Genomic DNA, 57,671 nt, shown 5'->3' with positions numbered 1-57,671 from the left:
GCCGGATCCTTCCGAGGCGTGGCGGATGACGCAGGAGGCGGCCGAGGCCGCTCTTGGTCGCGCGGGTGCGGTGCGTGACTTGGCGGTGGCGCCGGTCATCCGTGAGATCTTGGGGACCTTGCGCAGTGGTGTACCGGTGAAGCAGGAACGCTGGATTGCGTTGGAGGGCGCCTACTTTGAGTCGGTCGGGATGGGAACGAGTCTGCGGCCGGGCTTGGTTAGCCGCGATGGCGCCTCACCGCATGTCCGTGCCTATTTTGATTTGGCCCGTTTGATTGAGATTTTGCTGCTGTGGAGCCTGGATGGCGAGACGGGCGGGCGGGGCATTAAGTATCCCGAGATCGCGTATCTAACCCGCCAGATTGTGGATCACACGAACGGCGAGGGCAGCTGATGGACGGCCGAGTGTTTAGCGCGCTGGTCGACATCGCGGCGCTCACCGGCAAGGCTGCGGCGGCGGTGCCTGTAATCCCGCCACTGAGGGCGGGCCCGTTGTTGGATGATGCGTGTGCCAAGTTGTTCGAGCACATGGATAGGCGAGGCCGTGAGATGACGGCGGAGTTGACGCGGACCGCGGCGCAGCTTGAAGCGATGGTCTTCGAGGGGAAGATCGGCGTGCACGACGAGATAGGGGAGGGCTGAGATGCCTGCTCAGGTCATTAAGGTGACTCCGCCTACGTTGCTGGAGGCTGCTTCTACGGTGGCGGGAACCTCGGCGAGGACCCCACCGTCACCGAGCGCGATTCCGGCCGCGGTTCCGGGATCGCCGTTTGATGTCGCGTGGACGGGGTTGGGGGCCACGATGGGCACCCGTGCCGCGACGATGACCGCCGAGGCCGCCCGTGTAGGCCCGGCGCTTCAGGGGACTTCGCAAACGGCGGTGAGCACCCTGGAGGCTCAGGACAACCACAATGCGACCCAGATTCAGGGCGTTGGTCAATCCGCCGTCGTGACGGTCTGATCCGAGAGCGGCGTAAAAGCGCAGCTAGGTGCGGAGTCGCCCGGCGCAGCATGGACCCGGTGCGCGATGTCTGAGGTATGAGAATTAGCGCTGATGTAGACGCGGACGCAGGTTAGGGTGGTGAAGTCTCGGTCTCGTCTCGGCGAGAGATCAGGGCGGGGTTCTCTGGTTGCGCATTGGCGGTCAATACGGCGGTTTAAGCCTGCGGTTTGACGAGGCAGTCGTCGTGTATTGGTCCTTCGTGGAAGTCTGGTAAGCCTGCTCGGGTCAGACATGACTGAGCCAATCCGATCATTGCCAGGTCCCCAGTCCTGTTGTAATCGCTCATGATTCGGTCCTTGTCCCAAACGGCGAAGCGGACCGATGTCCACCACCGCAGGGAATGCCCCGTGCTATTGAACTCATCGACCATACTCGGAGGAAAGCACCCCAGTTTTAGATCGTGCATCCCAGTTTCATTGCTGGGCTGAACCACCCAGTAGTTCAGACCATACGCGCAGTCGCCCTCATGCTCGGTGTAGTTGCGTAAGCACCTCCCGTCCCACCTAGGGGTCACAGTCGGGGTCGACGGGGCGGGGAGCGTGATGGTGTCGCGGGTTGGGAGGGTAGGTATCTCTGCCGGCGCGGTGGTTGGAGCCCATCGCGTGGTGGTCATCGGTGCCGATGGCTTGCTCTCGATCGCGTCTGTGTGGCGTCGGTGCACCATCAGAACCACGGCAGCTGCAATGATGACCAGCGCAGCAAGCGCCCCGGCGGAAACCACTGTAGGCGCCAACCAGCCGCCGCCGGGTCTGGGCTGCGTGCCGTGGGTCGGCGCGTTCGGCGGTTGGGACCATGACGCTGCCGCGGTATTGCCGCGGACGCTCGCGGCTGCGTGAGGTGCCGGTCGGGTCAACTCTGCTGCTCCGTTCGCCGTAACCCGGGGGTTGCGGCAGCGCTGCTTAGGGCGGCCGTGAACTCTCGGCAGGTTTTGAAACGGTCGGCGGGATTCTTCGACATCGCTCGGGTCAATGGGGGGTCCAAGGGCGCCAAGTCAGGATTGGCGTCGGCAGCTCGGGCGGCGGCGAATTGAGGTGATAGCCAATCACGACAGCCGGATTAGAGTGCTCGAACGGGGCAGAGCCGCTGAACAAACGATAGGCGGCCGCGGCGAGCGAATATTGATCAGCACGTCCGTCAAGTGCCGAACCCATGAGTTATTCAGGCGCAGCGTAACTGAGGGTGCCGACCGTCATGTTGGTCGCAGTCAGATCGCTTATCTCGTTGACTCGACGAGCTATCCCGAAGTCAGTCAACAGAATTCGACGCTCTCCGGTTCGCGGTTGCGTCAGTAGCATATTCGCGGGTTTGACGTCGCGATGTAACAGGCCATGCTCGTGGGCGTAGTCCAGCGCGCCGGCGATAGAGCCGATAATCTCCAGCACTTGATCAGGCGGCATGCCTTGCGGATAACGTTGGCTTACTAGGCGACTCGCGTCCGTGCCATCGACGTAGTCCATTGAGATCCAAAGCTGGCCGTCGCATTCGGCGCGGTCATGAACCCCAACAATGTTGGGATGCCACAACGTTGCTGCAAGGTCGGCTTCGCGGGTAAAACGCGCCCGATATTCGTCGTCGGCCGAGACCTCAGCCGGCAGGATCTTCAGAGCTTCACGGCGGGGCAGCCGTGGGTGCTCAACCAGATAGACCTCACCCATTCCGCCCATACCCAGCTGACGCACGATTGTGAAGTCCGCGAACTTCTCACCCCTGGTCAACGGCATGGTGCGGAGCCTACTGACACAGCGTTGACGTCACATGCGCTGGAGCGCGTTCGCCGTGCGGATGATTTCGTGTCAAAGGTGGCGGTCGACGTCCATGCGTTGGTGCAGGATACGCACGACGTCGACGACGCCCTCGGCTTTGACGCGATAAAACAGCATGTGTGACCCGGCCGCGAGCTTGCGATAGCCCGGGCGGATCTCATCGCAGGCACGTCCGATCCGTGGGTTGGCCGCCGCGCGCTCGATGGCACTTTGAAGTTCTCGCAGATATTGCTCGGCTTGGTCGAAGCCCCAGTGGGCGTGGGTGTACTCCCATACTTGTTCGAGATCTGCTTGCGCAGCAGGTGAAAGGAGGTATCCACTCACCGGCCCGGCGGCTTCTCGGCGCGCTTGCGGTCGAGGAAAGCGTCGAAGTCAAAGGGCGTCGAGGTGCCGCTGTGCTCACCGGCGGTCAATGCTTCGCGTAGGGCCCGTAGTTGAGTTTCACGGTCCTCAAGCAGCCGCAGCCCCGAGCGGACGACCTCACTGGCGGAGCGGTAGCGGCCAGCGGCGACCTCGGCCTCGATGAAGGCGGTGTAATGCTCGTCGAGGCTAAAGGATGTGTTCTTAACCACGAGCCTATCGTACCAATAATTGGTATCCCTGCTGTCCGGGCACGCCATTACCGATAACCGGGAATGCCTAAAAGCCCCAAGTCTTAGTTCCCGACGTCGCACCTCACCCTGGAGGCTCAGGACGATCACAATGCGATCCAGATTCAGGGCAACCCGCGGGCCTTACGGTCTGACTGAGAGTGGCATCAAAAACGAAGCGAGGTGTGGGTTTTACTGGCCCGCCATGGACCTGATGGGCGATGTCTGGGCGACGGAATTTAGCGCAGATTTCGACGCGGGCGCAGGTTAGGGTGGTGAAGTGACCACTCATAAATTTGAGCGTCCGGGTGATCCTGTCCGTCCGCCGAAGACTGGTGGCGGCAAGATCAAATTGGAGCCGCCGATCGTGGCGCCGGTCCCTCCGCCGCGCAGCATTTGGGGCATTGTGTTGCCGGTCGTGCTGCTGGTCGGAATCGTGGGCTTGATCGTGGTGATGTACGCCTCTGGGGCTCGCCAATTGGCTGGTGGTTTCGGGCTTTTCGGTGGGATGGCCGCGTTTAGCGCGATCGGCATGGTGGTGCGCAACCGGGGGGCGTCGCGCAAAATGTCGTGGGGCGAGCTCACGTCTCGGCGGCGCAAGTGGTTTTCGCTGCAAGACGACACTCGCGCCATTGTGGATGTCCAGCGCCGACAGCAGTGGGAGCATCGCTGCCATTTCCATTGGGCACCTGAGGATTTGATTTCAGTGGCGGGCTCGGTGCGGATGTGGGATCGCGAGGCGGGAACTGACATGTTCTCGGTGGTGCGCGTCGGTGTCGGCAAGGTGAAGCTGGCGATGACGCTGGAAAAGCCTGAGATCGCCCAGGCCGCCGATCTGGAGCCGGCCACCGGGCATGCGCTGCGTAAGTTCTTGAACGCCCAGGAGTATGTCGATGGCGTCCCCAAAGCGGTATGGCTGCAGCGCTTTCCGGGTATCGGGATCGTGGGGGACCTCGAGCAGGGACGCGCGTTGGTGCGCGCGATGTTATGCCAGCTGGCGGCGTTTCACAGCCCCACCGATCTGGAAATCATTGTGGTGAGTTCCGCGCCGACGCAATGGGATTGGGCGAAGTGGCTTCCCCATCTGCAGCATGCCAGCGTGCGGGATGGCTGCGGTGAGCGCCGGATGCTGTTTTCTTCGCCGGCGGAGTTGGAGGCGTTTTTCGATGAGGATCCCGATGGCTCGCGTGATTCGTGGTCACCGCCGTCGAGCGGGATGTCGGCCGGCGTTGGGACGCAACCGCTTCGGGTGATTGTTGATGATCATTGTGCAACGCCGGAGGATTGGGCGGGGCTGACTGGCGCGTTGGGGTATGCCAGTACGTGCTTTATCCGATTGGCCGAGGGGGTCCCGCCGCGCCCGAGCGGCTCGCTGGGCGGTGGCGCCAAGCAGTGGGTGGGGTTCTCGCCCGAGACGACCTACCGCATCGACGGGGGAGTGCTCCGTAAGCAGGTGCCGCTCAGTGAGCAGCAGCAGCACGCGGCGGCGATGTATGCCTCGTCGGACACCAGATCGGACGAGCTCGAGGAGGCCTTCTACGCGGTCGCCGATCAGATGGACGTTGATGATGCGGAGCGATTTGCGCGCTCACTGGCCCGCTATCGCGCCAAAGGTTCGACCAGCGTCTCTCTGGTCAAAGAGCTCGACGAGCGTGATGTGTTGGATGTGTTGGGGATTCGCGATCCTCGTCACCTGGACACCGATCGGCTGTGGGCGGCCACCCGGTCTCAAGGGCCCGGCTGGATGCGGTTCCCGATCGGGCTCTACGCCGACACGGGGGAGACCGTGTGGCTGGATCTGCGTGAGGGTGCGCAGGGCGGCATGGGTATGCACGGGTTGTTCATCGGCACCACTGGCGCCGGAAAGTCTGAAGGCCTGATCACCGAGATCGCCGCGGCCTGCTTGACGCATTCCCCTGAGGTGCTCAACATCGTGTTCACCGACTTCAAGCTGCGCTCGGCGGCCGGCGCGATTAGCCGGTTCCCGCATGTGGTGGCCGCGGTGAGCAACCTGTATGAAGAGCGCCATTTGCTGGGGCGGCTGTATGACACCCTCGATGGTGAGTTGGATCGCCGGGGTGAAATGCTTGCCGCCCTTGATGATTGCCCGGATGTGACGAGCTACAACCGGCGTCGGCTGGTGGATCCCACCTTGCCGCCGATCCCGGTGTTGTGGGTGATCACCGATGAATACAACGAGGTGTTCGCCGACCCGATCTGGGGGCCGAAGTTCCGCAAACTGTATCTGCGGATCGCCCGAGTGGGCCGGTCGTTGCACGTGTTTTTGAAGTTGGTGGGCCAGACCAAGGACACCCAGAATTTGCGGGACATCACCAAGTTGCTCGGCTACAACGTGGCCGCGCGTACCGGCACGGAGGAGGAGTCCAAAGCCGGGATCGGCGACGCCCGGGCCGCCCACATCGCCCCGCGGGGCGAGGAAGGCACCGCCTATCTGCGGGTGGCGCTGCGTGAGGCACGCAAGTTCCGCTATTTCTTCACTTCCGCTGATTTCATCCCCCCGGATGAGTCCGCGGGCAGCGCTCCGGCACCGCAGAGGGCGGCCACCGAGTTCGTTCCGCGGTTGTTCACGGTCGACGAAAGTGAGGACATTGACGGCCGTCTGGCACCTGAGCCTGAGCTCATCGACGAGGCGAATGCCGATCCTGAACCCCGGCCGACTCCGGGGCACGAGCCGATCAAGATGGTGACGGCGATCGCCGAGTCGTTGCAGGCGGGCCCAGAGCGGCCGCCGCGCCCCATCTGGCTGCCGGTGCTGGGCGATCCGATGCCAGCTGATGAGTTGGTGGAGCGCTGGCGGGGTCGCCCGTGGCATGTGGACTACGGCAACAACCCGGGTCTGTTTATGCCCGTCGCGTTGGCGGACTACCCCCGCGGCGCCCGTCAAGAGCCGTACTGCATGGATGTCCTGCGCGACAATGTGCTGGTGGTGGGCGCACCGACGCGGGGGGCGACCACTGCGTTGATGACGATGGTGACTTCCACGGCGCTGTTGTACCGCCCGGAGCGGGTGCAGTTTTACTGCATCGCGGCCAGCGGCCCGCAGCTAGCGCGCGTGGCGGATCTTCCGCATGTGGCCGCGGTGGTGGCCGGCACGGACAGCGAGGGGGTCAACCGCGTCATCGCGACCGTCGAAGCGATCGTCAACGAGCGTGACAAGGCCTTCACCACACAACGTCTCGATATGGACCAGGTCCGGGTGGCGAAATTTGGTGCCGATCAGTATGCCGACGCCACGCCAGTCAGCGACGTTGAGGCGGCACGGTCGGTGGACGGCGGAGACGTCGTCTTGATCATCGACGGGTGGAAGAACTTCACCGAGACCTATACGAATCTGGCGCCGCGGGTGGCGGCGCTGATGCGGGCGCGTAACTACGGCGTGCGGGTGATTTATAGCCACACCAGTACCCTGTCGGGGATTTCCACCGGTGTGAAGACCGAGACCGGTCTGACCCTCGAGCTCAAGCTGGTCCAAGAGCACGACACCACCGTCAAGCGTGACCGTGCCGACCCGGAACGCAACCCGGCCCGCGAGGTCCCCGACCGGCCCGGGCGCGGGCTGACCCCAGATGGGCATCACTTGATGGTCGGGTGGCCGGCGTTGGCGCATCCTCCGAGCGAAACCGGTGCGCCCGAAGTGCCGGCGCGCCGACTCGAGGGCGACGAGCTCAGCGCGGTGGTGCGCCGCGTGGCCGGGGTCGCCAAGGCAGCCGCGGTGGCGCGGCTGCCTGAGAAGGTTCTCCTCAAGGACGTGTTCGCCGGGATCACCGAGCCGCTTCCGGCCGGGGTGGTGCCGTTTGGTCTTGCCGAGTCGAATCTGCCGGGCGCACCGCTGGTTCCGGCGACGATCGACTTCTTCGAGCATCCCCATGCGGTGGCCACAGGCATGGCGTTGTGCGGCCTGAGCTCCTGGCTGCGCGCCATGATGCTGGGCATCATGCGCGCATATCGTCCTGAGGACGCGACCATCATTTTGTTGGAGCACAAGCGCGCCAATATCGGAGTGGTACCGCCGAATGAGTGGCTGTCGGCCTATGCGCAGAATCCATCTCATATCGCCGACGTGGTCAAGAGCTTGGCCGCGGTGCTTGAACAGCGCCGGCCGCCGGCAAATGCCACTCCTGAAGATTTGGCTACTAAGCGGTTTTGGGAGGGCCGCGAATTGTTCGTGATCATCGATGGGAGTACGGCGTGGCCTGGGGCCTCTAGTCCTTTGATGCCGCTGGCCCAATATGTTCCTGAGGCAGAGGATTTGGGCCTTCATATTGTGACCACCGCTGATATTGCTCAATTCAGTTTTCACGCGCAATCTGGGCAGGGCGTGCTGGGGAAGGTCATGAACATGACGCCACCTGTTGTGGTCATGAACGGGGACCGCAAACACGGGCAGATCATTCCCGGGGTGTTCGCCGAGCCGCAACGGGAGGGCAAAGGCCGGCTGGCCTGGCGCTCGAGCGTCACGAATGTGCTTGTGGGATGGTCCGAACCGCCGTTCGTTGGCCGCCGCCGGTAGTCGACGAGTGCCAAGCCGTTACGCGCAGCGACCTAAAACCCGCCTCCGCCCGGGTGAGCGGGGACGGCCGGCGTAAGAATCACAGGTCATCGAATGCCGTACGCAACTGGATATCGCAGGTGCATCAGCTCTCGGCGTGCCGGCGAGCGTTTCGGATCGCGATTGCGCGATTACTTCGCGGGCCTAACAAGTTGTCCGGCGGCGATCGGTCTTTCGGACTAATATTCCGTCCTAACTGTGTCCGTGCGGGCCGTAGACTGACACCACGGACGAATTAATTCTTTGGGGAGGCTGGATTATGTCGAGTCCACTATTGATCGCGGCTCCGGTCCTGGCTGGGGCCTCGGCTGCTGAAGAGGGTGGCGCGGCCACGATGGGCGGGACCATGGCAGGAGCTGCGGGCCCGGTGACCGCGGTTCTGCCACCGGGAGGCGAAGACGCCTCTGCTCTGGCGGCGGCCGGCTTCGCCGCCCATGGTGCGGCCACGGACGCGATGCTGACCCAGCTGACCCTGGTGCGCTCGTTGTTCGCCCAGACCATCGCCAGCAGCGGCGTGGCCTACACCGCGATGGACGCCGTCAACGAGGCGTCGCTAGTTATCTAGGTAGACCCGGGGGAAGCAGGGGCGATGACCGCATTGGGTGACGCCGGTGCTGTCGCGCCGGAAGTCAATCACACCCTGATGATCGCGGGGGATCTCGGGGCGAGCCTGGTCGAGGCGGCGGCCGGCTACGAATCCGTGGCCGACATGCTGATCGCGGAGTTGACCGCGATGGGGCTGACCACATCGACCACCGCCATGGTGGGCTGGCAGGGGCCCGGCGGCGAAATGATGCAAATGAGCGCCGCCGAATTCATGGAGGTCTGCCTGGCGGCGTCAGCGTGGATCCGTGTGGGCCAGATCCATGCTGCTGAGGTCGCCGCAGCTCACACCGCCGCGGTCGAGCAGATGATTCCCGCCGAGGCCTGTTTGTTGAATCGCACCACTCAGGCAGGCTTGGTCAGTACGAACGCGTTCGGGCAGAACACCCCGGGCATTATTTCGCTGGATGCGCAGTATTACGGGCATTTCTGGGTGACCAACGCCGTGGCCCGCACTCAATACGGCGGGGTGGTGACCACCGCCCTGGGGGCGATATCTGAGCCGTTTCCCCTGTCACCGACGGCCTCCAATCCGCTAGGCCCCGCCCTGGGCGTCGCACAAGATGTGGGTCAGACCGGCGGGCAGAGCGCGTTTCAGGCCGGCGCGAAAACGATGACCACTACGGCTGACGGCCAGTCACAACCCACCTCGATTTTGACGTCGATGGCCGGTCAGGCCGGTGGCCTGGTCGGGGAGATGGGTTCGACATTCGGCCAGTTCACGTCAGCCGGTCAACAGTTGCCGTCCATGCTGGGACAAGCCCCTCAAATGTTCTCCAGCATGTTAGGCCCGCTGACCTCGATGAATGGTCTGAACGGGGCGGCAGCTGGCGGCCTGGGACCCGAAGCTGCTGCGGCGGGCGCATCGATGGGCGGGCTGGGCGCTGCCGGCGGTGGCGGCGGTGGCTTGTTGACCGGCTCCTCTGCGTTATCGAGCACTTTTGTCCGCCCAGCCAGCAGTTTTAGTACCCCCACCACACCGACGTTGCCCGGTGGTTGGCAGGGTTCGTCGGAGACTGCGGGCGGATCGTCGCCGCGGCCGGCCGGCACGGGCGGCGGACTCTTCGGCGCCCCAGGCGCGCTGGGCGGCCGTGAAGGCGCTGGCGGGGAACCGCAGCGCCCGGGCCGGACCATGCAGGTGACCGAGCGGTCAGGGTCGAGTAGGGGGGAGCGGCAACGCGTCTGAGAAAAAAGCGTCTGAGACCCCCTCGCCGGGCTTTTAGACTCAGAATCACCACCGACGGCACAACACTTTTCGCAAGGAGAATTTAGATGTCACAACCCATTCACGTCGACCAGAGTTCAGTGGTCGCCCTGGCCGGACAGATGGACGAGTTGTCCCACCGGGCACAGGATGTTCTGTCCCGCTATTCCGAGCTGGTGCAGCACGGCAACTCGGCGCAGTATTTGCGCGGTAGTGCCGGGTCGACGAACTTGGTGACCGCCGAGGAAATCCACGAGGCACAGAACAAGATTCAGACCCGATTCCAGTCGGTCAACGAATTGCTGCGCAGCGGTGCGTCGCAGTACCACAACACCGACTCCGAAGCCCAGCAGCACATCGCGTCGGTGGCGGGCCACCTGCGTTTCACCTGACCCCAATCGGAACAGCTTTTTCGCCACTACAAGCAAAGGAACTCATAATGTCCGAAGGACCCATGATCTACCACCCGGCCGGTCTGGCCGACATGACGGCCAGCATGCACAGCTTCGCCCAGGAGTTGGATTCGATTGGCCAAGAAGCCCACAACTTGCTGGCGTCCTCGCGGGACTTCTTCTCCGGCCCGCACGGCGCAGAGGCCTACGCGCAGGCACAGCAGCTGATCAACGAGGGCATCCAGGACGGCAAGGATGTCATCTTCCGGCACGGCGACACCATCGACGGTGCCTCGCAGGCGTTCCAAGCCGCCGACAGCACCGTGGGGCAGAGCTTCCAGTCGATCTAGGTCAGATTCAACCGTCGGAACCGTACGGAGGGGGGCCAGCTGCGGCGGCCCCCCTCTTGCGTGCCAGCTGATGATGAGGTGATGTCGCCGTGTTGAACACGTCAGTCGAATGCGTGTGGGCGCTACAAGCCCTGCTGGGTGTCGAGCGCATGCCGGTCACGTTGCATCTCAAGCCCTACATCCCCTCGGCGCACTCCGATCTGCTCGTCGACACCGACGCGGGAAAGGTACCCCTGGCCAACACGGCGCAGTATCACAGCTTGGTGCAGGCGGGCGTGATCGACGAGCATGGCCGGGTCGACGCTGCCGTGCGGGACTGGATGACAGTGCTCGGCCGCGCCGAGCGCGAGGCGGTCCTGACGATTCGCCGACCGGATCAGCCGGCCACGCACGAGTGCCCCGCCACGGTGCATGAGCGAACGATGGTGGTGTGCCGTTACGGTCGTTATTTGGCGATGGCTGCCCGCGATGGCGACGACATGGTGATCGGCGGAGTCGGCGAAAGCGATGAGCCCACTCGCCAAGTAGAGCTCATGTGCCAGATGCTGGTGCCCGCGTTCGGTGAGCACCCGCCCGCCGACATTGAAGGCATCAATGTGCCCAAGGACATGATGCAAATGGCGATCGACGCGGCCGGCCAAACACCGGAAGGAATGGCGGCGGCGCTGCGCCGGCTCGGTCTGGGCCCATGGGAAGTCGAAGTAGTGCAGGCGGCGTCGCGTCTGGATCAATCGGCGATGGCGGTGGTAGCCGTCATTGATCATTGCCCCGACGTGCGTCCCCATCCGCGTGTGTTGACGGTGGCCGACACTGAGTACGGGCGGATCAGTTTCACCACGACGACTGGTGCTGACGGCAAGGAATGGATGAGCATTTGGCCCACGACCGCGTCAGGCCTTCGCGACGATCTGGCCAACCTGCTCTCCGCTCCACAGCTGGTGTAATAGACGCGCCGAGCGTTTGTCTGGGGTTGGCCAATTAGCGCAGATTTCGTGTAGAGAGCGCCGGTAAGGTTGCCTCATGGCCTTGAATCTCACGTCGCGATTGCAGGTTACGGCGCACTATTTCTGGAATCGGCGTAACGCGGCCGCATTGAGCCATCACGGTGTACGTCTGGATTATGACCCTGAACAGCGCCGTATATCAGCGCTCGTGCTGGGATATACATTGACCATTGTCATGATCGGGCTGGCCGCTCTCATGGCGTACATCAAGCCTGCGGGACAGGTGGGCAAGTCACAGATCCTGGCCGACCGTGACACCGGGGCCATATATGTCATGGTCGACAACCGTTTACACCCCGCGCTGAATTTAATCAGTGCCCGCCTCATTTCCGGCGAAGACGCCAACCCTACGTTTGTCAAAGCCGCCGAGCTGGCCAAGTACCCGCAGGGCCCTATGGTTGGAATCGTCGGCGCACCAACGCAAATGCCAGTGCGCACCGGCCTGGAATCACAGTGGGCGGTGTGCGACAGCGCCCCCACGGCAACGGCCACCAAGTCCGCGGGCCAAGCACCTGTAGTCACGGCGATCGCGGGGCCACTGACCGGCCGGCGCTCAGCACCGCTGACGATGCCCAACGCGGTGCTGGCCCGCCACGGCGATAAAACCGTGGTCATCTGGGACGGGCACCGCTCCGAGATTGATGTCTCCAACAAATCAGTGGCTTTGGCTCTGGGCGTGGATTCCTCAGCACCGCAACCAATTCCAATGTCAAACGCACTCTACGACGCGATCCCGGCTACTGATCCGTTGATCATTCCCGCCATCGCTAACGCCGGACAACCCTCGCCATGGGATCTGGGACGTCCCGCGCCGATTGGTTCGGTGCTGTCGGTGCACGACGTGCAGCAGTCCGGAGATGAGTTATTCGTGTTGCTACCCAACGGGATTCAACACATTTCGCCTTTCGTGGCCTCGCTGCTGCGCTCAGCGAACTCGTTCGGTGACCTGGCCCCGGTGGTGGTCTCTCCTGACCGCCTCGCCGCCATTCCGGTCGTAGAGTCACTGCCGGTGTCCTACTATCCGCCGACCCGGCTGCACTTAGTCGACACCGACATCAACGGAACCACCTGTCTGGCGTGGTCGAAAGGCTCCACCGATAAGTCCGCCAAGGTGCAGGTGCTCTCTGGTCAAGGACTGCCCACTCCGCCAGGGTCGGATGACCGGCTGGTGCACTTGGTCAAAGACGCGCGCGCCGACAGTGCGGGAGTCGAGGCCGACCAGGTTTATATCGCCGCTGACGCAACGAATTTGGTGATGAGCACCAACGCCGATCCGGTATCGGTGAGCCGCGACGCGCTGTGGTGGATCTCCGATCAGGGCGTGCGCTATGGCATCGAGCTCAACGACTCGGCGCTCAAGCCACTGCACATCACCACCGCCTCTGCGCGCCAAGCACCCTGGGTGCTGATACGTACGTTTGCGCCGGGCCCGGCGCTCTCACGTGCTGACGCCCTTACTCAGCACGACACCCTCTCACCGGTGGCGGGGGCGGAGACACTGCCAACAAAAACACCCTGACCAGCAATGATGACGAAAATCTAGGACTACGAAACTAGCGCAGATATCGCGCATACCCGCTGATAGGATTAAAAATATGACCGAGCGCCCAGACCCCGAATTCGGCGAGAACCCGGCAGCGTCGCATCCCCCCTCCGACAGTCCGGGGAGCCCCGCAGAAGGCCCGGGCAGCGGCCCGCATCGCGACACCCCGACTCCGCAGCACGATCAACCGCGGGGCGGCTTTGGCTCAGCGCCCCCGCCCGGTGGGCCCAGTGGACATTCCCGCTTCGCCTGGCCAGATCGCCCGAACGAGGAACCCACCAATCCGGTTGGGCCCACGTCGACGCCGCCCGGTGTCCATCACGCCGACCCGGCCGGGCCGCCGCCGCGTCCGATGTTTCCCGTACCCGCGCCTAGGGAGAATCCATGGGCGAACCGTGAGGCCCCGGACAGCGACGACGCTGCCGATGAGGTGACATCGGTCGTCGACCTGTCGCAGACCGGCGGGTGGGAGGCACTGCAGCGCCGCCGTGCTGCCTACCCGCCCCCGCTGCCGCCGGTGGGCGGTAACGAGGGACAGGCCCCCGGCGCCCCGCAGTCTGGGCCGATGCATCCCTATCGTCCGCCGCTGCAATATGGTGAGCTGCCGCCGCCGCCGCGCCCCGTCCAATATGGTGAGCTGCCGCCGGCGCCGGGCCGTCCAGGCGACGGCCCACCCCAGCCGCAATGGGAGCCACCCGCCGGCCCACGCGACACCGAAGACGAGGCCTACTCCTGGTCGCAAGCGCAGGGATCTGGCACCAAGTACAACTACGTGGACAACATTCGCAGCAGCGAGTTGGTGCCCTCCAAACGCACCCCGCCGACGCGTGGCTGGCGCAAAGTGGTGTACCGGGGCACGTTCAAGCTGATTAATCTCGGCCGATCCGCGGATGAGCGTGAACAGGACGAGCTGGAAAAGCAGATTCGATCCCTACTGCGCGGCAAATACAAGATCGGTGTGCTCGGCAAGGGTGGGGTCGGTAAGAGCACCATTTCAGCCAGCGTCGGGTCTGTCTTTGCCCGGCTGCGTAAAGACGACAGGGTTGTCGCCGTCGACGCCGATACAGCCTTCGGGAAACTGGCCAGCCGAATCGATCCCTCGGCCTCCGGCTCGTATTGGGAGTTAGCGGCCGACCAGCACTTGGATACTTTCGCCGACATCCGTGGTCGGTTGGGCAGCAACGAGGCGGGTCTTTATGTCCTTGGCGGGGAATCCGCGACGGCGCGGCGCAGGGTCCTCGACAGTGCGGTCTATCAGGCGGCGACCTATCAGCTCGACAGGCATTTCACGCTGTCCATCGTCGACTGCGGATCGACTCTGGATTCCCCAGTAACCCGCGCGGTCCTCGACGACCTCGATGCTCTGATCGTGGTGTCTTCGCCGTGGTACGACGGCGCCTCAGCGGCCGGACAGACCTTGGAATGGCTGGCCAATGACGGCTACACCAGCTTGCTCAATCGCACGGTCGTCGTACTCAACGACTCCGACGGCCACTCGCCCAAGCGTGATCGCGCGCTGCTGATGGAACGGTTCAGTCAGGGCGGGCACAAGGTGATCGAGATGCCCTACGACGAACATCTGCGCCCGGGCGGGGTTATCGATCTCGCGGGCGACATCAATCGCCACACACACCGCGCGCTGTTGAAAGTGGCGGCGGCATGCGCTGAGCACTTCGCCGCCACCACCGATGGCCCGACGGCTCGCCGCGCCCACCGACGCCCTGAGGCGAATCAATGACCGCCACCGCCGATAAGCCGACGGCTACCGCGGCGGAGACAACGCTGATTCCCCCCTCGAGCAGGGTGTCACTACTGGTGGGGGATATCCAGCTCGATTTGTTGCTTCCAGCGGCGGTGCCGCTGGCTAAGCTCGTTGAGGCCACCCGCGACACAATCAACCGGAGACTCAACTCGCTTGGGGCAAAAGAGCTTCCGGGCGGCGCGTTCGTGTTCGCCCGCGCAGCGGGGATGACGATGCTGTCGGGGAAGCTGTCGCTGGCGGCGCAAGGAGTCAATGACGGTGAGCTCCTGGCGTTCGTTCCCGCCGCGTCGGCGCAGCGCTATGAACCCAACATCGAAAACGTCAGTGCCGCGATCGCCAAGTGGGCCAAAGAACATTTCCCGGCGGTGAGCGCGCTTGACGCCGCCAGGGTGGCCGTCGCGCTGACCTTGATCGCGTTGAGTGTGGCCGCCGGGCTGCTGTGGCGGCTGCGCTGGGCGAGTTCTGGCGGATGGTTGGTGCCAACGATTTTCGCGGCCACCGCGCTGGTGCTGGCCGGTGCCGTGCTGCTGGGCGCGCGCATGGGCGCAGACCGGTTTATTACCGCCTCGACCACCTGGGCGGTGGTGCTGGCGCTAGTTGCTGCCGGCGCCACCACCCCGCCCGGCGCCCACCCCGCAGCACCCCACGCCGTGTTGGCAGCAGGTGTAGCGCTGATCACCGCCTCGGCCCTGGGCAAGCTCACCGGCCGCAACTGGGTGGCTGTGACCGCGGTGGTGACGGTGTCGGCGGCCGGGCTCTGCGCTGCGGCCGCACGCATGTTTTTCGCCGTGCCGGGCCAACGCATCGCGGTGGTGGTGCTGGTGGCAGTGTTGACCGTCTCCCTGGCCGCACCGGGAATCGGGCGCCGCTTGGCGCGCGTGCCGCGGCAGAGTTTCGAGTCGATCACCGGCAAGGACATGTATGAGCGTTCTCCCAGCGATCCGGAGGACACCATTTCGCCTGTCGCGGACAGCCCGCGGGATATCACCCTGACCGGTGAGCAGGTCGGCGAGGTCGCCTTGCGGTCTAACCGAGTGTTGATGGGCCTACTGCTAGGAACGGCGCTCACGCAGGTGGCGGCGTCGTGGTATGCCATCCATCCCGGGGTGGGCACGCAGTGGACTTTTGTTGTGGTCGCCGCGTGCATTGCGCTGATCGCGGTGCTGCGGGCACGGGCTTTTCGCGATCGGCGCCACGCCATCACGTTGGTCGTTGGTGCGGCGCTGTCGCTGTTTGCCCTTCCCGCCCATTACGGCTTCGCTGCCAGCCCAGGCGCAACGGGTGCGGTCTTAGCTGCGGCTGCCGCGGTGGTGGGAATCGCGTTGGCTGCGTTGCTCGCTGGAGCGATCGTGCCCACCTACATGTTTTCTGAGCCGGTCCGCGAAGTCGTCGAGTACGCCGAATACGTCGCCACCACCGTGGTGGTGGTGTTCGCCGCATGGACCATCCACCTCATTCAATTCGTGAGGTATCACTGATGCGCGCCAAAGCCGCCGCCTCAGCGATGGGTGCGGCCGCGCTGTTGGTCGCCCATGTGATCGCCGCGCCGACCGCCATGGCCATAGCGCCTCCGGTGATCGACCCAGGGGCATTGCCTCCAGCTGAAACACCGGGCCCGAGCGAAGAAATGAGGCAGAGCGAAGCCTGCATCCTGCCCGTGGTGATCGCTGACCCGAACGTCGCCCAGCCCGCGCCGGGCAACGCGATGCTCAATGTCAGTCAGGCCTGGCAGTATTCGACTGGCGCGGGGGTGACGGTGGCAATCATCGACACCGGCGTCACCCCCAATCCGCGGTTCCCCTCACTGTTCGCTGGCGGCGACTATGTGCAAGGTTTGCCCAACGGTGGACTCACCGACTGCGACAACCACGGCTCCTTCGTGGCCAGCATCATCGCCGCCGCGCCGTCGAACCCCGCGGATCGGCCGGCGCCCAAACCGGCCGGTGCAGCTGCCCCTGCTGCGCCGCCACCGGTGCCGGCCAACCCAGCACCGCCGCCGCCGACGCCAAAACCACCGCCGCCCTCGACCGTCACGGTCACAGCGCCGCCCCCGGCGCCCCCGCCGCCACCGGAAGGCGACGCTCCCGCCGACGGCACCGGGGGCCCCAACGCGGGGCAACCGCTGGTGGCCGGACCGCCGCCGACCGGACCGGACGGCGTAGTGGGTGTGGCACCTGACGCCACACTGATCTCGATCAGGCAGGCCTCCGCAGCGTTCTCCCCAGCACATCCGACCCCTGAAGAGCACGACCTGCATCGCAAAGCCGGTGATGTGCTCTCGTTGGCCAAGGCGATCCGCACCGCGGCCGATCGCGGCGCCAAGGTGATCAATGTGTCGCTGGCATCGTGCACTAACGCGGCGGCACCGGTGAATCAGGACGCGCTCGGAGCGGCAGTGCGCTACGCCGCGGTCGACAAAGACGCCGTGATTGTCGCGGCCGCCGGCAACAGAAACGACCCGATACAGCGCGATTGCGGCCAAAACCCGGTCTTCAATCCGCTCAACGTCGATGACCCACGAGACTGGGCAGGGGTGCGAACTATCGTCAGCCCGGCCTGGTTCTCCGATTACGTGCTCGCCGTGGCCGCGGTCACCCCAGAGGGCCAGCCGATGCCCGATTCCATCAACGGCCCGTGGGTGGGGGTGGCCGCACCTGGCTCACGCATCATGGGTCTGTCGAGTGTCAATGGTGCGGCAGTCAACGCCTCGCCAGGCACAGATCCCGGGACCGGAAACGGGATTTGGGGCACCAGCTTCTCGACGGCTTATGTGGCCGGCGTTGCGGCCTTGGTCCGGGCCAAATACCCGAATCTGAGTGCCCACCAGGTGATTCGACGCATCATGGAGACCGCGCATAACCCGGCCCACACTGTGGACAATCAGGTCGGCCACGGGGTCGTGGACCCGGTGGCCGCGCTGACCTTCGATATCACCCCTGGTGACCCCAAACCTGTCGAGCACCTCAGCACTGCTTTGCATGTGCCGCCTAAGCCGCCAGCGCCCGATCTGCGGCCACGCAACGTGGCTCTGCTGGGCCTGGGCGGTGCGGTCTTGGCGGCCGGTGTGCTGTTCGGCGTCGTAGCCATCAGACGGAGGATGTCGTGAAAGCGCGCCCGGTCACCGTCCATCCCGCCTTGGGTGCTGTCCTCGGCGCCGAAGTGATTGGGATCGCCGCGTTCGCAGGATTGCCGACCTACCGATTCGGGTGGTGGCCCGCAGCGGCGATCACCGTAGTAGCGATGCTGCTGCTGTTCGTCTCGGTGCATCGACGCAACGCTGCGGCCTGGGTGCGCGATCGATCGCGCTGGATGCGTGAACGCCGGCACACCACCGCCGTTGCCGCCGCGGTGAACATCAGCCACGGCGGCAACCTCTACGGGGTGCGCACCGCCGATCACGAGGCCGTCACCATGATCGAGGTGGACGGCCGGCCGTACTCACCGACATACCTGCGAGGGTCAACGCTGGCCTTGACCGACAACCTATTACCGCTCGACGTGGTCATCGGGCTGATGGAACAACCCGGCGGACTGCACCTGGGCATCGACGTCGCGAGCGCAGGGTATCGAGTTCGCCCCGGCACCGGATACCCGCAGCTCTACAGCACGCTGTTGGCTGACCGGGGAGCAGCCGGGCAGCGCACCACCCATTTGATCGTGCGTCTGGACATCAACGAGTCGGTGCGCGGGCTGATGTATCGCCGCTCGATCGGCTCCGCCGCTGCGGCCTCGACCGAGAGAATCGTCAAAGCCCTTGAGCAGCAAGGGTGTCGAGCCCGAGCCCTGACTGCCGAAGAACAAGATGCCATGCTCGAGGACCTGAGTATGGGTTTGGCTTGTGCACCAAGGCGCCCCGTGGTCGTCGACGACGCCGAAGACCCCGAGGACAGCGACGGGTCCGCTGACGGTGTCGACGCGCGCGAGCTAATTGCAGCGAAGGGCCGGCATCGGCACACCGGCGCCGCTACGCGCACCGCGCCGAACCTTGCACAGCGGACACGGCCCAAAGCCGACGTCGGATGGAAAACCATCAATGCCAAACCCGGCTACGTCACCTCGTATTACTTCTCGCCCGAGGACATTACGACCGATTCGTTCAACAAAATGTGGTCGCTGCGCAGCGACAACGTCGTGCATGTGATGAGGCTGCGCAAAATCCCCGGCGGCCCCGTGAAAGTGTCTGCGCTGGTGCGCACCAATGACCCGCGCCCGCCAGAGCAGCCCCCAACGTTGTTCCTAAACACGTTGCCCGGCGACCAATACAACGCTGCACTGTGCGCTGCTCCCACGAGCCAGCCCGCGCTGCGTTTACCGGCCCGGACGTTGAGTGCCGTTGACGAGTTACATATCCCCGTCGGGCCCACCGGCATTCTTGTCGGCGCAGCGCTACGCGATGACAAGAAGGCGTGGCCACCGATTCAACGCGACGACTTAGTGATGTGGACGCTGACAGACCCGGCGCAACCAACCCGCATCGTTATGGACACCTCGGATTTCTATGTCCGCCAGCTGCTGATCCGGGTCGCCGCGGCGGGCGAACGCATCGCCATCTACTCCCATGAGCCGCAGCGCTGGTATTCGGTGTCACAAACCAACATCGCCGTGGTCGAAGCACGCCGGCCCGCTGAGTTTGTTCCCACGGTGATCGTGAACGACCGGGCTACCATCGCACCGCAGGCCGGCCTGTCCTCAACGGTCATCACTGTGGGCCTAAGCCCAACAGACGCCATGGTGCCCGATATCCACTTCCAGCAGACCTCGGAGTCGACCGTGCGTATCACGACCGCTGCGCGGACCGTGGATCTATCCATGGTGGTATTCCGCCAGGAACAAACGTGGACCGGTAACGCCTAACATCCGCGAAATTAGTGCCGGTCTCAAAACTATTGTACCAGTACCGCTTTCGCATCGCTTAGCATGCCACATCGGCGGTGCACCGGCGTGTACCTACACTGTTGCGGGGCGGCGGCAGGCCTGGGCAGAAAAGTGACACGGATTTGAGACGGAAGCGCGGATGACACGGTTTGAGACGCATGGTGTCGCCGCAGGTCAGGGAGCTCGAAGATGACATTCAGTTTGGGAATCGACAATTAGCGAAAAACCGTAGGGTCTCAAGGATTTAACCTTGAAGTATGGCCGCACAAAATAGCCTGATCCCACTTGACAGAGCCCGGCGCCACCGGCCGCCGGATTTGGCGGGTCTGTTCACCATTAGAGAAGTGAGCCAGGCCTGTGGCCTGCCCGGGCCGGTCATCATGCAGCTGGTGCCGCGGACGTGGGTGGAACCAGTCGGCTGGCTCTACACCGTCGACCAAATCAACGCGGCCATCGCGATTTCCGAAGACTTGCGGCGCCCATCGAACACCGATCCCGAGGCGGCGCGTGAGCCGATCCAAACACTGTCCTGCCAACGGTGCGCGGCCCTGACCCCAGTGGCCGACGCTGATGTTCGCGGCTGGTTGAACGTGGTGGATCCCGACAGCCGCATGCTGGCCGACCTGGATGGCAAGGACTACTGCGGAGAATGTGTGATGGCGTGCCCGAGCTGCAGCACCGCTGACAGCGACCCGCTGTGTGAGACATGTTTGGGTACACGAAGGGTGCCCAGGCCGCCGCTATCGACGAATTTCGTGCAGTCACCCCCTGAGCATCGGCCTTACCGTTGATGCATGGCAATTGCGAACAGCACTGAGGGTTTCCGCCCTCCGGTCACCCCTTTCGCCGGGTGGACCCGAGATGCCCAGGGGCGCCGGGTCCCCTTGGAAACCGCACCCCATGTGGGTGGATTCGCTCCGCCAGGAACCGGCAAAACACGCCGCTGGCTGGCCCAGTCCGCGGTGCTATGGCCAGGGCCGGCCTTTGTGTCATCCAGTAAAGACGATTTGATGCAGATGGTGGCTTCCCGGCGCTACGGCCCCACAGCGCTGCTCGACCTGCGGCCGATCACCGCACCGTTCTATCCCAAAGAGTATGTCTCCTACCGCTTTGATCCCACGGCACTGATCACTTGTCTTAACGACGCAAAAGCGACAGCGCAAAGCCTGCTGAGCACATCAGCTATAGCTATGTCTGGCAGTGCCTTTCGCCAAGGGTCCGACCCTGGCCCATGGGACCAGCTCGCGCTCGCCCCGCTGGTGTGCCTGCTTTACGCGGCCAGCCCCGCTGCGACCGGACAGGGGATGGAATGGACCCTGCAAGCGTCGGAGAATGTCGAAACCCCGATGTTTGAAGGCCCTTATCAAACCACTTTGGGTCCCGGGTGGGCCTCGGCAGCGGCATGGACGGGTGACCCTCTGTTTGAGGCGCGTGTGCGTGCGGTGCTGGAAATGGAACCCAAGCAGCGTGATTCGGTGAAAATGACCGTGACTAAGGTCCTCACCGCGTGGCTACTGACCACCGAGCGTGACCGCGAGTTCCCGCCCCTAGACTTGTCTTTCTTCGATGCCCCCGACGCCACGCTATTCTTGCTGACGCCCGCCGATGGGACGGTCGCCGCGCAGGCAATTGTGTTGATGGATCAGTTGATTAACCGGCAACGCATGAAAGTTGCCCAATGGGAGGAATTTCACCGCATCGGGTTGTTTCTCGACGAGATCACCAACACACCTATCCCACGGCTGCCGCAATATCTTGCTGAATCACGTGGGCTGGGGTGCTCGATTTGCTTTGCTGCGCAGGCTGGTTCGCAGCTGGACGCTATTTATGGTCCGTTGCAGGGCAAGGCCATCCGAGATGTCACGCCCGCAGCGCTGATCATGTACGGCTCCCACGAGCGCGATGTGATGGAATCGGCTGCGTTCTGGTCAGGCAAGGCCACACGCAGCCACCAAAGCTACGATCACAACTCAGACAACAAGAACACGAGCCGCCACTTCGGCAATGCGTTGGAGCCAGCGGAGTTACTACCCCGCAATATCGGAGAAGCGCGCCTAATCCCAAGGGGCACACCGGGAGAGATGATAGAACTCATCGATTTCGATGAATTCATCCTCTACCTGGACGAACTGCGCGCTGCACGTCGCCGCGCCGCGTTGTAGGTTCTAAGGTTCGGTGTCATATTCTCAGTTGAGATGTCACACGGATGTCATGTGACACGTACTTGAGACGCCCCGTCTAGCTGGCCGATGGTCTTGAGGCCCGACGGAAAGTCTGACTCATCGCCGTCCAGGCGGAAGTCGCTGTGAGGAAGCATTATTTGCCGCGCAACTCATTTGCCGCTGCCCACTGTCGTCGCTGACTCCGGCGAGCCCCGCTTTGCTGATAGAAGCCGGCGAACTATCACGTCTGGTTGCCGGGGAGAGCACTGTAACTTCCTGGGCCGACCGGAGGCGATGCTTTCTGTGGCGCAACCAACTCCGGCGATATTTGCAGGCGGGGGATCGCGGAAGGCCTCAAATAGAGGGATACCAGCAGTTATCCATCAAAGGCCCTGGGCGTGTTGTCCCACAACGGAAGGGGAGTGTGCATCGGCGTAGAGGCTGAATCGATGAGGGTATGGTCTCGGCAGCCACGAATTCGGGTCATTCGACTATGTAGGACATGAACTCCTCATGGGCTGTCCGGCGCTCGACCCATCTCCAGTTCGGTACGCCGGGAGGGCATCTGCGAGTGGCGGAGGTGGTGAGAATCAGACGATTTTTGGCACGGGAGATGCCGACAAAGAATACGGCGCGCTCCTCGTTGGGGTCGGCCCAGAACGTCTGTTCTTCGACGGCAAGGAAGATCACCATTTCGAATTCCAGGCCCTTGGCCTTATGCACGGTGAGCAGTCGAATCGCGTCAGGCTCGGCAAGCCGTCGTAGAGCTTGCGCTGGTGAGGATCCCGAATCGAGATGTTTGGAGTAGTGGGCGAGGCTAGAGTCGATGAGGTCCTCGACGCGGGTGCCGTAGGCGTATTCGGGCGACCACCCGCGCAACGCGTCCAGGCCGATCAGCTCGAGGTACCCGTCGATGATCCCGCGAACGGGTTCGGGTCGGCGGCAGTCGATCTCGCCGGAGTCGATCTGTGAGGACACGCGTCCCAGATGCTCCGTCACGCGCGCGACCAGGGTTTCGCTGTGGCTGGGGCCCGCGAGCCGTTCGGTGGTGGCGACAAGACGTCGGTAGGAGTCTGGTTGGTGCCGCGTGATCACGACAGTGAGCAGGTCGTAAACAAGCCGGGTGACGGGTTCAGCGAACATGTCTTGGTCGCGGGCTTCGTCGCGGTAGGACACTGCGCGGGCATCCAGCTCCGCTTTCAGAGCGGCGGCGTAGTCGTCGAGCTGTTTCGCGACGACTACTGCGATCTCCGCGTGCGGTGTACCCCCTTCCAACGCCTTGACGAGGGTTTCTGTGACACGCCTCGCTTCGTCGAATTCGTCAGCGGCTTCGAGCTTTTCGATGGTTCCGTCGTCGCCCTCGATACTGGCCTGAGGGACGGCGGCTGTCGGTTCCATAACGGCGACCATGCGGTTCTGCATGCGGCGCAGTACAGGTTTTGACCGGTAGTTCTGGTAGAGGTTGAGCGGTTCTGCGTCGAAGTCGATGGCGTAGCGGGCGTAGATGCCCTCCAGCGCGCCGGCGAACCGCATGATGCGCTGTTTGGTGTCGCCGACGGCTGTCAGGCGGGCGTCGCGTCCGCCAAAGAGGTCCTGGATGAGACCGTACTGATTGGCTGTGCAGTCCTGGAATTCGTCAAGGAACACGTGAGTGTAGGTCTGGCGAATCGCGGCTCGGGCAGTCGGTTCCTGCTCGATGATGGTGCGGGCCAGCGGGAGGAAGTCGTCAAAGCGAATGGTGCGGTGCTGCACACGGACCGTAGACACTGCGTAATCGGGGTCGAGCGAATCGGTACCGGTCAGCACTCCTCGATAGCGGTCGATCAGCCGTTTGGCGAACGCGTGGAAGGTGTGGCTGTCCAAACGTGCCGCGAGCTCGGGCCCGCAGCGCTCCGTGACCCGGCGCTGCAGGTTGCGTGCGGCGTCGACCTTGAAGGAGATGGCTAGTATGCGCTTTGGATAGCGACAGGTACCGGTCCGCAGCAGGAAGTCGGCGCGTTGCGCCAGAAGCTCGGTCTTGCCCGCGCCAGGGCCAGCGGTTACCGCCATATTGCGCATGGTTTCGCGTACTGCGGTGTCGGCGTTCGGTTCTAGGTCGATCCCGCCCACGGGTTTCCACTGCCCGGGGGTGATCATGCCGGTACGGTGGCCAGCGTTTTGCCCACCTGGGTCACCAGTCGTTTCAATGTCGTCGGTGTCCCGGCCTGCAGGTCCTCATCGCTCAGCTTGGAGAGGGCCCCGATGTGGTTGACCGGTTTGCTCGACTGCTTGAACAGCCGCAGGTAGTCATCGAACAGCTGCAGCCAGGCGGATGGGTATCCATCGGCCTTGCGATTCTTGCCCAGCACTCCGGTCACAGTCGCGTCGTCGGGCGCCTCACAGGTACCCGGGTCGACACCGTAGGCAGCAGGGAAGGACTTGAGCATAAGCAGATCCAAATCCAAGGGCGCGCAGAAGAACACGTTGTGTTCCTCCAGGGTATGTAACCACGATCCCGGTTTAGTGGCGGGGTCAAACTTGGTGTCGGAGTCCCACTTCGGTATCTGCTCGACATCGCGGCCGGCTAGAGCATTGGGCTGATGCTTGCGCAGTTCGGTTGCTGCGTAACTGATCCGCCCCCATCCGCCGCTGAACCGCCGCCAGTCAAGGTCGAGCAGCGTCACGTGGGGGATGCCCAGCCCATGCAGAAGTCGCCAGAAGTGGTTGACATGGCGACCCCCCAGTGGCGCGATCGAGACCGAGGCCTCGTCGTCGATGATGCCGTGGGCGCTAAGAAGCCGCGGTAAGACGATCTCCTCGGTGTCGCCCTCACCGAGTACGACCAACCGCGCGAAGTACACCTCGGGGAAGGCCTGGACAGCTTCTCGGACGAACTTGCGGGCTTCGCTAGCGTCCTCGGGGAGCAGAACCGACCGCACCGAGGTGCAGCGAGCAGAGTCCAGGCGCAGGTATCTCACGTCGTCCGGGTCGACGCGACGCATCACCGCCGGCGAGTGGGTGGCCAGCAACGCCTGCGTGTCGTGGCCAGCGCTCACGGTCCGCAGCGCCCTCACGATGCGCCCGAGGTAGTGCGGTGAGAGACTGTTCTCCGGCTCCTCCAGCGCGATGAGAGTGAAGATCGCAGGCCGCATCTTCATCGGGTCAAAGGCGTCGCTCTGCCCATGCAAAACATCATGGCCCATCCGCTGCAGGGCCAGCACCAGCGCGATGTACATTAACGACTTCTGGCCGTCGCTGAGTCGACTCAACGCCACCGCATTACCTCCCGGCGCCGGGGTGAACATCACGGTTATCAGGCGCAAGATGGCCTCGATATCATTTCCCCCGAATCCGATAGCGGCGGTGCTGAGGTAATCGCCCGCATACAGCGATGCCCACATCGAGGTCAGGGCCTGCTGGGTCATCTCGATGGCGCCGTGGCCAATCAACTCGTCGTTGATCTTATCGACATGCTCCTGGACCGCTTCGGCGGCGGCGCCGAAGTCGGCCGCTCTCAGCGCCCGCCCCAACAGTGTGGTCGCGGCGTAGGATAACTGGTCAGCCGGGTCGCGGCGCGCCGGCAGGTAGTGCACGTGAATCTTGTTGCGATCGGTCGGAGCCATGTCGAATGCGGTGACCGGTTGACCATCTCCGTCGACCACCACGACGTGTTGAATCCGATCCTCGACCTCGTCATCGATCAGGGCGGCGCTCAGCCTGATCCGCAGCGTCGCGACTGCACCGGGCGACTGCAGCTGCATATGGTTGAAGAAGCCTGGAACAGTGGGATGTTGAGCTGAGGTGTCGGCTGCCTCAGGGACCTCGAAGTCGGCCTCCAGCCACAGCGACGTCGCCGTCTGACCGGCCGTGTCGCAGTGAAAGTCGCTCTTGCGGACTCGCCGCAGCGACCGGTCGGCACCGAACATACGACACAGCCCCACCATCACCGCCGTCTTGCCGGCTCCGTTGGGCCCCAGCACGAACGTAACGTCACGCATCTCGAGGGTGGTGGGCGTCGGTCCGAAGGACTGGAAGTTGCACAACCTGAGTCGAACGAGCTTCATAGGTGGAACCCCTTGATGTCGAAAACGGCCTCGTCATTGTGAACTGCCCACCGCACTTCGCGCCCGCCGACACGACGACGTGCGCATAGGCCGCGCTCGACGGTCGCTACAGGCCAACCGAACTTTGCGCGCACTTGAGGTACACCGGTCGACTTCTGTGCGCGTACGCGGCGGACATAGTGGGCGTTAGTTGGAGCGGTATCGCGTGTAGACCCCGGGTCTTAGGTTTTCGCCGCGGGTGAGACGAAGTTGCCCTGGGCGCGTTCGCTGTTCAAGGCCGAGATGACGAGGCCGATACCGCCAGCGGCGGAACAAGGATCCCATGCATATGCAGGAACCAGCGGCGTGCCCGACTGCTTGGCAGGCAGACCAATCATCGCCGTAGACGTCGTCGTCGAGACCGACGGCGTCTCGAGATTCGGGTGTACGCAAGTCGAGAGCATCGAGCTCGTCGATCTGTATGTGTGGTGCAATCGGTAGGCTGCTTGCAGCATCCTGGGTGCGGTCGCGGCGGCTGCGCTAGCGGCGCGTTCGACTTCGTCCATGCAGGCCTTGGCGGAGTCGGCAAGATAGATGGCGGGCTATCTGCACTCCCGTGCCGGCGAGGTCACCGAGATGCTCGCTCGTTCCCGCTCCGTGGCGCGGCTCGATGGAGAATGACCGGCTGACCGAGGCCATCCAGTTGCGCGAGCGTGTCAATGAGCACTATCTCAGCGACCACGTCGGCAAGCTCGGCACTCGCACGCTATGCAGCCTCGTCGACGAGATCGAGTACGAGCAGCAGCAAGCCTCGTAGGCGTTGCGTCGAGTCGAACAGCGCGTTGATCAAGAGGGCCTCAAGGGCGTCATTGAGCCTGGCAGGCTCAGCTGGGATGTAGATCATCCATTGGACGGCGCGAAATGTACTGGTGCACAGCAGGAGTCCGAACGAAATATGAAGTGTTAATGAGGATCTGGATCGAGCAAAGCGTGGAACCGCTGGGACTCAGAGCGATTGCGGACGTTTGGTCGCCATTACATGCCCGCGCCCGGCGAGGTCCCGACGTGATCAACCGTCGCCTTTTCGACATCGGAGCTGAAGTGACCGCACTGACATGGCAGACGGCGGAGCGCCGGGTGAAAGCTTATCCCCGGGTTGGTTGTAGCCGGTAGCCAATGCTTCTGACTGTATGCAGGATGCGGGGTCCGTGGGTCTCGAGTTTGCGGCGCAATCCCTTGATGTGGGCGTGCACCAGATTAGCGTCGTAGGCGTCATGGCCCCAGAGTGCGATCAGGATTTGCCTGGTACTGACAATCCGACCTCGCTGCTCGACCAAGAAAACCAGTAGCCGCAGTTCGGTACGGGTCAGGTCCAGTGGGGATCCTGCTCGTACGGCCACCGAAGCGTCGAGATCCAAAATCAGGTCACCGCATTGGACGACGATGGGCAGGCGTCCGCGGCGACGCAAGACCGCGCCCACCCGCGAAATCAATTCGGCGAGTTCGAAAGGTTTGACCACGAAGTCGTCGACACTATCGAGCCTACCCAGCTGATCGAGCAGCCCGTCTCCGGCGGTGAGCGCCACTATGCCCACTGGGCCCCAGTTGCGGATGAGGGGAATTAGTTCGAGCCCATCACGACCGGGCATCATTACATCCAGGATCGTCACGTCAGGGCGAAACCCGTTGAGCGCGTCGACCAATCCCGCCGGATCGTCCTGGGTGGCGGTGCGGTATCCGACGTTGGTCAACGCCCCGCAGACCGCTTCGCGGATCGACTCCCGGGTTTCCACGACTAGCACCCGCGCCCCGCTAACGGGCCGTAACCCGCTTGTCTCCCTGTGCTGGGGCGGGCAGCGGAATCCCAAACGATCGCTCATCTCGCCCTGCGCCATCGGTGAAAGGCCGGTGCGGTGCCAGTGTTGTGTTCCCATTGGCGTCCTAAGCCACGGTGTCACGTGCAAGAACAGCGTGGTGGGCAACAGTCACTTCTGGCGTATGCTGCGTAGCCCATTGCGCGACTGGTGATTTCACTGTCATCACCGGATTCCTGTCACAAACCGGCTATGATTTGGAGTACGTGAGCGCCGATGGGCGGAGACGTAACTCCGGTCGCTGGGAACGCGACGCGTAACGACGGGTCGGCCGCGCGGCCCAGGGGTCTAGCCACGAGGCATTTTCGCCACCCCGGGGCATCCATGCTATTTCTGCAATGTCAGACACCTTCTGTCCTTTCGTGTGCGACCGGCGAGCGGCGTCTTGCCAGCTAACGGCCACGTCCCCGGCTGTGCGGCATGGCACTGGACACCCGCCTGAATACGAGCCGTCCCTTCGGGCGTCTCGCCAACTCCATTTTGTTTGTTCCGACGGGGCCGATCAGCTGCGCCAGTGGCTACACTATAGGCAACGTTTGCACTTAGTGCAATCCGTGGGCGGGGTTTAGGATTACGTCATGGTTGCTGAGGGTCTCGTTGAGCGCAGGCGACAACAGACCGCATACGACATTCACGTCAGTGCGCTGGAATTAGTGCGCGAGTTCGGATTCGACGCAGTCACCGTTGATGCGATCGCCGCCAAGGCACGCATCTCGCGGCGCACCTTCTTCAATTACTACCCCACCAAAGAGGCCGCGATGGTGCAAAGCCCAGAACTCCCCATCGCCGCGATTGCGGAAGCGCTGGACGGCCGGGTGGCATCGCCTCGCGAGGTGTTCATTGCAGTGGTGGATCTGATGGCCGATGCGTTAGAGGAGCACCATCCGCACCGACAGAACATGCGCTGCATGCTCGATGTGGCGTCAAGTCATCCCACCGTTTTAGCGGCCCTAATGGCCCGTATCGACATGATCAGCCACAAACTCATCGAGGTAGTGGCGCCCAGAATGGGCATGGCCGTTGACGCCGAAGAACCAGCTCTGATCGCGGCGTTGGCGAGCACCGCCGTAAGGGTAGGAGTCGAGCACTGGGCAAATGAGCCTGAAAACGCTGAACCCAGCTCGCCGGCAATGCATACCAGGCGGACGGCCACACTGATCAGTGCCATGTTCAGTGCTAAACGCTGAACATGGCAACCGCGAGGCGTCTGCGAAGGTGCTGCGACAGAGATGCGTCGCACCTGATTTGCAGCAGGCACTTTCACATTCTTGTGTTGCGCGCGGCTCGGCGCCGCAACAAACATCGACGCCCCACAGTGGCTATGAGATAGGTGATGGCAAGGACCGCCATAGTGTTGAGTAGGCGGATGCCGCCGAGATGGCTTCCCAGCACGACGGCTGTTGCCCACAAGGTCGCGGCGATTAGCGCGAAGCATGCGAAGACACGGAATCGCAACCGGGTGGCCCCCATGATTGCCGGTACAAAACCGCGACTCGGGTGAATCCATTTTTGCGTAATGATCAGGGTCACACCGCGGCGCCGTACCGCTGTGCGAGTTCTGCTAACCGTTCTGCTGTAACGCCGAAGCCATCTGGTAGCAAGTAGCCCGGCGCCGAACCGTCGACCAAGCCAGTAGCTAAGGCAGTCGCCAGCCACCGAGGCGCCTATCGCGAGGCTCAGTAGCACCCATATCGAACTGTGAGTGCCAGCATTCATCGAGAGCACCGTGGCGATGAGTACAGGTTCGGCCGGAACGACAAGGGCAGCGACAGGGAGTGAGGAGGCGATGACGATGGCGATCACCGCGAGATACACCAGTGGACCGTTAGGCAAATGCAGATAGTGGGTCGGGTCAGGCATTGAACCTCTCTGGGATAGTTGAAAGAGCAGTGGGTACGGTGTCAAATGTCTGGGCGGTGCGGCCGCCTATTGCGATCAGTTCCCTTGGTACGCAATCGAAGTGAGACCTGTGCCCGCGAAGGACGGCTCGCCCAGCATCGCCCTCAGCGGCGGAGGCTGTGCTCGGTGCGGACTGGCCCGCCCAAGCGGTTAGCGCGCGACTCCATCTATCGCCTGCGCTGCAGGCCGCGTCATGCGTGGCCTCTAGAAGCCTCCAGAAGGCGTCGTCGTGCGTTGTAGCATCTATTTGGCCCCGAAAAGTCAGCCTCGAATGGCAAGCGTTGGTTTTGCAGGAACCTAAGCTGCGTCGGACCAAGGGAATCGGGGCATTGCCGATCTCGCCCAAGCCTGGCCGAGTCGGTGTGCCTAAAGCCGTGATCGACCCTAATCTGAGATTGGTTCTCATCGCCACGCCGCTCGTTCGCCGGCCAGGCTCAGATCGAGCTGGGGCTGCAATGCCGCGCCGCCCCAGCTCGATCCCGTATCACCTAGACAACGCGTTGAGGCCGACGTCACCACGGTCCGGGGCCATGGAAGCCAGGACCAGGAGGGCCGCCGGGGCCAGGTCCCATTGGCCCGCCAGGACCGGGGGGGCCACCCGGGCCAGGCCCGAATGGCCCACCAGGCCCAGGGCCGAACGGGCCGCCTGGACCAGGCGGAGGGCAGGGTGCCAGTGGTGGACACGGCGGCGGCTCGGCCAGGGCGGGAGCTGGAGGCAAGAATGCCGATGCAGTCAGCCCGACGCCGAGAATCGCCAGGCTAAGTCGCTTGGCCCATCGTGGCCGTCGATTGTGGATGTAGTTCATCAAACCTCCCATAACAGCTGGTTTTGCAAAGAATCGATTTCGTCGAAGTGAGCCTTGAGTCACCTCCGACCTGAATAGCGACCGAACCAGAAGACAACAGACGAGGCGGGCATACAGCTACTGGCCTCTAGGCCCGCCCCCGGGCTGACACCACAGCAATGCTGGATACCGTGGAGCTGATTCACCGGGGCGCGCCGGGTCGCGAAGCTCGTCTGACTACAGGCATAGTCGATATGCACTAGCGGCGGGCGGCCAATCGCTCTGTGTGGCATCCTCTTTGCGCTGGGGCAACGCCCGACCATAGTTTGCATTCCACAGCGCGCCAGGTGCACTGTAACTCGGCGGCGATGCCCTCCATGCGGTGTTAAGAAGCCTAGATGCAGGAATGCGCCGCAACCCTCTGCGCTTCTTTTGATTATCGGCCGATCGCTCGCCGCCGATCGTGGGTATCGGACGCACATCGTCAGTGCTGGTGGCCGGGCGGGCGCGCCGCAGCGCGCCAGGCCAGTGGGTTGAGTTCGCGGTATGGATCCATGTCGCTGGAGCAGGCCTTGTCAGATCTGCTCAACATCATGTCTGCACGCCCCGTCATTGTCGCGCTCACTGTTTGGCAGAGTCGACCCAAAGCGCTATCGCGGGCAACCAGGCTCTTGTAGACATCGTCGCCGCCAACTAAGCCCACGGGGACGATCGGGTATCCGTTTTCCACCGCTAGGCGAACAAATCCACAGCGCTCGCGCCAGTTTAGGTGGTACTCCTCGCCTTTAGATTTGGCGATCTCGCGCGCCCCGCCGGGGAACACCAGAATGGTCTGGTTCTGCCGCATCAGTTCTCGTGTGGTTTCTCGAGCGCCAGTGCTGCCCGCGATGGCGTTAAACCAAATTACCGCGGCCGGCGCCCCCGTCGACCGCAAATTCGTCACCGCCGTCATCGATCACCTCGTGCTCCCCGCACTACGCGGTTAGAACGAACCAACGTCGGCGCTAGCGATCCTATTCTTAATCGCGGCTTGATATTCAGGCCCCTCTTCTCAAGGTCGTGGACTTTTTGGCGATCAGCGCCTTCAGGCGCCAATGCCCACCGCCAGATGGTTACACCGCGTCGGGATCGACGAGTCACAAAAACCCATGCCCCGATTTGTGGGCCTCCCGCGTCATCGGCTCACTAGGCGAAGGGACGGGTCTGCTGGAATATGGCTTAGCAGGTGCCAGTCTTCTTCGTGCCGGCTGAAAGTTCGCGATAGGTCCAAGCCGATGCGGGGAGACGCCCATACGCGTCGCTAGCGCCGTGGCCGCGCGTACCCTTCGCGAGATAAATGGTGGGAACAGGGTCCGCAGGAGTGTGCTGTTGAAATGGTTATCGAAATCTTCGAACATCGCCCGGAAATCGATTGTGCTCGTGCGGTAGGCCTCAAAGACGGCATCTAACACAGATTCGTCGAGGGGATCGTCGCGCGCGAGGGCGCTCAGGGCTTGGTAGACGGTGGACATCCAGTCGGTGCCGAACATGTCCTTGACCGGACCGCGGTAATGCTGGCGACGAAGGTTAGGTTCGAGAAACGTGTCGATTGCGTTGTCGTTATCGTCATTCAAGTCGATCGCCAGCATCGTCGAAATCCGTGTTATCTCCCGGCGCCAGTTGCCTAGGAGGTTCGAGTAGTCGACGAAGACGCGTGGCAGACGGCGCGTCTGTCTCTCGGCCAATAGGCTGTATTTGAGCCACAATGCGCCTGCCAGCTGCGGCGAGACACGCCCGTGTGCTGCCAGCGATGCAGCGACCTCCTGAGGGTGACGCACCGCGATCACGGCCATAACATCGTGTTGGGTTCGACGTGCCGCCTCGAACCAAATGTCGGACAACACCGTGATCCTTGGCTCCTTGATGATGAGCAGCGATGCCGCCGGCATGGTGCTCAGAAAAGCCGCGATCTCGGCGACGCTGGCGTGGTTTTGGTCTCCGTCGAACCGGCCTTTTTGTTGCAAGCGCGGTATCGGATCGGCCCAGCTGCTGCCTTTGCGGTACAGGATTGCTTCGTTGACATCGATGGCTTTGCGTGGCTCCCAGAACCCGGATGGGTTGGCCTGATCGGCGCCCACTAACGACGCAGGCAGAGTACCGCCGCATAGCGACAGCACTCGCGTGATCGCCGAGGTCCCGGATCGCTGTGCCCCCAACACAAACAGAGCAACTGGGCGCGGCGCCGTGTTCATGTGTGTGGGTGAATCGACCACGATCTCGACTCCAGGTCCGGTTCGATGCGACCCTCAGTACCGCCGTCTACTGCCAAACATGAATGCGGTAGCAACTTACTCCGCCACAATCGACTGGGCCCTGCTGAACATGTTGGGGCACAGAAGGTGTCGCGAAGGGTTAAGTAGCCGTCTCCGCTCTGCAGCAAGCGCCTCACGGAGCTGGGTATTTGACGCTGAACCCTCTGCGCCGCGCTGCAACATCGGCGCGACCGGCCCGCGCTGCGGGCCGACGGTAGCCGTGGAGGCGTCGAGTTCATCACCGTCCGGCCCCCGGGCGGATGTGCACAACCTGCCATTGCCGATTCAGCAGAAGGGCATTGGGCGTCGCACAGGTGTGGGGCAGAGGGCTGCGCGATCGGTGTTGATCGACCATGGGCGCCTTTTCTCATCTCGAAAGCGTTGCGGTGCAGTGATGCGGCGACGGTGATGCTAGAAAGCGAATCTGAAGTCGCGCTGAAGATATCGGCTCCGGCGTGATTTCTTCATGCTGGCTTCAGGAAGGTCGTGAGAATGTAAGAGGTGAACGATTCTCGTCGCCAGCCGCAGGGCGTTGGAAAACCCGGTGTACGCCCTAGCGCAGCGGCGCGGGTCTTGGTGGTCGAGGATGTGCAGGCAATTCGCGACATGGTCACCGAGGCGTTGACCAATGTCGGCTGTTGGACCGCTGTGCGGCCCGATGGGTCGGGACTTGAGGACATACTCAACGGATTTCGGCCCGATCTCGTGGTTCTGGATGTCATGATGCCCGGGCGTGACGGGTTCGAGCTAATTAACGTGATCCGCGACTGGGGCCCCGCCGGAATCGTTTTGCTCACCGCCCGTGACGGGCTGCCCGACCGGCTCCGCGGGCTCGATAGCGGTGCTGACGATTACATTGCCAAACCTTTTGACATGGCCGAGCTGATCTCCCGCGTGGCCGCGGTGCTGCGCCGCCGCGGCCAACTGCCCGCCGTTGTCCAATACGGAGATCTGACATTTGACTTCGATGCCGCGGTGGCCATACGAGATGGATCGCCGCTGGCCCTCACCGCCACCGAACTTCGTCTGCTCGAATTCTTAGCCAAGCAGCGCGGACGCATCGTCAGTACCGGGCAGATCTTAAACGCTCTATAGGGATATGACGCCTATGACGCCAACCTGGTGCATGTTCACATCAAGAAGTTGCGCGCCAAACTGGAGGCCCACGGGCCACGCATCCTGCACACTGTGCGCGGCATCGGCTACCGTCTGCAGCCAATTCGGCCGTGAGCGATCAACCCAAACCGGCGTTGCCCCACACGGCTACACCGTCGCTACGGTGGCGCGTTGCCCTCATGGGGTTGGGATTGCTCTTTGTGCTTTTGGTGGCGCTTGGCATCACCGTCGATGCGCTAGTACGTGTGCAGACACAACGTGACGTTGAGGACAAAATGATCTGCACCGCCGCACGCGCCGATGCGAATACCCCGCCGGACCGGCTCGTGTCACTGCTTAGTGGCGGCGGAATCCGTGCGCTGCTCATAACGACAGATGGCAGCACACACGGCGACAACGGCATTCGACTCGATTCGATCAGCGGAGAGACCGTGCTTCCGCCATTGCCGTCACCGCCACCAGGCTGGCCACCGTTTCCGCCAATACCGCCGGGCTGGCCGCCACCATCACCGGGCTGGCCGATGCCGTCACGATCTGGGGAGTCGCCATGGGGCACTGCCACTGTCGTGGTGCACCCGCTACCATCGGGCGGTCGGGTGATTTTGGTCGCCGACACTACCCAGGCGACGCTGTTGATCCGGCGCTTGCGTGAAGTCATGATCGCTGGGGCCTCGTTGCCTTGGTACTCGCCGCTCTGTTGCTGTCCGCAGCCACGCGTGCCGCCCTGCGGCCACTGGACCGGCTCACCGTCCTGGCTCGATCCATCACGACCGGCGACCCCGGTCAGCGACTACGACCCGACAGGTCTAGCACCGAGCTGGGGCAGGCCGCAGCTGCTTTCGATGAGATGCTTGATGCTTTAGAGGCCTCCGAACAACGCACTCGTCAATTCCTCGCCGATGCCGCCCACGAATTGCGCACACCCATCACTGGAATTCGCGCCGCCGCTGAGCAACTCCTCAGTGCTGCGACCGAATACAGCGACGATGAGCAGATGAATAGTCAGTATCGACGCGCAGCATTACTACTCGATGAGTCTCGCCGGGCTGCTCGATTGGTCGCCGAGATGCTGGTCCTGAGCCGCATCGACGCCGGCGTGGCATTGGACCTCTGCGAGACTGACCTCGCCGAAATTGCCCACGCCGAACGAGAACGCGCAGCGCTGCTTTCACCCGGAATAACTATCACATGCGCCGGTGAACGAAGTGTGCCGATTCGCGCCGACCGAATTCGGGTAGCACAAATCGTGTCGAATCTTGTTGATAATGCCCGGAGACATACTCCCCCTGGCGGGCACATCGTGATCGAGGTGCGCACCATCAGCGATGGTGATCCAACCAGCGGCAGGGCGCCTGGCGCCCGGTTAACCGTCACCGACTCCGGACCAGGAATCCCAGATCCTCTCCGGGAGCGTGTCTTTGACCGGCTTTTCCGTCTGGATACTGCCCGCGACCGCGACCACGGTGGGGCAGGACTGGGTTTACCCATCGCTCGCGCGCTCGCGCATGCCCACCGCGGAGACCTCGTATGCTTATCACACCACCCTGGTGCACGCTTCCAGCTCAGTCTGCCGCTGGACCCCAGCGAGCATAATTGAGCCCGGTGCAGGCTAGGGCGTGCGGGATTGATGCTCCCTCAACGAATCTGAGCGTCAATCGCGACGGGCTGTGCTGGCTTTGTCGCTCTCGATGTCCATTGTCTTCGCCGCACGACGGTTTACGCCTAAGGGTTCGATCGGACGCATCTCATCTCCGGTGTCACACCAAGCGCGTTATCATGCCGCCCGCCCTCATACCTTATGGCCGAAATACACTCTGTTGGCGGAAAGATACACACACGCGCGCGCGGTCGCGGGTGTTTGTTGACTACGCCAACCTGTTGGACGACTGGCCCACGAACTCTCACAATTTGCTACTGCGCTCGCGGTCAACCTCTGGCCTCGAGATGAGAACGCAATCGAACAGTTTCTCCGACACGATCTTCGCCGCCAGCATTACCGCGGTCCGGTCAAGGACCTGTTCGGCACGAACTGGATGTCCGCCTTCTATGAAACACAGCGCGCGGCCGTGCGGGACGAGCCATGGGGATGTCTCGGCGCGGGACCGCATCTATGAAGCCTATCGCGCGAATGAGCACGATTCCGGACGGCGTTCAAGGATTTTCAAAAGTCGGTTCGACTTCAAGAGCGGCCTGAGTCGGAATCTGTTCCTGCCCTTTATAACAAGGCGGCTCCGCGCAGTCACTGGGGTAGCGACACGCCTCGGTATGGCTCCCCTGCGAAGGCGATATCTCAACCAAAGTTGAACCGACGCACCGAGCTGGGCACAACGCGCCGGACCACCGAAGTGTCTACCGCTGAATCCCAGCAGGCCAAAAAACCACTTCCGATGCCGTGCCGGCGTGCAGGCAGGGACCGGCGCCGTGTCGAGCGTGCTGATGGGATTGTTCTGGGTAAGCGCTATGCCCATCCGCTCCGAAGGACCTTTATGGGGTGGTTGCCTCAAGCGGATGACTTGAGGCAACCACCCCCGTCAGTGTGGGTGCTGCGTCGCGCGCGTTAGGGATGTGGCGGCGGCGGCGCTCCCGGCGGTGGTGGTCCACCCGGTCCCGGGTGTGGTGGCCCTGGGTGAAACGGGCCACCGGGTCCAGGTGGCGGGGGACCCGGCTGCCCTGGTCCTGGTGGTGGCGGTGGAGGGTCGGCACTGGCGACAGCCGCACTTAAGCCGGCGGCGGCCACACCCAGGGCACTGGCCAACAGCGAACCAGCGATCAACTGTTTAATCTTCATGTTTGATACATCTCTCCTATCGATTCGTCGGTGTTCACTACAGCCCGCATCAGCCGCGGCCGAGATGGGTCCACGTCGCTGCGGGACGGGTCTCGGAGGAGGTGCAGGCCATGCGCCAATTGGGCTCGCGGCTTGGACGTGATCGTCGCGTTCGCGGCTCACCTGCGCGATCAGCGTTGTCCCGAGGCCAGCGGTGGCCCACCCGGGGGCATAACGGCTGCACCGCCACGCCTGCCTAGTGGCGGTCGTTCGGCGGTGGGAGCGCAAAGGCCGCTGATGGCGGGGCGGCACTCGATCCACCGGACGATGGCGCCGTACATTCCGATGGTAGTGGCGGCGGATATCAGGGCCCGCTGGGGATCGGTCATCCCAAAGCTCCTCTAGGAGAGGGTGAGTCAAGATCATGCCGAGCACCAGACCGGTAACGCCGACGCCGACCCCGACACCGCACGGGTGACGCGGCAGGAGCGACTCTTCGCGCGCGGCCCGCGCCGGTAGCGGCGCCGTTTGGCCGCCCGGGGCGGCAATGGGAGGTTGTGCGACACGGCGACAAGTCGTCACCACTCGCACCTCAACTCGGCAGCAGCACTGTCAGGTTGTACGTCGGACATGGAGTCCTCCACACGTGTGAATCGCTGCGACGACAGCAAGGGTGGGACTCGAAGCTGAAGCTGACCTGAAGACGTTGAACCGGGGGATTGACGCGAGTACGCACCCATGATGACGCGGGTCGAAGGCGCCAAACCACGACGAACAGTCTCGTTGAAAAGTGGGTCCCGGCCGCCCCTTCGCTGCATCATTGATAGCCCCGTGTCGCTAGCAATGGTGAACACAACACCGCGAAATAAACTGTCGCCACGGCGGATTCGTGTCGGACACTCGCACGTAGCGGGCTACGTTATCCAGCTGAGGGTGGGCGAGCCAGTACCCGTCGTTTAAAGCCGTATTTGTTGGTGAAGCCGTCGGCGGCGCGGCGTGCGGCACGGCCGCCTGTGGGCATGCCGCTGAGCACAGCATTAGGTTCGCCGTGTTGCCCGGCGGCATAGCTGACGGCTCCTGCTGGGCCGGCCGCTTCGTCGAAGGCGCCCGATCCAGTTCCCCAACTGGATGGCACGGACAATCCACCAACTTTGGTGGCCGATGCAAAATGCGCTGACACTGCTTGGCCGCCAAGGTTACCCAGGCCCAAGTGGGCAAACTGAGGGGTTGGGAACCAGGCGCCGCTCGCGCCGGCCGTTGTCCCACCGGGCCCAGTTGTCAACTGCTGCCCAATCGACATACCGAAACTGGCCAGACCATTCGAAAAATATGCAAGACCTGTCGTTTGTTTGAGTATCGTGCTGTAGTTGGAGGACGTGAGTCCGAGCGTTGACGTCAAGGTCGTTGATGCCGTGGATGTCGCGGATGTCGTCGCCGATGTGGATGCGGACGCTGACGTCGTGGAGGACGTAGATGTCGCAGCTGATGACGAGACCTGTTGCGCTGCTTCTGATGTCGTGGACATGGACGCCAACTGGGTGGTCGTGGACGCGGCGGTCTGCGCCGAGTTGCCCGCCGGTGTGGCGGTCGCTCGGGCAACCGCGGCAGACTGGCTAGCGCCCCCGTCCGTGGTGGCGGTATTCGACGGTGAAACAAATGGCGACAGCTGCGAAGCGCTCGCCGATGAGGCGGCATAGCCGTACATGGCGGCTGCATCTTGAGCCCACATCTCCATGTATTGGGTTTCGGTGGCCGCGATCGACGCGGTGTTCTGCCCAAAGAAATTCGTCGCGATGAGCGTCATCAACAGTGTCCGATTGGCCGCGATCACGGGCGGGGACACTGTAAGCATGAACGCGGTCTCGTAGGCGGCGGCCGCAGCTCGGGCCTGGGTGGCTGTTTGTTCGGCCTGGGCGCCCGCGGCGCCCAGCCAAGTCATAAAGGGGGTGGCCGCCGACACCATCGATGCTGATGCGGGCCCGACCCAGGGCCCGCTGCTCAGTTCTGAGACGATCGAACTGTAACCGCTGGCAGCAGCGTTGAGTTCTGCCCCCACTAAATCCCATGCCGCGGCCGCAGCCATGATCGGCGCCGAGCCCGGCCCTGCATACATGCGGCCAGAGTTGATCTCTGGCGGTAACGCCCCGAAGTCCATAGCGGTGCTATCCGCCGAAAGGGGGACGGGCCATCACGGTGAGGCGCACGCCGTAGCGGGGTCCGCGACCGCCAGTTTCGGTACCGGCGCCGGCAAGTGGTAAGCCGCCGAGTAGATTTCCAGCTCCGTTGGCTTCGGGGGCAGCACTGACGGTGCTGACTGGCACGGCATGGCTGATCGCCGGTGTCGCGCCCGTGCCTGCCCAGACTGGCGGCACCGACAGCGGCCCAACCGCGGTGGCGTTGCCCAACGCCGCCGCGACGTGAGCACCGCCGCCCAACATTCCTCCCAGCCCGCCCAGGCCGGGCAGTGCTTTGGCCGCGCCGGCGGTAGCATTGCCGATCAACCCCATCGACTTCGCGATCTGCACACCACTGTTGGCCATGCCCACACTGAAGTACGGCAACCCCTCGGTGTTGTAGAACAATCCCGCATAAGGGCTGTAGCCGCTGATCAGCGAGCCAAGATTCGTCGGCAAGCTGGTCTGTCCGGTCAACAGATACCAAACATTGGCGAGCGGGTTTGACGACGAGCTGCTTGACGAGCTGCTCGATGTCGTACTCGATGACGAACTGCTCTGCGTCGCGTTCGACGTTGAGCTCGACGAGCCAGCTGAGGACGCTGACGACGCGAGGCTTTGCAGGGTGTTCGGCACCTGCGACATGGTGGATTGGGCGTTGCCGGCCGACGTCCCCGTCGCCGAGGTGACCGCGGAGCTTTGGGTCGCTTGGGCGCTCGAGTTGGTCGTCTCTGGCGCATCACTGAATGCCGTCACTTGGGTCGCCGACGAGGACTGCCCTGCATAGGTGTACATCGCGCTGGAGCTCTGGGCCCACATCTCGCCGTACTCGGCCTCGTTGGAGGCGATGGCGCCGGTGTTTTGCCCTAAGACGTTTGTCGACACCAGCTGGGTCAACTGGGCGCGGTTGGCCGCCACTTGCGCCGGGTGCGTTACCGAGGACAGCGCGGTCTCATAGGCCGCCGCGGCCGCCGTGGCTTGGTTGGCGGCTTCCTCGGCCTGTGAGGCGGTGGTGTTCATCCACTCCACGTACGGACTGACCGCATCGGCCATTGCCGTTGAGGCCGACCCCAGCCATTCCTCGCTGGACAATTGGGTCACCGCACTCTGGTAGCCCAGAGCCGCCGAGTTCAACTCGGCGGCAAGCGTATTCCACGCCGAGGCAGCGGTGGTCAGCGATGTCGCACCTGGCCCCGCATACAGTCGTGCGGAGTTGACTTCCGGTGATAGCGCACCGTAATCCACCATGGCGCGGCCCCTAACTGGCTTCGGGTTCGGCTTTGGCCAGGTTGGCCACCACGGCGGGCGCTTCTACAGCCACAGTGGCCCCTAAGACACGCGCCAGGATGTCAAGCGCAACCACGGCTTGCCCGTATACCGCATGGAGTCTTGCGCTCTGGGCGTTGAGATGTGCTGCTGTTACAGCGGATATCACGTCTCCGGCAGCGGGCGCGACTCCCATCGTCGGGGCTGCCGCGGCCGCATAACGGGCTGCCAATGCCGAATTAGTTCCCTGCAAATTGCTCACCGCCGCCACCAACTCCGATAGCTGCGTCGCCTCGAACGACATGTCGCCTCCTCAATGATCACTAGTCGCACTGATGCCAGGACCGTATGAGGCGAATCTGAAGTTGAACTGAAAAACCCAGTGCAGCAGCATGTTTTAACCTGGTGTTTCCCTATAACCGCAGCAGCAGGCTCAGAATCGCGCTGAAAAAAACTCACCACCAGGGCACCGGGGCGCGTGCAGCAAGACAGCCGCGATGACTTCCAACCGCAACGAGGACCGACTAACCCAGCGCCCCTAGGGCTCACTCGCCGTCGCCATTTGTCATACCCACCGACTGAACCCGCGAGGGTTGCCCGAGGCGGCATCAACTGGTTGGCATCACAGCTAGATCCGGTCCGTATCGTCGGACTCGTATGCGCGCGACCATGTTTCGCTGATGGCCGTTCCGATCAGTGTGAGTAGCCGCGCCGCACGTCCGTGGGTCCGCGCCGAGGCTGCAGATGGGCGCTTCCAGTCAGCAGCTCGCGCGGTATCGAAATCTGTTTTCCCGCCGCATAGTTGACTATTGCTCCATCCTGGTGCAACTATTGCCGACGCAAGCACCTCGCTAGGTGAGGCGTCTATACGGACAAAGGCCACTGACCCCGAACGTCGAAAGACGCCCCCGGTCAGGACAGCTCTTCCCGGGCTAAGGGTTGAGCCTAAGTGGCTTTCGGTCGCAGTGAGGGCCGAATACGCCGTGTCGTGCCAAAGCTCTGACGAAAGGGGTCGCGGCCCGCTGATGCGCCGAGTCGTTTCTTCCCCGTCTACGCGATAGATCGGCGACCCCGTGCGCCCCGGCTGTAAGGAGGTGAGGGAAGTGAGTCCAGCTGATAGACCCTGTCCGAGACCCGGAATCATTTCACCCCGAGCCGGCCGCTGTTGGTTTTAGCGACTGAATCGCGCTGCGCCACTTCGAGACACACGCGTACCTCCCGTCGTGCGTGTGCATCGATGTATACCCCGACACCTTAATCGGGAGCTCACTTGCTCTGCGTAAGGAGATGTCCAATGTTTTGCACGCACACGCAGCCAAAGATGCTGACCGCAACAACACAGCGTCAATGGCACCTTACCGTCGCGACGGCCGCCGCATCGAAGGCTCGCTCGACCAGCCTGTTGACCGGTGCCCTTCGCGCTCGCGATGGCACGTTATTCTGCGTTACTGCAACGCGTTTCCCGCCTGCATCCGGCGCGGCAAACCGCGGGAAGACGCATCACATCGGTGAGGTGGGCGACGCTGCACTGAGCGCCTGCGGCCTGGGCACCTTCGCCGATTCACCCACGACCACCGAAACGCGTACCGCGGCCGCCAGCTGTCGAGGTCGAGGGAGCCATGATGGTTGACTACGGTGCGCTGCCGCCTGAAATCAACTCTGCTCGCATGTATGCCGGCGCAGGATCAGCCTCGCTGGTAGCTGCAGCGAATAGCTGGGAGGGTTTGGCCACTGAACTGCGCGCGCAGGCGACCTCCTACAGTTCGATCATCTCAGGACTAGGCACCGATCAATGGCGCGGTGCCGCGTCGACATCGATGGCCACTTCCGCGGCGACTTATGTGGCCTGGATGAACACCGCCGCCACACAGGCCGAGCAGACGGCCAGCCAAGCCACCGCGGCCGCGGCGGCCTATGAGGCGGCGTTTTCTATGACGGTGCCCCCAACTGTGGTTACGACCAATCGTTCCCAGCTGGCGTTGCTCGTCGCCACCAACCTTCTCGGGCAAAACACGCCGGCGATAGCGACTAACGAGGCTGAGTACGCCGAAATGTGGGCCCAAGACAGTGCAGCGATGTACAACTATGCCGGTACGTCGGCCACGGCCACCCAACTGACGCTGTTTACCGAGCCCCCTCAGAACACCACCGCCGCCGGCCTCAGTAACCAAGCCCAGTCGGTGAGCCAAGCAACAGGTACCTCCACCGCAACGAGCACGCAGTCGACGCTATCCCAGGTGGTTTCCACAGTCCCCAGCACGCTGCAGGGGCTGGCCTCACCTGCCTCGTCTGCTAGTTCGTCCGCGTCATCGAAGGCCACCCTAGCGTCATCGTCATCGTCATCGTCATCGTCATCGTCGTCGGCGTCCTCGCTTCTCTCCGAACTCTGGGACGATTGGGGCCCCGATGCCAATATCTGGAACACGATTTTCTCGTCCGGGTTCTACATGCCGGGCAACTATCTGGGGACTGCCGCTGACTTCATGGGCCAAAGCCAACAGGCGGCGGCCGGAGGCTCGAGTGCAGCTGCAAGTGAGGGACTCGGCTCTGCGGCCACAACCACGCTCACGGGCGCGGGGTGGAGCGCGCCGGCTGGGTGGGGCAATGAGATCTCTGCAGCACTGGGTCGAGCCGCATCGATCGGCCCGTTGTCGGTGCCACCCAGCGTGATTGACGCCGGCACGAGCACTCCGATCGCATCAGCGTTGACAGCTAGCCCAGCCAGCACCCAACCGGCGCTTACGGCCGGGATGCCGGGGATGCCCGGGATACCGATCACCAACGTGCCCGCACATAGTGTGATGAGCACGCCGCCCAAATATGGATTCCGGCCCACCGTGGTGGCACGTCCACCGGCCGCCGGCTAACAATCGGCATGGCACTCACCAGTTTAACCGCAGCGCTGTCAGTCAGTACGGCATCTGGCTGGCGCGCGGACTTCGCTCAGCGCTGGTGCGCGCCCTTGCTACTGCGGCCCTTGGGGCGGTACCCACTTCGCTCTGAATTATCCTCAGCGGTATCGGATTGGAGGCCCAAGTCGCGTCTTCCGCTCACAGCCTGGCGCGCGCTGCGCACTAGTGGGCGTTTGTGAGCTAAGGCTTGGCCATAACAATTCCGTTGCGCCCTATCAGGGTTGTGGCCATTGCGGGTGGTGAGGTCGTGGTTGTCGCTCGTGGCCAGGATCCACATGGTTCAGTGGTTCGTGGGCTGCCGAGTTCTTCACACAGGACGACACCGTGCGGATCGATGCGTATTTCGCAGGCCGAACCTAGGTTTCAGGACGGTCGACGCAGCCCACACGGTCGGCGGCCTCAGCTGCCGACAACTCCTGGTTAAGCAGGATCTGCAACTCGTCAGGACTGAATGTGGGTTCGGCGTCCCAGGGCGCGTGATCCAACCGGTTTCACTAAAGCCGGAAAATAGTTGGTCGCACATGACTGTCCTCACGAAAGAGCAAGCGGCAGTGGAAATCCCGGTGGCCTGCAACACAGATACCCGTTTCCCGGGCTGTTCGTGGGCGCCGTCGCCCTGTCTCAATGACTGCCTGTGCTGATAGTACCGGCGTCCGCCTCGGACCGCAGCCTTCCGGCCGTGCTGAGACAGGGTCGATCGGTTCTTGCAACGCAGCGCTTGCAGACGTTTCAGGCGGCGTTTGTCGGACCGGTCTTGACTTCAGGTATTGGTCGGGCAGTAAGCGATGAAGGGCCGCGATCGGGATATCTGCTGAGATTTATTGGCGTGTCGGCAGCCGCTACAGTGTCAACAACCTCGCCGGTATCGCTTCCATGATCGGCTCTGACCGTCGGTCAACATCACAAACATGGCTGTGCTCCTACCCTTCAACACGCTCTCGTAGACTCCACCGCGCGCGCTGCCTCCAGGTGGAATTCAGATTCGCTTCCTACCCTAAGCCCACACTGCAACGGTCTATTGCCATGCGAAGGGAAGCGATGCGATGGGCGAAAGCCAACCGCTAGGCCAGGCACACGCTGTCATACCCGACATCCAGCTCGGCCCGTTGGTCGTTGCGCTCGCCGGCCAAGCAGCTTGTCACACCTCAATGATTTCGGAGCGGTGGGCAACTGCTCTCAGCCCGGTCTAGCGGGCGCTGTTCTTTCACCCGCCAGCCACGCCGCTCGATACATTCTGCTCGGACACTTGCGGCAGAGCATTTCCATTCGCTACTGCCGCCCTCACCGGAAATACCCAAACACCGCCAGCACCATCGGATTTGAGATGGACGCAGCGACGGCATGCGGTGATCATCCGGCCAGATCACGGTGCGCCCGAGCGCGACCTGCTGACCTCGCACGCGAACACGGTGTGCGCGTGACTGTGTTTGACCAGCGCGGGCCAACCGCGCGCCCGGTCGACGTAATTGTGTTGGGCATGCGCCGGTCCGGAACGTCAGCGCTTACCCGGCTGCTCTCGCTGTGTGGCGCTAGCCTGCCGGCGGGAATGTTGGGTAGCGACGCCACGAATCCCCTTGGCTATCGGGAACCACGGGCATCTCTTCTTCTCAACGGCGCGATCCTCTACCGCCACGGCAGTGCCTGGTTCGACCCGTCGCTGCGCGTACTCGAAGAGGGCGCGTTTGACGCCGAAGTGACGGCTGCCTGCATGGCCGAGATGGAAGCTTTTCTTGAGAAGACCTCATCCGCACCGCTTGTCGTTATTAACGATCTGAATATTGTTGTGCTGTCGGACATGTGGTTCGAGGCTGCGCGTGCGGTCGGATTCGATGTTGCTGCCGTGATGGCAGTGCGCTATCCACAAGATGTTATCGCCTCGCTTACCGCGGCAACTGGCCCTCAGCAGAACTGACAAGTGCCCTATGGCCAAAAGCGAATCTGTTGGCCGAAAGGCACACGCGTGGCGTACCGCGTGTGTTCGTCGACTACGCCAACGTCCGTGACGACTGGCGCCGCGAGGTGAGCCGGATCTCTGCGGCACTTGGCACTGATCTCAGCGCCCAGGACGACAACGCTATCAACGGGTTTCTCAAGCCAACGCTTCGCCGCCAGCGGTATCGCGGGCCGGCGGCAGACCCCTTCGGGGCGGATTGGGTTCCCGCGGTGTACGACACGCTATGCGCGGCCCCGCAAGATGAGGCATGGGATGCGGCTGTACTAGACGGCGGCGCCTATCAGGCAAGTGAGCGCGCTTCCGGACGGCCTTGAAGATTTCCGAAACAAATTCAACAGTCCGTCTTTCCGGTTCCTGCGCCCATCTATCATGAGGCCGATCCTGGGGGTGTCGCGATGGCGCGCCGGCGAAGAGACACATGGGCATGAAGGATCCTGCGCCTTCAGCGGGTGCTGCGGACAGCGCGAAAGGGCTTCCTTCCTTGACAGGGAAATCGTCCGAGGAATCCTGCGTTGGTTCGGCGAGTTTCTCAAACGCCCTTACGCGCGGTATACCGTGTCGGGACTCTGCGATCGCACGTCGGTGCAAGACTGGATCTGCGAACGCTGGGTGTGAACGGATCTGATGAACAACACACGCAGGTCAGCGCCACAGCCTGAGCTGCGCTGCATCAGCAGCTTACCCGGACGAAATCGATGATGGCCGATGCTGTTTCGGGCGCTGCCGACGATCTCGGAAGATCGCGACGACTACGCCAACTATTGCAGCTTTGCAAGCGCGTGTACCGCGGTGCATTGATTATTGCTTCCTGCCGACGGCGCCCGTTGCGGCCGCGTCGTGCTATGCGCATGGATCTGTGGGAGTTGGCCGGACGTTGGCAATCGCGCGCTTCGGACCTGGAGTACTGGGGCGACAAAACCACCGCGGACCAGGTCCGCCGCTGCGTAGGCGACCTGGTCGCCGTGATCTCGTCGCGAATTCGATGACAAAACTGTGAAACTACCTCACCTCATAGGAACGCCGCCAGCGCAGATGCTGAAGCTGGCGTCGAAGCCGATAGCGACCGCGCAGGAATGTCAACGTCGCTGCCGGCGCGGCGCAGAGGTTAGGGCAAATCGACAATTGCAGCGCCGCTATGCAAATGACGATATTGCAGGCGAAAGGCCGTTAACCACACCTGTTCCAATGTCACGCCGTCCCTGTGCCACCGCTGGCTGCCAGAGAAGGTCTAAATTCCGGCCCACGTCGGATCGAGGGTATGCTACCAGCGCACTCCTGCTGTGTTCCCCTTCTAAACGCCTATGCGTTTGGGCATCACGATCGGCTTGAAGCCGTACCTGGGCCCGCTGCCGTAGGCGCCGGCGCCCTTCGCTGCGGCCGCCATTGCGGGCATGCCGGGCATCGCGGTGACCGACTCGGTGGCCTCAGAGCCGACGGTCCAGCCTGAGCCCTCGATTGGGGCGGTGGCCGAAGCCGCCGCCGCCGCGGGGGCGGCCGACGACCAGCTGGCCGGTACCGAAAGCCCGCCGACCGCCGATGCTTCGCCGAGGCTCGCCGCGGCCGCCGCGCCCAGGGCCCCTGTCGGCGTTACCGCGCCCACCACGGTGCCCTCGGCGATACCGGCCGCGCCGGCGGGCATCACGTCGCTGACCGCAGCTGCCGGAGCAGCGGCGGACAGGGTGTGCCCGAGTGAGACCGCCGTCGGGATGGTGTTCATCACGAACCAGGCCGCGGTATTCACTCCGCCGTTGATGCTGTTCTCGACGAAGCCGGTTCCCAGCAAGTCGTTGAGCGCGGACAATAAGGATGTGCCAGAACTTGAACTGGTGCTTGCTGAATTGCTTACTGACGACAGTGAGTCGGAGAGGTTAGACAGCGTCGTGTTCAGCGTCGAGGTCGTCGAATTGCTGGCCGTGGCTGAGGAGACCGCAGAAGCTTGAGCGCCGATCGCGCTGCTATTGGTGGTTTCAGTCGGTGACGTCAGTCCTGATAACTGGGTAGAGGCCGAGGATGCGGCGGCATAGGTGTACATGGCGGTGGCGTCTTGCGCCCACATTTCCGCGTACTGCGCCTCGGTGGCCGCGATCGCTGCGGTGTTGATCCCTAAAACGTTGGTTGCCACGAGCGCCGCTAGCTGACTGCGGTTGGCTTCGACTACGGTCGGGGGCACCGTCGCTGAAAACGCTGCTTCGTAGGCCGCCGCCGAACTAGTGGCTTGGGAGGCCGCCTCTTGCAACTGCGCAGAGGTGGTATTCAGCCAAGCAATGTAGGGTTCAGCCGCTGCGGCCATCGCCGACGACGATTGCCCTAACCAGTCCGAGCCAGTCAGTTGCGCGATCACCGACTGGTAAGAGGCCGCGGTAGAGTCCAACTCCGCGCTCAGGCCACTAAACGTCGTCGCTGCGGCCATCAGCGGGCCCGCCCCAGAACCTGCATACATACGTGCGGAATTGACTTCGGGAGGAAGCGCACCCCACTCAGGCATTTCTGATCCCATCCTTTCGCATATATCCAATTAAGTTGACATGCATTGCGTTTCGGCACCAAGACGCGCCTTGACTGCTATGGACAGTTAGACGATTGGTTGCTTGCGCATAACAAGGGGCTTAACACCGTAGCGTGGGGCGCCGAGTCCGGCGCTGCTACGAGCCGCCATCCCTGGCATTCCCGGCACGACCATCTGCGCACCGGCCTGCGGTGGAGCAGCGGTCCAGCCGACAGTCTCTACGGCGGTGGCAGGGCTGCCGGTCACCGGGGCGACACCCGCCCAGTTCGGTGGCACCGATAACTTGTTGGCCACCATGGTCGCCTGACCCATCGCCGCCGCCGGCATTACACCCATGCCGGGGGCGGCCGGGGTGTTTGAGGCCGCCAGGTCCGCAGCGCCCGCCGCCGCAGCCGCATCACCGGTGTCAGAAGCAGCGGCCGGCAGCAGACCTCCACCAGCCATACCGAGCAGATCGGAGCAGGCCGACATCCAGTTACCAGCACCAATATTGAGGATGTTGGAGAAGCTGCTGGAAAGCCCCGTAGCGCTATCGTCGCCGAGAAAATTCGCCAAATCTTCGATCAGCCCAGCCAGCCCGCCGCTGCTGCTGGTCGCGCTGCTCGCCGCACTCGACGTCGCTCCGCTGAGGCTCGAGGCGGCGGTGCCAACCTGGTTGGCGGCCTCGGTCTCGCTGTAGGAGCTCGACGAGGTCCCCAGCATGCTTGCAAATTGTTGGTGAATGGCGCTGGCCTCAGCGCTAACCGACTGGTAAAGCTGCCCGTAGGTGGAGAAGATCCCTGCCGTCAGCGCCGAGACCTCATCAGATGCTGCGGGAGCCAGCGCCGTAGTAGATCCTGAGGCAGCCGAGCTCTCAGCAGTGAATGAGTTGCCGATACCCTCTAACTGGGCCGCCGCTGCGGCAATCGCTTCGGGCATCGTGGTCAGATACGACATCTGTCCTCCTCATGAGTTCTTCCGGTTCAGAGCATGCAATCCAATTTCACGACGGTGGATCGCTACTAGGTGTGGGCGAACGGTAGGACGCGGTTCTGAAACCAACATGAAGACATCGGGCACCGATGTCGCCGACAGTGTCGACCTTTAGGACGAGGACGAGAGTCTTTGGCGCCTTGGTGGATTGGTGTCCGTCGAATGCCACACCCCTACCGTGCGGGCCAACTGCCACGCGGAGACGTTATCCGCAGAAGCGGGAAAACTGCAGGTACGCAACGCATATCGGTCTAAGGCCGCCGCGCTGGGCGGCCTGACTGTTCGCCACTGGTGCGTCGAGCTACATCTCAATCTTTCTTGCATGCCAACAACCGCCGCGCCCTGGCTCGGTCGTCAGATTCGATCCCCTAGGACCGGGTGCAAACGTCATACGAATGTCACAACTCTCAGTTGACGGTCACTTGGATGTCACAAGCGTCAACTGCACTGTCATGTGTCGATCGAAGCCCAGCGAAGGTGCTGCACAGAGTCTTTCGGCTAGTCCGCGAGGAACCGCGACGTCGATCGCGGGGGTTATTTTAGATATCAGTGACTTGCGCGACTGCCGCAGACCGCGTCTACAGTCGTCTTTGACACCGCTCTTCGGCACGGGTATCAAGGTGCTTGGCATCAAGCTTCTTGATACCTGGTCGCGGTGGTCGACAGACCGTCGCCGCATGACGAAAGGGATATGCAATGTCTGATGAAGGATTCTCTGCCGACCCCGGTTTCGGTGGTGTCTCCGGTTTTGGTGGGCCAGACTTCAGTAATGTGCCCGGTTTCGGTGGCGGCCCTGGTTTTGGTGGGCCAGGGCATGCTGGCTTTGGGCCTGGGGCCGTGGGTCATGGTCCGGCTGCGGGCTTTAAGCGGGCCGCGTTCGGTACTGCGGTGATCCTGCTCGAGGGCCCGGCGAGCGCCACGCAGATCCTCGAACGGGTCAATGAGGCGACCGGAGGTGCACTGAACCCGCCAGAACACATCGTAGAACTGGCTATCGGTCTGCTTGCCGCACGGGGTTTCGTGTCGATCGACGACGGTGTGGCCACGCCGACGGAACTTGGCCGCAGTGTGCTGGCCTGGCGGGGCGTGACCAGCGAATCAGCGGCGGTATTCCTGAAGCAGGCCGCACGGTTTGCGGAAGTATTCAAGCTCCGTACGGAGCTGTTCGAAGTCGCCGGTCTGGCCCGATCGATCGCATGGTCGGGCACCGAGGAGCAGAAGGCAACGCTGTCGCAGGTCCGCATCAAGGTCCTCGACGCGGTCAGCGAAGCCAAGAAAGAGCTGCACCTGGTTCTCGCTGAAAGTTAGAGCCCACTACCAAGGCCGGCGCGGTCGCAGGCTCGACCGCGCCGGTCACAGGCTTACACCACCACCGTAGTGGCTTACCGGCTGACGTCCTTCAGGTTTTCGAACTATGGCTGCGGAGCGTGTGAGCGAACGACATTGGAGAGAAAGGCAATTCGCATGACTGATGCACCCGTGGTGATCGCCGGGGGCGGACCGACCGGTTTGTTGTTGGCAAGCGAGCTTGCGCTGGCCGGGATCACACCGATCGTTCTCGACTCGTTACCTGGCCCCAATACAGAGCACCGCGCCAACGGCATCGGCGGTCCTGCGGTGCGCTTCCTCGACAACCGCGGACTCTACGAACAGCTGTCGGGTTCGGCGGGCCGCCCGTACACGTTGCCGCTAGGGATGTTTGGGGGGCTCATTTTCGGTCAGCCCGCGGAAACGTCATCGAACCAGTTCTACATGCTGCCCGTGCACCAACCACGCCTGACCCGCGCGCTGGCTGAGCACGCGGCCAGACTCGGGGCGAACCTGCGATGGGGCCACCGGCTGCGGGGATTCACCCAGGACGCCCAGGGTGTCACTGTCGAGGTCGACGGGCCAACCGGGCTGTACACCATCAACACTGAATACCTGGTGGGCGCCGATGGCGGGCGCAGCACGACCCGCAAACACGCCGAGATTGGTTTTCCCGGAATGTCGTCCAACGACTCGGTGTCTCGTATGGGGCGCGGGCTGAGGCCACCACCGGAGTGGACACACTCCGCGACAAGTGAGCTGGACATTCCCGGCTACGGGCCGATGCCGGCGGTGCCGTTTCTGAGGACTGAGGCGGGGATTTTCATGTGGTTCCACCTTCGTGGGCAATCAATGGTCGGGACACTGGAACTGGCGCCGGCGGCAGATGATGTTCGGGGCAGCAGTGATCATCCCGGATTCGGCGACCCGCTCACCATCACCGAACTTGAAGACAGCATCCGACGCGTCCTGGGCGTGGAAGTTCCACTGCAACCCATAGACCCCGACAGCGAGCCCGTGCTGCGGCGCTTCGATGGAATCAATTCCCGCATCGCCGAGCACTACCGGCGCGGGCGTGTGCTGCTGGCCGGCGACGCTGCCCACGTTCATTCGCCTATCGGCGGCCCAGGGTTGAACCTGTGCCTCCAAGATGCAGCCAACCTCGGCTGGAAACTGGCCAACGTCGTGCACGGCCGGGTCGAAGCCACGGTGCTCGACACCTACGATGCCGAGCGCAGGCCCGCGGCCCAAAACGTGATCACCCACAGCCGTGCGCAACTGGCTCTCCTGCGTCCGGGCCCGGAAATCACGGCTCTGCGCGAAATTCTCGGTGGACTGCTGCGCCTGCCTGCCGTGGCCGAGGACCTCATGGTCACCTTGTCCGGTACTGCCGTCCGCTATCCGACTCAATCTGATGACCATCCTGCTGTCGGGTATTGGATGCCGGACATCACCATTGATCTCCCGGCACACGGGCGGCAGCGCGTCGCACAACTCGCCCGCGACGGCCGGCCACTGCTCGTGGACTTCACCGATCGCAGCGTCTTCGCCGTTAGCCTCAACGACCGCGCCGGCCTCAACATAGTCGCGGGCAAACCGATCGAGCCGCTCAACTTCACCGCGGCATTGGTCCGTCCCGACGGCTACGTCTCCTGGGCATCATCGGAGGACGACCCGGCGGTGGGCGCCCTCAACCGCGCGTTGGCGACCTGGTTCGGCCTCTCGCCTGGATCGCACAATTGAGAGACGGATAAGCCGTATTACGGTCGTCGCGGCGAGAGCAAGCCGACGACGGACCGTGGCCGGGGTACCATTTCTCACCGTGGCCGTCGACCTGTTCAGCGCCGGCATACGACGCGCCGACGCCCAGATCCAGCGCGCTATTGGGGCGGATCCGCAACAACTAACAACTAAGCGTCCTTTTGGCTTTGAGCGCGCTCGGGAAGCGTTGCCGCGTCATTACCTGCCGGTACGACGGCAGGGGCATCGTGTGCCGCTTGGGACAATGATGCCACAGAATTGACGAGTCCTAGAAACGTGTCGAATCGCCAGCCGGTCAACGCTGACCAACGCTGGAGCCGGTATTTCACTGAGTTGGGATGGATGCCCAATTCTCGAGCGCAGGCGCTGATCGAAAAGCCGCTGGATGCGTAGGCGCGGACTGCATCCGCCAACCGGGGATTGCGCCGCGCAACTGATGTACCGACGGACAGGATGGCATCGAACCGTCGAGCGTGGGCTGCAACTGTGGCGGCAAGCCAATCTGTTTCGAAATTGATTTCGGCACCGGCGGATTGCGCATGCTTGAACGCGTCGGCCGCATCACGCAGACTCATTGCGGCTCCACCCAGACCCTGGCGCGCGACGCCGATCCCAAAAGGGCTGGCGGGTCGGCTGTCTCGAATTATCTGTAAAAGCGTGTCGGTAGGGACCCCCTGACTGATGGTGAAGGATTGATCTGCGTGGTTTCCGCAATGCCCGACACCGACTGAGGCGGCAAGTCTGGCGTTGAGTTCGTTGATGCCGTCGTTCGAGTCCGCCGCGCAACAAATCACGGTGAATTCGTCCTTTTCGAGCCGGTAACCCAGCCGCTCGGCGACGACCTCGGATTCACGGCCCAGCCGTCGGTCGATGAGTGCGTCGATCAGTTCTTGTCGCCACATCGTGCGGGCACCCTCGCTGACCATCGACTTTTCCGCGTGCGCGTCGGCGACAGCTGCGGATAGTCGGTGGATCCAACTCCACAGCAGGCCGACCTGACTGAGCGCATCGAGGCCACGATGGCGGTCTCGTGACCACCTGAGCAGCTCGTCCCACGTTTCGCGGAAGGCGATGTGATAGGCCTCGATCACCTCGGTCAGTGCAAGGCCTTCGATGGATCGCTGCCGGCCAATCTGGCGGGCGAATTGGATTTGCGCAGCGTTGGGGGTAGTGCGGCTCTGCAGGCCAGCGACGATGTCGCTGATCTGGCGGTGTACATCCGCGTTGTGTTCGGTGACGGCAACCCGGGCGTAGCCCGCGATCTCTACGCGGATCTGGCGCGCCACACGCTCCGCCAGGGCAGGAATGTCGAGGGAAAGGTCCGCGGGCCCGTTAATGGGTGGTTGCATTGCCTCAGCCTGTGAAATTCACGAAATTATTATGGGCGCCTTCGTGCTCTGCCCAATGATAGTGGCTCATTGGCGGTCCTAGCCTTAGTGGTTAGCGCAAAATTCGTCAGCCCCCGACGACGGCGTGCGCAAGGAAGGCAGTGAGTAGTGACAAGTGATGGTCTCCTCGCAGTCGAAGATCGCTTCGGCGGCATATCCGGGCGCGTGTATCTGACGGGTATCCAGGCGCTTGCCCGCCTGCCGATCGACTGTCGGCGCGTAGACACTCGAAGCGGTCTGAAGACCGCGGCCTTCATCTCCGGTTACGAGGGATCCCCACTGGCGGGATATGACCTTGAACTCGCTAAGCGCTCGGCCCTATTGAAAGAGCACGACATCGTGTTTAGCCCCGCCGTCAATGAAGAACTGGCGGCGACCTCGGTGCAGGGTTCCCAGCTAGCATCGGCGTCATCGCGTGCCACCGTCGACGGGGTGACCGGTTGGTGGTACGGAAAGTCGCCGGGACTGGATCGGGCCGCCGACGCGATTCGACACAACAACCTGATGGGCACCCACCCCGCCGGCGGTGTGGTCGCGCTGGTGGGCGATGACCCGGCCGCCAAGTCGTCGACCTCGCCCGGCTCATCGGATGCTCTGCTCGCCGACCTTGGCGTGCCCACCCTTTATCCCGCAGACATGCAAGATGTGCTCGACTTCGGTCAGCACGCGGTCGCGCTGTCCCGAGCGAGCGGATTATGGACCGCACTGAAGGTCGTCACGAATGTTGCGGATGCATCTGGAATCGCCAGAGTGGATCCGCAGCGCATCACGCCGGTCCGTCCGACTGTCGAATACCGCGGGAAGCCGTATCGGCATGCGGTCACCGCGCATGTTCTGCAGCCTGTACTCGATGAACTCGAGTTGACGCGTGAGACAGTGCGTCTAGAGTTGGCCCGCCGCTATTGCGTTGCGAACAACCTCAACGTGGTGGGTGGTCGCGGTGATAGTCGCATCGGTATCGTCGCCGCAGGCAAGACGTACGCCGACCTTGTGCAGGCACTGCAAATGATGGGCCTCAGCCAAGACGAGTTGGCGCGTCGTGGTGTCCGGTTGATGAAATTTGCGATGATATACCCACTTGACCGCCAAGAGATTACGGCGTTTGCGCGCGGTCTGCGCGAGGTCATCGTGGTGGAGGAAAAGCGCCCATTCCTGGAAGCTGCCCTCAAGGAAGTCCTCTATGGCGTGCCGGATGCCCCTCGCATCCTGGGAAAGCAGGACAGCGCCCCCGCCGAGGCCTTAGCCCGACACGGCGAACTCGACGCGGACAAGATTGCTGCGGCGTTAGCGACAACACTGCTCCGTTTGGGTGACTTCCCCTCGGTTGAAAGCTGGTCGGCAACAAGGAGACCCACTCGCACACCGATTGCACTGCCGTTGTTGTCCAGGACGCCCTACTTCTGCTCGGGATGCCCGCACAACAGATCCGCGAAGACGCCGGCGGGGGCTCAGGTGGGTGCCGGGATCGGTTGTCACGGCCTGGTTGTCGGGATGGACGCCCGAGAGTTCGGTGACGTCGTCGGACTGACGCAGATGGGCGGCGAGGGTGCGCAATGGATAGGTATGGCCCCCTTCGTCGTTGAGGAACACTTCATTCAAAACCTCGGCGATGGCACCTTCCACCACTCGGGCAGCCTGGCGATCCGCAACAGCGTCGCGGCGGGCGTGAACATTACCTACAAGCTGTTGCACAATTCTGCCGTTGCGATGACCGGCGGCCAACAACCCGCCGGAGAGCTGACCCTGTCTCAGCTCATCGCCGCGCTGCAAGCCGAGGGGGTCCGCGAGGTCCTCATCACTACTGATGATCCGCGTCGTCTGCGACCACTGGCTCGGCAGTACAAAGTTGGGGTTTGGCACCGAGACCGCCTGATGGAGGCCCAGGAACACTTGGGTGGGGTACCGGGTGTGACGGTACTCATCCACGATCAAGAGTGTGCCGCGGAGCTGCGGCGTAAACGGAAGCGGGGCCTGGCACCTGACCCGGTGGAGCGCGTCTTCATCAACGAGCGGGTCTGCGAAGGCTGCGGGGACTGCGGTCGCAAGTCCAACTGTCTGTCCGTTCAGCCGGTTGCAACGGAGTTTGGACGAAAAACGCGCATCGATCAGGCGTCATGTAACCGGGACTACTCCTGCCTCGACGGGGACTGTCCGGCGTTCATCTCAGTGGTGCCGGCCACGGAGCGACCGCGCACTGGCGCAAAACCCCGCGAGCACTTTCCCGAACCCACGCGCCGCCGATTCATTGACGGCCAGTACACGATTCGCCTCCTCGGGGTGGGCGGCACTGGTGTTGTGACACTGTCACAGCTGTTGAGTACGGCAGCCGCAGCGTGCGGTTTGAGCGTCCATACGCTCGATCAAACCGGGATGTCGCAGAAAGGGGGCGCAGTCGCATCTGATATCAAGTTCACCGAACAGCACCGCACGGTGGGCAGTAAGGCCGTCCGCGGCGAAGTCGACTTGGTGTTGGGCTGCGACCTTCTCGTGAGTGCCGCACCGGCCAATCTCGCGCTTCTGGATCCCAACCGTACGGTCGCGGCGATCTCGACCAGCGAATTGGCCACGGGGGCGATGGTGTCGGATCCGTCGGTCTTATTCCCCGAGCGCGACGAACTTATTGAACGCATCCGGGCGGCGACTGTGCGGCCGGGCGGGGTTTTTGTCGACGTTCGTCGCGTGACCACCGAGGTGTTCGAGGGCGATGAGCTTGCCAATGTCGTTCTTGCCGGTGCGGCCTACCAGGCCGGCTTCATCCCTATCACCGCGGCGGCGTTCGAGAAAGCGATCACTGCCAATCGCGTAAAAGTCGACGAAAACATTTCAGCTTTTCGTTGGGGGCGACAGATGGTTGCTTATCCGGAAACCGTTCCAGGACTCGATAATACCGATCCTGTCGTGCCTGCTGGCCTTCCCTCGCCGGAGGCTGCCAGGTCGATCTGTTCGGTCGTAAAGGCGCCGGAGGACTCGGAAGTGATGCAGCTTATAACGCGCCGCGTCAGCGACTTGATTGGCTATCAAAACGCCAGGTACGCCAAACGGTATGCTGATTTCGTTGAAACGGTCCGGTCAGCCGAACAGCAGTGCGGTATCCAATCGATGGAACTCACTGAATCCGTTGCGCGCTATCTTTACAAGCTGATGGCCTATAAGGACGAATACGAAGTCGCCCGGCTCAGTTTGGATTCCGGGCTGTCGCAACAAATCAGCGCCGAGTTCGGGCCGGGCGCACGGATCAAATACCGGTTGCATCCCCCGATGCTGCGTGCGCTAGGGATGAAGTCCAAAGTGTCACTTGGGTCATGGGTTAGACCGATTTTTGTGCTGCTCTATGCCGCGCGGCGATTGCGACACACCCCACTTGATCCTTTCGGGTATTTACGCATGCGCAAGACTGAGCGCGCGTTGATCGATGAATACCGGCGGTGCATGGAGGAAATTCTTCCCCACCTTTCGCCGTCGAACCACCCATACGCTGTGGCCTTGGCAGCCTTGCCGGATGTCATACGAGGGTATGAAGAGATCAAGATGCGCAACATCGAGACCTATCACGAGAATTTATTCCGCACGATCGGCGAGTTCCGTGCTGCACGCGCAGGGGTGGCCTGAATAGCGGTTGTCCGTCGCGCCTGCAAGTATTCTTCTTGTGTAGCGGTCTTTTTGACCTCGCGGCCCGCACCGATGGATTGACACGACGCTTATTGTCTGCGCTATGACAGGAGTGCGCGATCGTCACGCTGAGCCCTCACCGTGGTCACCGCGCGAGACTGAGTTCTTTCAACGGCCCCGGTCGCCGATCGTCGACCGCGGCCGTTCGACAAAGGGGCCGCCTTAATTCGTCACCGTCGTCTCCTTAGTCGTGTCGCCCTCCATTCGAGGGAACTATCTGGCGTGGCGAGGTGGCCAGCTGGGTCGCTTGTCGACGCGGTCGGTCGTGGGACCTGTGCCGTCGCAGCAATAGGAACGGCTGCACCCGCGGGCACCAACAACTTCAGCTCAGCCACTGCGACACAGCACGGCACCAGCAACTCCCGCCTGCGTCACCCAGGAGTCGGTCGATCACCATGGGCCACCTCATGTGTGGCGCTGTTGACTTTGCCGTCGGGCCGTTAGTGCAACGTGTCCGCGTTTCGACCGGGCCTCGCCGCCCGCTGGCGTACCGACGTGAATCATCGTCCGTTCACATCGCGTACTTTCGGCGGCCTGCTTGTATCGTCACCCAGCGAAGTTCGGTGAATTCCTCTATTGCCGCTCGGGATCCGAAGCGTCCAAAGCCGCTGTCGCCGACGCCGCCGAAGGGCATCTGTGCTTCGTCGTGCACAGTAGCCCCGTTGATGTGGCAGATGCCGGATCTGATGCGTTTGGCGATTTCGAGCGCGTGCGCGGCATCTGAGCTGAAGAGTGCGCTCGACAACCCGAACGGGGTGTCGTTGGCGATCTCAATAGCAGCTTCCTCAGAGTCAGCAGTGATGACCGAGGCGACGGGCCCAAACGATTCCTCGTGGTATATCCGCATTTTCGAAGTTACACCCGCTAGTACGGTGGGGGGGAAGTAGAGGCCTTCCCGTTGGCCGCCGGCGAGTACCTCAGCGCCGAGGTCCACCGCGTCTCGTATGAGGGATTCGACGTGGTGGCACGCGGTCTCGTGCACCATCGGGCCGATCTGGGTGGCGGGATCGTGGGGGTCGCCCACCACAAGTGATGCTGCGCGCGCGGCCAGCTTGCTGGTGAACTCGTCGCATAGCTGCGAGGCGACCACGATGCGCTCGGTCGACATGCAGATCTGCCCCTGGTTCATGAACGCACCGAAGACCGCGGCGTCGACGGCACCGTCGATGTCTGCGTCGCTAAGCAC

General features: G+C 63.0%; 39 protein-coding genes, 5 pseudogenes and 1 riboswitch (1 of these 45 running past the window's edge). Of the genes and pseudogenes, 27 read left to right on the top strand and 17 right to left on the bottom strand.

Annotation, left to right across the window (positions count from 1 at the left end; translation table 11 throughout):
- The 3 genes in view from A5625_RS29830 to A5625_RS01460 are tightly spaced (at most 11 nt apart) and all read left to right on the top strand, a layout consistent with a single transcriptional unit that may run on beyond the window.
- Nucleotides 1-394 carry the 3' portion of a hypothetical protein gene (locus A5625_RS29830; protein WP_232003324.1) on the top strand. Its footprint begins 515 nt before the window's first position, so only the last 394 of its 909 coding nucleotides appear in the window; its start codon lies beyond the left edge, outside the window; it ends in the stop codon at nt 392-394.
- Between the two features lie 11 nt (nt 395-405).
- Nucleotides 406-642 (top strand): hypothetical protein, encoded by a 237-nt coding sequence (locus tag A5625_RS01465; RefSeq protein WP_156747821.1) that lies wholly within the window; start codon nt 406-408, stop codon nt 640-642.
- 1 nt (nt 643) lies between these two features.
- Nucleotides 644-961 carry a hypothetical protein gene (locus tag A5625_RS01460; RefSeq protein WP_066988606.1) on the top strand — a complete coding sequence of 106 codons (318 nt, stop codon included), beginning with the start codon at nt 644-646 and terminating at the stop codon, nt 959-961.
- Between the two features lie 1,196 nt (nt 962-2,157).
- On the opposite strand, the gene A5625_RS01450 is transcribed toward A5625_RS01460, so the two are convergent.
- The 3 genes from A5625_RS01450 to A5625_RS01440 all read right to left on the bottom strand — a co-directional run bounded on the left by A5625_RS01450 (nt 2,158) and on the right by A5625_RS01440 (nt 3,338).
- On the bottom strand, nt 2,158-2,724 hold the full coding sequence (locus A5625_RS01450; RefSeq protein ID WP_066988604.1) for a serine/threonine-protein kinase: 567 nt from the start codon (nt 2,722-2,724) through the stop codon (nt 2,158-2,160).
- Between the two features lie 72 nt (nt 2,725-2,796).
- Complete coding sequence (locus A5625_RS01445; protein ID WP_066988603.1) at nt 2,797-3,090, bottom strand: type II toxin-antitoxin system RelE/ParE family toxin; 294 nt, start codon at nt 3,088-3,090, stop codon at nt 2,797-2,799.
- Nucleotides 3,087-3,338, bottom strand: a complete 252-nt coding sequence (locus A5625_RS01440; RefSeq protein ID WP_066988666.1) for a type II toxin-antitoxin system ParD family antitoxin — start codon at nt 3,336-3,338, stop codon at nt 3,087-3,089. Before A5625_RS01440 ends, A5625_RS01445 begins: the two co-directional genes overlap by 4 nt.
- A 298-nt stretch (nt 3,339-3,636) precedes the next feature.
- Here A5625_RS01440 and eccCa point away from each other — a divergent pair, with 298 nt between their 5' ends.
- The 13 genes from eccCa (at nt 3,637) to A5625_RS01375 (ending at nt 21,821) form a co-directional block, all read left to right on the top strand.
- A complete protein-coding gene (gene eccCa, locus A5625_RS01435) occupies nt 3,637-7,887 on the top strand; it encodes a type VII secretion protein EccCa (protein WP_066988602.1) in 4,251 nt (1,416 codons plus the stop codon).
- A gap of 298 nt (nt 7,888-8,185) precedes the next feature.
- Entirely contained in the window at nt 8,186-8,491 is a 306-nt protein-coding gene (locus A5625_RS01430) for a PE domain-containing protein (RefSeq protein ID WP_066988601.1), read from the top strand.
- A 24-nt stretch (nt 8,492-8,515) separates the two neighbouring features.
- Nucleotides 8,516-9,715: a PPE domain-containing protein gene (locus tag A5625_RS01425; protein ID WP_066988600.1), complete on the top strand. Its 1,200-nt coding sequence runs from the start codon at nt 8,516-8,518 to the stop codon at nt 9,713-9,715.
- Nucleotides 9,716-9,801: 86 nt separating this feature from the next.
- Complete coding sequence (locus tag A5625_RS01420; RefSeq protein ID WP_066988599.1) at nt 9,802-10,125, top strand: type VII secretion target; 324 nt, start codon at nt 9,802-9,804, stop codon at nt 10,123-10,125.
- 47 nt (nt 10,126-10,172) lie between these two features.
- Nucleotides 10,173-10,475, top strand: coding sequence for a WXG100 family type VII secretion target (locus A5625_RS01415; RefSeq protein ID WP_066988598.1), 303 nt, complete (start codon nt 10,173-10,175; stop codon nt 10,473-10,475).
- A gap of 89 nt (nt 10,476-10,564) precedes the next feature.
- On the top strand, nt 10,565-11,419 hold the full coding sequence (locus tag A5625_RS01410) for an ESX secretion-associated protein EspG (protein ID WP_066988597.1): 855 nt from the start codon (nt 10,565-10,567) through the stop codon (nt 11,417-11,419).
- A 76-nt stretch (nt 11,420-11,495) separates the two neighbouring features.
- Complete coding sequence (gene eccB / locus A5625_RS01405) at nt 11,496-12,998, top strand: type VII secretion protein EccB (protein WP_066988596.1); 1,503 nt, start codon at nt 11,496-11,498, stop codon at nt 12,996-12,998.
- A gap of 76 nt (nt 12,999-13,074) precedes the next feature.
- Nucleotides 13,075-14,760, top strand: a complete 1,686-nt coding sequence (locus A5625_RS01400) for a MinD/ParA family protein (protein ID WP_082984196.1) — start codon at nt 13,075-13,077, stop codon at nt 14,758-14,760.
- The gene (eccD, locus tag A5625_RS01395; RefSeq protein WP_066988594.1) at nt 14,757-16,262 is read left to right on the top strand and encodes a type VII secretion integral membrane protein EccD; all 1,506 of its coding nucleotides are present in this window, start codon (nt 14,757-14,759) and stop codon (nt 16,260-16,262) included. Before A5625_RS01400 ends, eccD begins: the two co-directional genes overlap by 4 nt.
- Nucleotides 16,262-17,890 carry a type VII secretion-associated serine protease mycosin gene (mycP, locus tag A5625_RS01390; protein WP_066988593.1) on the top strand — a complete coding sequence of 543 codons (1,629 nt, stop codon included), beginning with the start codon at nt 16,262-16,264 and terminating at the stop codon, nt 17,888-17,890. The genes eccD and mycP overlap by 1 nt, the downstream gene beginning before the upstream one ends.
- Nucleotides 17,887-19,638 (top strand): type VII secretion protein EccE, encoded by a 1,752-nt coding sequence (gene eccE / locus A5625_RS01385; protein WP_066988592.1) that lies wholly within the window; start codon nt 17,887-17,889, stop codon nt 19,636-19,638. The genes mycP and eccE overlap by 4 nt, the downstream gene beginning before the upstream one ends.
- Nucleotides 19,639-20,003: 365 nt before the next feature.
- Complete coding sequence (locus A5625_RS01380) at nt 20,004-20,450, top strand: hypothetical protein (protein ID WP_066988591.1); 447 nt, start codon at nt 20,004-20,006, stop codon at nt 20,448-20,450.
- A gap of 3 nt (nt 20,451-20,453) precedes the next feature.
- Nucleotides 20,454-21,821, top strand: coding sequence for a type IV secretory system conjugative DNA transfer family protein (locus tag A5625_RS01375; protein ID WP_066988590.1), 1,368 nt, complete (start codon nt 20,454-20,456; stop codon nt 21,819-21,821).
- 483 nt (nt 21,822-22,304) lie between these two features.
- On the opposite strand, the gene A5625_RS01370 is transcribed toward A5625_RS01375, so the two are convergent.
- The 3 genes and pseudogenes from A5625_RS01370 to A5625_RS30605 form a co-directional block, all read right to left on the bottom strand.
- Entirely contained in the window at nt 22,305-23,957 is a 1,653-nt protein-coding gene (locus tag A5625_RS01370) for a UvrD-helicase domain-containing protein (protein ID WP_066988589.1), read from the bottom strand.
- Entirely contained in the window at nt 23,954-25,864 is a 1,911-nt protein-coding gene (locus A5625_RS01365; RefSeq protein WP_066988588.1) for an ATP-dependent endonuclease, read from the bottom strand. Before A5625_RS01365 ends, A5625_RS01370 begins: the two co-directional genes overlap by 4 nt.
- Before the next feature lie 186 nt (nt 25,865-26,050).
- Nucleotides 26,051-26,445, bottom strand: a pseudogene (locus A5625_RS30605) (RES domain-containing protein); the annotation flags it as partial.
- A 68-nt stretch (nt 26,446-26,513) separates the two neighbouring features.
- On the opposite strand from A5625_RS30605, the gene A5625_RS27890 reads away from it, so the two are divergent.
- Nucleotides 26,514-26,660 (top strand): hypothetical protein, encoded by a 147-nt coding sequence (locus A5625_RS27890; protein ID WP_232003322.1) that lies wholly within the window; start codon nt 26,514-26,516, stop codon nt 26,658-26,660.
- Nucleotides 26,661-26,988: 328 nt separating this feature from the next.
- On the opposite strand, the gene A5625_RS01360 is transcribed toward A5625_RS27890, so the two are convergent.
- Nucleotides 26,989-27,738: a response regulator transcription factor gene (locus tag A5625_RS01360; RefSeq protein WP_369829967.1), complete on the bottom strand. Its 750-nt coding sequence runs from the start codon at nt 27,736-27,738 to the stop codon at nt 26,989-26,991.
- Nucleotides 27,739-28,295: 557 nt separating this feature from the next.
- Here A5625_RS01360 and A5625_RS01355 point away from each other — a divergent pair.
- On the top strand, nt 28,296-28,904 hold the full coding sequence (locus tag A5625_RS01355) for a TetR family transcriptional regulator (protein WP_066988586.1): 609 nt from the start codon (nt 28,296-28,298) through the stop codon (nt 28,902-28,904).
- Nucleotides 28,905-28,977: 73 nt separating this feature from the next.
- On the opposite strand, the gene A5625_RS30600 is transcribed toward A5625_RS01355, so the two are convergent.
- The 3 genes and pseudogenes from A5625_RS30600 to A5625_RS01345 all read right to left on the bottom strand — a co-directional run bounded on the left by A5625_RS30600 (nt 28,978) and on the right by A5625_RS01345 (nt 32,518).
- Nucleotides 28,978-29,577 (bottom strand): VTT domain-containing protein, encoded by a 600-nt coding sequence (locus tag A5625_RS30600; protein ID WP_082984194.1) that lies wholly within the window; start codon nt 29,575-29,577, stop codon nt 28,978-28,980.
- 1,410 nt (nt 29,578-30,987) lie between these two features.
- A pseudogene (locus A5625_RS01350) lies at nt 30,988-31,293 on the bottom strand (1-acyl-sn-glycerol-3-phosphate acyltransferase); the annotation flags it as partial.
- Nucleotides 31,294-31,537: 244 nt separating this feature from the next.
- Nucleotides 31,538-32,518, bottom strand: a complete 981-nt coding sequence (locus A5625_RS01345; protein ID WP_066988584.1) for a sulfotransferase family protein — start codon at nt 32,516-32,518, stop codon at nt 31,538-31,540.
- A 747-nt stretch (nt 32,519-33,265) separates the two neighbouring features.
- Here A5625_RS01345 and A5625_RS01340 point away from each other — a divergent pair.
- Nucleotides 33,266-33,922: pseudogene (locus A5625_RS01340) on the top strand (response regulator transcription factor).
- Nucleotides 33,923-33,987: 65 nt separating this feature from the next.
- Nucleotides 33,988-35,405 (top strand): annotated as a pseudogene (locus tag A5625_RS27875) (sensor histidine kinase).
- Between the two features lie 2,089 nt (nt 35,406-37,494).
- On the opposite strand, the gene A5625_RS27865 reads toward A5625_RS27875, so the two are convergent.
- From A5625_RS27865 to A5625_RS01325, 3 genes are read right to left on the bottom strand one after another with little or no spacing between them, the layout of a single operon-like run.
- The gene (locus A5625_RS27865) at nt 37,495-38,730 is read right to left on the bottom strand and encodes a PPE family protein (RefSeq protein ID WP_082984191.1); all 1,236 of its coding nucleotides are present in this window, start codon (nt 38,728-38,730) and stop codon (nt 37,495-37,497) included.
- Between the two features lie 7 nt (nt 38,731-38,737).
- A complete protein-coding gene (locus A5625_RS01330) occupies nt 38,738-39,997 on the bottom strand; it encodes a PPE family protein (protein ID WP_066988582.1) in 1,260 nt (419 codons plus the stop codon).
- Between the two features lie 10 nt (nt 39,998-40,007).
- Nucleotides 40,008-40,319 carry a PE domain-containing protein gene (locus A5625_RS01325; RefSeq protein WP_066988581.1) on the bottom strand — a complete coding sequence of 104 codons (312 nt, stop codon included), beginning with the start codon at nt 40,317-40,319 and terminating at the stop codon, nt 40,008-40,010.
- Between the two features lie 536 nt (nt 40,320-40,855).
- A riboswitch (M-box (ykoK) riboswitch) is annotated at nt 40,856-41,033 on the top strand.
- A gap of 601 nt (nt 41,034-41,634) precedes the next feature.
- Here A5625_RS01325 and A5625_RS27860 point away from each other — a divergent pair.
- Nucleotides 41,635-42,882 carry a PPE family protein gene (locus tag A5625_RS27860; RefSeq protein ID WP_082984190.1) on the top strand — a complete coding sequence of 416 codons (1,248 nt, stop codon included), beginning with the start codon at nt 41,635-41,637 and terminating at the stop codon, nt 42,880-42,882.
- Between the two features lie 1,522 nt (nt 42,883-44,404).
- Nucleotides 44,405-45,309 (top strand): annotated as a pseudogene (locus A5625_RS01315) (sulfotransferase family protein).
- Nucleotides 45,310-46,172: 863 nt separating this feature from the next.
- Here the strand turns inward: A5625_RS01315 and A5625_RS01310 are convergent.
- Nucleotides 46,173-47,366 (bottom strand): PPE family protein, encoded by a 1,194-nt coding sequence (locus A5625_RS01310; RefSeq protein ID WP_066988579.1) that lies wholly within the window; start codon nt 47,364-47,366, stop codon nt 46,173-46,175.
- An 87-nt stretch (nt 47,367-47,453) separates the two neighbouring features.
- Nucleotides 47,454-48,323 (bottom strand): PE domain-containing protein, encoded by an 870-nt coding sequence (locus A5625_RS01305; protein ID WP_066988578.1) that lies wholly within the window; start codon nt 48,321-48,323, stop codon nt 47,454-47,456.
- Between the two features lie 739 nt (nt 48,324-49,062).
- Between A5625_RS01305 and A5625_RS29825 the strand changes: the two genes are divergently transcribed.
- The 3 genes from A5625_RS29825 (at nt 49,063) to A5625_RS01295 (ending at nt 51,410) form a co-directional block, all read left to right on the top strand.
- Nucleotides 49,063-49,251, top strand: coding sequence for a hypothetical protein (locus A5625_RS29825; RefSeq protein ID WP_156747807.1), 189 nt, complete (start codon nt 49,063-49,065; stop codon nt 49,249-49,251).
- Complete coding sequence (locus A5625_RS01300; RefSeq protein ID WP_232003320.1) at nt 49,248-49,667, top strand: hypothetical protein; 420 nt, start codon at nt 49,248-49,250, stop codon at nt 49,665-49,667. The genes A5625_RS29825 and A5625_RS01300 overlap by 4 nt, the downstream gene beginning before the upstream one ends.
- Before the next feature lie 156 nt (nt 49,668-49,823).
- Nucleotides 49,824-51,410, top strand: coding sequence for an FAD-dependent monooxygenase (locus A5625_RS01295; RefSeq protein ID WP_066988576.1), 1,587 nt, complete (start codon nt 49,824-49,826; stop codon nt 51,408-51,410).
- A 167-nt stretch (nt 51,411-51,577) separates the two neighbouring features.
- Here the strand turns inward: A5625_RS01295 and A5625_RS01290 are convergent, their stop codons facing one another.
- Nucleotides 51,578-52,519 (bottom strand): CdaR family transcriptional regulator, encoded by a 942-nt coding sequence (locus tag A5625_RS01290; protein ID WP_197515913.1) that lies wholly within the window; start codon nt 52,517-52,519, stop codon nt 51,578-51,580.
- Between A5625_RS01290 and A5625_RS29435 the strand changes: the two genes are divergently transcribed.
- Together A5625_RS29435 and A5625_RS01285 are read left to right on the top strand one after the other, a co-directional pair.
- On the top strand, nt 52,502-52,792 hold the full coding sequence (locus tag A5625_RS29435) for a hypothetical protein (RefSeq protein WP_197515912.1): 291 nt from the start codon (nt 52,502-52,504) through the stop codon (nt 52,790-52,792). The two genes, A5625_RS01290 and A5625_RS29435, sit on opposite strands and share 18 nt — an antisense overlap.
- Nucleotides 52,793-52,924: 132 nt before the next feature.
- Nucleotides 52,925-56,425, top strand: a complete 3,501-nt coding sequence (locus tag A5625_RS01285) for an indolepyruvate ferredoxin oxidoreductase family protein (RefSeq protein WP_066988574.1) — start codon at nt 52,925-52,927, stop codon at nt 56,423-56,425.
- Between the two features lie 571 nt (nt 56,426-56,996).
- Here the strand turns inward: A5625_RS01285 and A5625_RS01280 are convergent.
- Nucleotides 56,997-57,671: aldehyde dehydrogenase family protein (locus tag A5625_RS01280; RefSeq protein WP_156747805.1), on the bottom strand; the 675-nt coding region annotated here is incomplete at its 5' end.

Source organism: Mycobacterium sp. 1465703.0 (genome assembly GCF_001672975.1).
Taxonomy (GTDB): domain Bacteria; phylum Actinomycetota; class Actinomycetes; order Mycobacteriales; family Mycobacteriaceae; genus Mycobacterium.
Note: the sequence above shows the minus strand (reverse complement) of the source record. Positions and strands in the feature narration are given on the sequence as shown.

What these genes read in the sequence shown, in the direction of transcription:
- A5625_RS27865 (WP_082984191.1), bottom strand. Translation starts at nt 38,730, where the DNA reads ATGGACTTCGGGGCGTTACCGCCAGAGATCAACTCTGGCCGCATGTAT.
- A5625_RS01400 (WP_082984196.1), top strand. Translation starts at nt 13,075, where the DNA reads ATGACCGAGCGCCCAGACCCCGAATTCGGCGAGAACCCGGCAGCGTCG.
- A5625_RS01325 (WP_066988581.1), bottom strand. Translation starts at nt 40,319, where the DNA reads ATGTCGTTCGAGGCGACGCAGCTATCGGAGTTGGTGGCGGCGGTGAGC.
- A5625_RS01310 (WP_066988579.1), bottom strand. Translation starts at nt 47,366, where the DNA reads ATGCCTGAGTGGGGTGCGCTTCCTCCCGAAGTCAATTCCGCACGTATG.
- A5625_RS27860 (WP_082984190.1), top strand. Translation starts at nt 41,635, where the DNA reads ATGATGGTTGACTACGGTGCGCTGCCGCCTGAAATCAACTCTGCTCGC.
- A5625_RS01360 (WP_369829967.1), bottom strand. Translation starts at nt 27,738, where the DNA reads ATGGCGCAGGGCGAGATGAGCGATCGTTTGGGATTCCGCTGCCCGCCC.
- A5625_RS01375 (WP_066988590.1), top strand. Translation starts at nt 20,454, where the DNA reads ATGGCAATTGCGAACAGCACTGAGGGTTTCCGCCCTCCGGTCACCCCT.
- A5625_RS01305 (WP_066988578.1), bottom strand. Translation starts at nt 48,323, where the DNA reads ATGTCGTATCTGACCACGATGCCCGAAGCGATTGCCGCAGCGGCGGCC.
- A5625_RS01330 (WP_066988582.1), bottom strand. Translation starts at nt 39,997, where the DNA reads ATGGTGGATTACGGTGCGCTATCACCGGAAGTCAACTCCGCACGACTG.
- A5625_RS01365 (WP_066988588.1), bottom strand. Translation starts at nt 25,864, where the DNA reads ATGAAGCTCGTTCGACTCAGGTTGTGCAACTTCCAGTCCTTCGGACCG.
- A5625_RS30600 (WP_082984194.1), bottom strand. Translation starts at nt 29,577, where the DNA reads ATGCCTGACCCGACCCACTATCTGCATTTGCCTAACGGTCCACTGGTG.
- A5625_RS01355 (WP_066988586.1), top strand. Translation starts at nt 28,296, where the DNA reads ATGGTTGCTGAGGGTCTCGTTGAGCGCAGGCGACAACAGACCGCATAC.
- A5625_RS01295 (WP_066988576.1), top strand. Translation starts at nt 49,824, where the DNA reads ATGACTGATGCACCCGTGGTGATCGCCGGGGGCGGACCGACCGGTTTG.
- A5625_RS01460 (WP_066988606.1), top strand. Translation starts at nt 644, where the DNA reads ATGCCTGCTCAGGTCATTAAGGTGACTCCGCCTACGTTGCTGGAGGCT.
- eccB (WP_066988596.1), top strand. Translation starts at nt 11,496, where the DNA reads ATGGCCTTGAATCTCACGTCGCGATTGCAGGTTACGGCGCACTATTTC.
- eccD (WP_066988594.1), top strand. Translation starts at nt 14,757, where the DNA reads ATGACCGCCACCGCCGATAAGCCGACGGCTACCGCGGCGGAGACAACG.
- A5625_RS27890 (WP_232003322.1), top strand. Translation starts at nt 26,514, where the DNA reads ATGGAGAATGACCGGCTGACCGAGGCCATCCAGTTGCGCGAGCGTGTC.
- A5625_RS01420 (WP_066988599.1), top strand. Translation starts at nt 9,802, where the DNA reads ATGTCACAACCCATTCACGTCGACCAGAGTTCAGTGGTCGCCCTGGCC.
- A5625_RS29825 (WP_156747807.1), top strand. Translation starts at nt 49,063, where the DNA reads ATGAAGGATTCTCTGCCGACCCCGGTTTCGGTGGTGTCTCCGGTTTTG.
- A5625_RS01415 (WP_066988598.1), top strand. Translation starts at nt 10,173, where the DNA reads ATGTCCGAAGGACCCATGATCTACCACCCGGCCGGTCTGGCCGACATG.
- mycP (WP_066988593.1), top strand. Translation starts at nt 16,262, where the DNA reads ATGCGCGCCAAAGCCGCCGCCTCAGCGATGGGTGCGGCCGCGCTGTTG.
- A5625_RS01370 (WP_066988589.1), bottom strand. Translation starts at nt 23,957, where the DNA reads ATGATCACCCCCGGGCAGTGGAAACCCGTGGGCGGGATCGACCTAGAA.
- A5625_RS01425 (WP_066988600.1), top strand. Translation starts at nt 8,516, where the DNA reads ATGACCGCATTGGGTGACGCCGGTGCTGTCGCGCCGGAAGTCAATCAC.
- A5625_RS01450 (WP_066988604.1), bottom strand. Translation starts at nt 2,724, where the DNA reads ATGCCGTTGACCAGGGGTGAGAAGTTCGCGGACTTCACAATCGTGCGT.
- A5625_RS01430 (WP_066988601.1), top strand. Translation starts at nt 8,186, where the DNA reads ATGTCGAGTCCACTATTGATCGCGGCTCCGGTCCTGGCTGGGGCCTCG.